Genomic DNA, 56885 nt, shown 5'->3' on the forward strand with positions numbered 1-56885 from the left:
AAGGCCCGCGGCGCGCACGTCATCGGCACGGCCAGTGCCGCCAAGCACGAGCTGCTGCGCTCGCTCGGCGCCGACGAGCTGATCGACCACCGCACCCAGGACTTCGCCGCGCTGCTCCGGGACGTCGACGTCGTCGTGGACGGCATCGGCGGCCCGCACTGGGCCCGGTCCCTGCGCACGCTGCGGCCCGGCGGCACGCTGGTCTCGCTCCTGCCGCCGGACGACGCCTTCCCCGCGCGGGAGGCCGAGGCGGCCGGGGTGCGGGCGGTGTTCATGCTCGTCGAGCCCGACCACGGCGGCCTGCGCGCGATCGCCTCGCTGGTCGAGGAGGGCCGGCTGCGCGTGGTCGTCGACACGGTCCTGCCGCTCGAAGAGGCCGCCCGGGCCCACGCGTTGGGCGAGCGGGGCCGTACGACCGGCAAGATCGTGCTCTCCGTCGCCGGGACGTGATCAGACGGCGCAGGCCGGGCAGAGCCCCCGGTAGGTGACCTCGGCACCGGAGACCGCGAAACCGAACCGCTCCTCCTGCGGAAGGGCGGACAGCGGGTCGCCCGTCGGGTGGACGTCGCGGATGGTGCCGCAGCGGGAGCAGACCAAATGCTGGTGCGGGTGGTGCGCGTTGGGGTCGTAGCGCTTGGCGCGGCCGTCGGTGGAAACCTCCATGACCTCACCGAGGGAGACCATCTCGCCCAGCGTGTTGTAGACGGTCGCGCGGGAGATCTCTGGCAGTCTCTCGGCCGCGCGCGCGTGCACCTCGTCGGCCGTGAGGTGCACGTGGTCGCCGTCGAGGACCTCGGCGACGACGCGTCGCTGGGAGGTCACCCGCCAGCCACGCCCGCGCAGTCGCTCCAGCAGGTCGCTCATGTGTCGGTTCACCTACTCGGTTCGGTGGAGTACCCGGAGTTTACGGCAGCGCTACTTGCTCCGAATGAATATGGATCAGGTGAGCTTCTTGACCTGGATCCCGTCCATCGTAGGATCGGTTCCCGACGATGGCCAAGGGCAGCCTCGCCCCTGTCCCAAGGACGCGTCAGGGACAACCACCACAAGTCGTACGGAGTCGTTCCTGACGTCGATCACGCGGTCGGTGCGGCCCCTTCCACCGCCTGCTGTTCTTCGAGCTCCACGTTTCGCCTAGACCGATCCGGAAGGATTCCCATGGCTGAGAACCCCGACGCAATCGTCACCGACCCGAAGACGGAGGAGACAGGCGGCTGCCCGGTCGCGCACGGGCGCGCCCCGCACCCGACGCAGGGCGGCGGGAACCGCCAGTGGTGGCCCGACCGGCTGAACCTGAAGATCCTCGCCAAGAACCCGGCCGTGGCGAACCCGATGGGCGAGGACTTCGACTACGCCGCCGCGTTCGGCTCCCTCGACCTGCCCGCCGTGAAGCGGGACATCGCCGAGGTCCTGACCACCTCGCAGGACTGGTGGCCCGCCGACTTCGGCAACTACGGCCCGCTGATGATCCGCATGGCCTGGCACAGCGCGGGCACCTACCGCATCAGCGACGGCCGCGGCGGCGCCGGCGCCGGTCAGCAGCGGTTCGCCCCCCTCAACAGCTGGCCGGACAACGCCAGCCTCGACAAGGCCCGCCGCCTCCTGTGGCCGGTCAAGAAGAAGTACGGCAAGAACATCTCCTGGGCCGACCTCATGGTCCTCACCGGCAACGTGGCCCTGGAGACGATGGGCTTCAAGACCTTCGGCTTCGCGGGCGGCCGCGAGGACGTGTGGGAGCCCGAGGAGGACGTCTACTGGGGCCCCGAGACCACCTGGCTCGACGACGAGCGCTACACCGGCGACCGCGAGCTGGAGAACCCGCTCGGCGCGGTCCAGATGGGCCTGATCTACGTCAACCCCGAGGGCCCCAACGGCAACCCGGACCCGGTCGCCGCGGCCCGCGACATCCGCGAGACGTTCCGCCGCATGGCGATGAACGACGAGGAGACCGTCGCCCTCATCGCCGGTGGCCACACCTTCGGCAAGACCCACGGCGCGGGCCCCGCGGACCACGTCGGCAACGACCCCGAGGCCGCCCCCATGGAGCAGCTCGGCCTCGGCTGGAAGAGCACGTACAACACGGGCGTGGGCAAGGACGCCATCACCTCGGGCCTGGAGGTCACCTGGACCGAGACGCCCACGCAGTGGAGCAACCTGTTCTTCAAGAACCTCTTCGAGTACGAGTACGAGCTCTCGAAGAGCCCGGCGGGCGCCCACCAGTGGGTCGCCAAGGACGCCCCGGAGATCATCCCGGACGCCTTCGACCCCGCGAAGAAGCGCCGCCCGACGATGCTCACCACCGACCTCTCGCTGCGCTTCGACCCGGTCTACGAGCCGATCTCGCGCCGCTTCTACGAGAACCCGGACCAGTTCGCGGACGCCTTCGCCCGCGCCTGGTACAAGCTGACGCACCGTGACATGGGCCCGGTCGTCCGCTATCTCGGCCCGGAGGTCCCCTCCGAGGTGCTGCTGTGGCAGGACCCGCTGCCGGAGCGCACCGGCGAGACCATCGACGCCGCGGACGCCGCCGCCCTCAAGGAGCGGATCCTCGCCACCGACCTCACCGTCGCGCAGCTCGTCTCCGCCGCCTGGGCGTCGGCGGCCTCCTTCCGCGGCAGCGACAAGCGCGGCGGTGCCAACGGCGCCCGCGTCCGCCTGGAGCCGCAGCGCAACTGGGAGGTCAACGACCCGGACAGCCTCGCGCAGGTGCTGCGCACGCTCGAGGGCATCCAGGAGTCCTTCAACTCCGCCCAGTCCGGCGGCAAGCAGGTCTCCCTCGCCGACCTGATCGTCCTCGCGGGCAACGCGGCGGTCGAGCAGGCCGCCAAGGACGGGGGCGTCGAGGTCGAGGTGCCCTTCTCGCCCGGCCGGGTGGACGCGGCGCAGGAGCAGACGGACGTCGAGTCGTTCGCGGCGCTCGAGCCCGCGGCCGACGGCTTCCGCAACTACGTGGGCAAGGGCAACCGCCTGCCCGCCGAGTACCTGCTCATCGACAGGGCCAACCTGCTGACCCTCAGCGCGCCCGAGCTGACGGTCCTCGTCGGCGGTCTGCGCGTGCTCGGCGCGAACCACGGCGGGTCGAAGCACGGCGTCCTCACCGACCGCCCCGGCACGCTCACCAACGACTTCTTCGTCAACCTGCTCGACCTGGGCACGACGTGGAAGTCGACGTCCGAGGCGCAGGACACCTTCGAGGCCCGTGACGCGAGCGGCGCGGTCAAGTGGACCGGCACCCGCGCCGACCTGGTCTTCGGCTCGAACTCCGAGCTGCGCGCGGTCGCGGAGGTGTACGCGAGCGACGACGCCAAGGAGAAGTTCGTGAAGGACTTCGTCGCGGCGTGGGCCAAGGTCACGGACCTGGACCGGTTCGACCTGGTCTAGTCCGCCGTAGCCTCCCGGTCGTCCCGCGACCCGAAGTCCGGGCCGGTCCCGTGCGGGACCGGCCCGGACTTCTTCGTGCCCGCGCAGCGGTGGCCGCCGCCCCGCTCCCGGCCGTGCTCGGCCGGGCGACGTCTTGTCACGTGTCAGCGGGGCGCTCAGACTCTGTACGTCCACAGGTCGCCGGGCCCGGGGGGCGCCCCCACGCCGCCGGGCCCGGCGCGCGGTCGGCCGGAGGCGGGCGGCACGGTGGAACGACTGGCGGCGACCGACCCGGAGGAGGTCGGGCGGTACCGGACGATCGCGGAGCTGGGCCGCGGCGGCATGGGGCGGGTCTTCCTGGGCAGCGCTCCGGACGGACGGCTCGTCGCGCTGAAGCAGGTGCGCACGCAGTTCGTCGAGGACGACGGCTTCCGGGCCCGCTTCCGCCGCGAGGTGGACGCCTCCCGGAAGGTCTCGGGCGTCTTCACCTCGGCGGTGATCGACGCCGATGCCGACGCGCCCGAACCGTGGCTGGCACGTCGTCTGCGCACCCGACTGCGCGACCGGCAGGGAAGCGCAGTACCCGGCGACGGTGATCCTCACCGGTCTGACCGCAGGACGGTATACGTCCCTGCGGATCCGGGCCCCGCTGTCGCCGGGCGACCGGGTCGTGGACCACACGCTCGACGAGAACGGGCCGACGGCAGGCGACTGACGGCACGCGACGGAAGGCTCCGCCGCGGGCGCTCGCCGCTTCGCGCCCGGTGGGCTCCTCCTCACACGCCCCACGCCGTGAACGCGCCCCAGTGGACGGGAGAGTCGAAGGGGCGCTCCCTCCTGGTCCGCGCGCGGGCGGCGTAGCCGTCGCTGAGGGCGGCCAGGTGGCGGTGCGTCTCCGTGAACCGCGCGAGCTCGTCCCAGGTGAGCCGGCGCAGCCATCGGCGCGAGCGGCGCAGGGCCGGTACGGGGTCGTGGGTCTGGGAGAGCAGTTCGTAGAAGCGCGTCATGAGGACGGCCGTGGCCATGTCGTCCACCAGCCACAGGCTGCTGACCGCGCAGGCCGCGCCCGCCTGGAGGAAGGCGGCCGGGAGGCCGAGGAACTCGTCGGGGGCCTCCATGATGCCGTAGTGCCCCGACTGGCAGGCGCTGGCCACCGTCAAGCGGCACACGGGCAGTTGGTGGTGCACGAGGGTGTCCATGTCCACGTGGCCGTCGGCGAGCGCCAGCGATCCGCCCCGGCTGTCGAACCCGGCGCTGCCGTGACAGCTGAGGTGCAGGTACGACGCCGTGGCGAGCCGGTCGAGCACCCAGGCCACGGTCGCCTCGGACCCCACCGCGTGGGCCGTGTCGCACCGGCCCGCGAACAGGTCGAGGATCTCGGCGAGTTCGCTGCGGCTGCCGGGCAGCGAACCGTCGGGGTCGGCGACGGCCACCAGGCGCGGCGGCGACTGCGGCGGCCGGGCGGCCCGGGAGCGCGAGGCCTCGTGGACGGCGGCGGACGGCGACAGGATCAGGGTGCCCACGTCGTCGAGCACGTCGTCCGCCCCCGGGGCCACCGGCAGCGCGTGCAGGGGCACCAGGCCGAGCAGGCCCGTGGGCACCAGGACCGCCTCGTGCCGGGCGTCCTCCGTCAGGAGCGCGGCGAGGGGGCGGACGAGCGGTTCGAGCGCGGTCAGGCGGTCCAGGGCCGCCGGGAGCAGCCGCCGGTACGTCGAGGTGGGGGACTGCTGCACCAGCCACAGGCCCACGGTGTCGGAGTCCGGGTCGTCCAGGTCCAGGAGCAGGAGACGGGCCAGGGTGATGCTGGTGACCTCCGGCACGAGCACGGCGCGCACGGTCGGCCGCGTGCCGACGACCGCGAGGACGTAGCTGCCCCAGGGCGAGTTCACCAGATACGCCAGTGGTCTGCCGCCCGCGGCCCGGACGACGTCCCGCAGTTCGGTGGTGCGCAGGAAGTCCTCGAAGCCCGGGATCGCCCGGACGTCCCGGACGACCGCGCGCAGGTCGCGTTCGGCCGCGGCCTGTTCCCGGCTCGCGGGCGCCGCCCCGTCGGGGGTCATCGGGGAGGGCGCCGCGACCGTGGACCGGTAGCGGGCGCGGGCCTGCCGGTAGCGGCGGGCCAGGACGGGGTCGACGCGCTCCAGCTCCTCCAGGTCGGCGGCGCCCCGTCCGGCCACCACGGACAGCTCGCAGGCGAGGCCGCGTTCGAGCGCGGTCACGGCGTGCTCGGGGCGGCCCGCCCGCGCCAGCAGGAAGGCCGTCCAACGGGCGAGCCGGTCCACTTGGACGAGGACGCCGCGGCGGCTGGCGACCGTGACCTGGGCGTCGTAGAGCGCGCTCACGGCGGTCAGCATGTCCGAGGCGACGTCGGCGGCCTCGGTCCAGCGCTGGGCGGAGGCGTGGGTGGTGAGGAGCTCCCTGGCGATGTTGAGGTGCAGGGAGGGCGCGATCGTGGGCGGCGCGGCCGCGAGGGCCTCATGGCGAAGGCGGGTGCTCGCGGCGCTGCCGGGCCCGTCGAGCAGGTCCCCGGCCTGGGCGAGGAGCCAGGCGATGCGGCTGGTGTTGAGCAGGCCGGGGCGCGTCACGGAGAGGTCGCGTGCCGCGGTCGCCGCCGCCCGGGCGCCCTCGGCGTCGGCGGGGTCGCGGGTCAGCAGCAGATGGGCGAGGTTGCACTGCAGCTGGGACCACAGCACGGGATCGTCGTCGGGGCTCAGGTGGCGCAGCGCGTCGCGGTAGCAGCGCTCCGCCTCGGGCAGGTCGTCCGGCTCGGCGCGGCGGGACAGCACCAGACCGAGGTTGATCATGGAGTAGGCCCAGTTCACCGCGGAGCGCTCGGGGGACCGCTCGGTGAGGCCGGCCCTGATGTGCTCGATGCCGAGCGTGAGGTCGGCGGCGGTGCCGCCCGGCCGTTCCGCGAGCAGCAGGCCGTAGTTGGTCTGGATCCGCGCCCAGAACTCGGGGTGCTCGGCGCGGTCGAGTGCGCTCGCGCGCTCCAGCAGGGCGCGGGCGGTCTCCCAGACCTCGTGGCGGTCGCCGTCGTCGCGCGCGTAGTGCGCGCTGGCGAGGTTGTTCGCCACCCGCACCCAGGCGAGACCGCCCTCGGGCAGCATCGCGAGGGCGCGTTCGAGGGCTTCGTACGCCTCGGAGAGCTCGGCGTCGAGTCCGGCGTGGACGGCGCCCATCAGGCGTTCGCCGAGCAGGGTGGCGAGCGCGGCCTCCGTCTCCCGTTCGCCGAGGTCGGCCGCGAGCGCCAGGGCCTCGCGGACCAGGGGGACGCTCTCGGGGCCCGGGGTGTCGCGGGCCTCGTCGTACAGCTGGTGCAGCCGGGTGCGCAGATCGCCGCCGAAGCGGCTCAGGGACGCGAAGTAGCGCTCGACCGCCACGTGCGTGGGCGTGCGGTCGTCGCACAGGCCGTCGAGCAGCTCCTGCCGCCGCTGGAGCACCGACTCCAGCGGCGTTCCGGCCGCCGCGCGCAGCTCCTCGCGGGCGGCGTCCCGCACCCGGGTGTCCTCGGTCAGCTCCGGGTGGGCGCGCAGGAGTTCGGCCAGGGCGTCCGGCGGGCTCGTCAGGACCGCGCGCAGCAGCTCCCCCACCCGGGCCTCGTCCCGCTCCTCGGCGAGCAGGCGCAGGAAGACCTCGTAGTGGGCGACCGTCGGCGGCCCCTGCGGCTCCAGGTCGCGGCAGGCCGCCCCGGGGTCGCCCAGGTCCCGCTCGACGTCGCGGGTCAGCACGAAGGGGAGCAGCCCGCGCGGCACGGGGATGGCCTGCCCGGCGAAGACGTCGTCGCGGAACGCCCCGGCCCGCGCGGCCTCCTCAAGGAGCACGAGAGCGAACTGCGGGGGCCCGCCCCGGAGCTCCGCCAGGGAGGTCGCGTACAGCAGCGGTGCCGTCGCACCGGGGCGCAGGACGAGGAGCGGCGCGTCGACGGACGCCCTCGCCCCGCAGCCCGGACAGTCCACCCAGGCCACGCCGGGACCGGGCCCCTCAAGGACGTCGGCGCGCTCGCGGGCGTCGACCACGCGCCACACGGGGGCGTCGCGCTCCCGGTCGCACGTCCCGCAGCGCCATGTGTAGGGCGCCCTCGCCGAGACCGTCACACCCCGCCCCCGCCCCTTGTCGCCCCTGGCTCAGCCAGCCGTACGGACATTCTGGCGCGCGCCGCCGACCGGCCGGGAGGGATCGCGCGAAAGCCCGGCGGACGGGGAGGGAGCCTGGTATCCGGCCGCTGTCCGAGTGCGCCGGAAGTGACATCACTTGCTCCACTTCCCTGGCGAACCACCTCTCATAACACCTCAGTTGACGGAGCATCACATTCTGATACACAGTCACCGCTCCTCATGTGCCAACACATTGCACCCCCTTCGCTCCCCCGCCACAATGACCGTCCCGGACCACGCAAGGAGTGTGCGTGTGAATGATCCGCCCATCGTGTTCCCGGACGTCGAGCGCCTTGTCGTCGACCATCTCAAGAGCCGTCCCGAGCTGACCGGAGTCATCGTCGACAACCGCACCCCTCCTGGTTTCGACGGCACCCAGAAGGCCGTGCTCGTCTCCCGGGCGGGCGGCGCCTGGGTCGACGACCTCCACCTCGACCAGCCCCTGATCGACCTGGAGGCGGCGGCCCCGGCGAGGGCCCCGGCCCCGGCGGCCGAGGAGAGCGAGGCACGCCCCGCCGCCGGACCCGAGCCGGAGAGCTAGCCCGCGCGCCCCCGCCGCGTGAGCGCGTGGCGTGCCACCTTGGCCAGGACCGCGGGGTGGAACAGCAGGGAGGGCGGCGCCGTCATGTTCAGGACGCGGACGAACCGGGCCCACACGCCCCGGTCGTGGACGGCGAGGGCGAAGACGCGCTGGTTGTACCAGTGGGCGAGGCGCGCGGGCAGCGGCTGCTTGCCGGGGGCCCACATCAGGTCGGAGCTGCTGGCCATGGTCCAGGGGACCTGGATGACCCGGGCCGCGGCGCGCTGGTAGGCGCGGCTGAGTCCGTCGAGCCCGGACGCGTGCGTGCGGCGGTGGCGCAGCAGGCGGCCCAGGAGCTCCGCTTCGAGCGCGGCGACCGTGAGGCCCTGGCCGTACACCGGGTTGAACACGCAGACCGCGTCCCCGACGGCGATGAGGCGCTCGGGCCAGCGGGGGTTCTTGTGGTGCAGGCGCCACTCGTTGCCGGGATTGGTGTAGCGGTGGATCTCGCCCTCCCGGGTGCCGCACTTGATCTGCTCGGCCAGGCGCGGGTTGCCCAGGGAGCGGGCGAAGTCGAGGTAGCCCTCGTCGTCGGTGGGCGGCACGTGCCGGTCGACGCCGAACAGCGAGCACATCCAGCGGTGGTGCTCCACGGCGAGCACCACGCCGCCGCGCGGCACGCCGGGCGCGAAGGCCATCTGGTACGCGACGTCGAAGTCCTGCTCGTCCCCCGGCGGGCGGGCGTAGCACGCGGACGTGTAGGTGATCTTCGCCTTGACGACGGTCCTGCCGGACACCGGGAGGCCCGCCTCGGTGAGCCAGCGGTCGACCGACGTGGAGCGGCCCGAGGCGTCCACGACCAGGTCGGCGGCGACCTCGGTGGACGCGTCGGCGCCGCGGGCGCGGTAGCGGACCCGGTCGAGGCGGTCCGGGGCGCTGCCCGTCACCGTCTCGCAGGTCGTCGCGGCGAGCAGCCGCACGGCGGGGAGCCCCGCAACGCGCTGGCGCAGCCGCCGCTCCAGCTCGTCACGGGTGAAGGTCTGGATGGACACGCCGACCGGGTCGGGCGGCGCGTAGCCCGTCGGCAGCAGGAAGCTGATCCGCTCGCCGTAGTCGAAGACGGGCGCGCCCAGGTCGGCGAGTTCGGCCCGCAGGCCGGGGAACAGCTCCTCCAGGACCTCGCCGCCCCGGGCGAGGAGCGCGTGCGCGTGGTAGCCCTGCGGGACGCCGGGGTGCACCCCGCTGTCCGGCCGCAGCGCGTCGCGCTCCAGGACGAGCACCTCGTCGAAGTGGTCGGCCAGGACCCGCGCGGTGACCAGACCGGCGTGCCCGCCGCCGACGACGACGGCCCGGCCCCAGCTGGTGTCGGACGACGGGCTGCGCGTGTTCTCGGCCATGGCGGGGTCCGTTCCTCTCGGGGCGGCTGCGCTGACACTCCATCCCGTACGTCCCGGGGCGATCAAGACCGGGCGGGGAGCGCACGGAAGCACACGGCGTCACGCGCGTGGCGCTCCGGAGGACCGTGGTGCCCCCGCCGCCCGGCTCATGGACCACCCCCGGCAGGAATAGCGGACCCCCTCCCGCGCCTTGGCTTCAGACATGACTGACACCCCCTTCGCCCCGCGCACGCTGCTCGCGGAGAGCCGGCTCGGCGTCCTCGCCACGATCAAGTCGGACGGCCGCCCCCAGCTCTCCCCCGTCATGCCCTACTACGACCAGGAGGCCGACGTCGTCCACGTGTCGATGACCGAGGGGCGGGCCAAGACGGCCAACCTGCGCCGGGATCCGCGCGCCGCCCTTGAGGTCACCAGCCCCGACGGCCGGTCCTGGGCCACCGCCGAGGGCACCGTGACCCTCACCGGTCCCGGCACCGACCCGTACGGCCCCGAGGTCGAGGCCCTGGTCCGCTACTACCGCGCGGCGGCGGGCGAGCACCCGGACTGGGACGAGTACCGCGCGGCGATGGTCGCCGACCGCAGGGTCCTGATGACGATGCCGGTCAGCCACGTGTACGGCGAGCGGCTCGGCTGACGCGGCGCGCCCTCGGCGTCGGCGCTCGCGCCGGGCGCGGCGGCGTTCGCGTCGTCCGCCTCAGCGGTCCGCGGGCGCCCCAGGGGTCGCGCGGTGGTGAGCGCGCTCTTGCTAGGCGCACGCCTCCCGGCATAACTTCACGCTGTCACCGTGGTGTCGCGCCCGTCACCCTCCTGTGCGCCACGGTCCCACAGGCCGGAGCCGCCCCATGACCGCCTCCCTCCTGCGCACCCCGGAAGCGCCCGTTCTGGTCGGCCGGGCGGCGGAGCTGCGCGCGCTGACGGGTGCGGTGGCGCGCCCGCCGTCGGTGGCCCTGGTCGAGGGGGAGGCCGGGATCGGCAAGACCCGGCTGATCCGCGAGGCCCTGCGCCGGCGCGGCGGGCGCGGCCGCCGCGTCCTGACGGGCAGTTGCCGCCCGCTGCGCGAGCCCTTCCCGTACGGGCCGGTCTTCGACCTGCTGCGCCCGCTGGCCGACGGCGGGCTGCCCGCCGCGCTCGACCCGGTCTGCGGCGCGCTGCGTCCGTACCTGCCGGAACTCGCCGGGCGGCTGCCGCCCGCCCCCGAGCCGCTGCCCGAGCCGCGGGCCCACCGGCACCGGCTCTTCAGGGCCGTGCGGGCGCTGCTGGCCGCCCTCGGCCCGGCCGTCCTGGTCGTGGAGGACCTGCACTGGGCCGACGACGGCACCCGGGAGCTGCTGCGGTTCCTGGTGGACGACCCGCCGGACGCCCTCTCGGTGGTCCTCAGCTACCGCCGCGAGGAACTGCCGGGCGCGCGGCTGCCGTTGGGACGCGCCTATCGCCACCCGCCGGGCACCACGGCGGTCGTCGTCCCGCTGCGGCCCCTGGACGTGGCCGCCGTGCGCGCCATGTGCGCGGCCCTCACCGGCACGGAGGACGCCTCCGCGGCCCTGGCCGCCGAACTGCACCGGCGGACCGCGGGCATCCCGTTCGTGGTGGAGGAGGTCGTGCGCGCGCTGCCGGAGACCGTGCGGCACGCGCCGCGCGCGGGGCGTGAGGTGCTGGACGGGCTGACGGTGCCGACGCCGTTGCAGGAGGCCATCGCCGACCGGATGAGCGTGCTCTCCCCCGCGGCGAGTGCCGCCGTGCACGCTGCCTGTGTGCTGCGCGTCCCCGCGGGCGAGGAACTGATCGCGAACGTCGTGCGCGGCACGGCCGGGCAGCCCGCCGCGGCCGAGGACGCGGCGGGCGTACGGGAGGCGCTGCTCGCCGGTGTGCTGCACGAGTGGGGTGACGACCAGTACGGGCTGCGGCACGCCCTCGCCCAGCAGGCCGTCTACGCGAGCCTGCCGGGGCCCGACCGGCACCGGCTGCACCGCCGGGCGGTGCGCGCCCTGGCGGCGCTGGACCCGCAGCCCCTGGTCCAGCTCGCGTACCACGCCCGCAGGGCCGGGGAGCTCGCGCACTGGCAGCACTACGGCGAGGCCGCGGCGGCCTCGGCGCGCGAGATGGGCGACCTGGCCCTGGCCGTGGAGCTCCTGGAGGAGCTCCTCTCCGACGGCCGCCTGGGCCGGATGGCATGCGCCCGCATCGCGGTGGACCTCAGCCGGGACGCGGTGGTGGGGCTCACCCACCGCAGGGCGACGGCGCTGCTGTGCCGCATCGTGCGCGACCAGCACCTGCCCGAGGACCTGCGCGGCGAGATCCGGCTCCATCTGGGCCTGTTGCTCTACAACCAGGCGGGGCGGCACGAGGAGGGCCGGATCAACACCGAGTGGGCGATCAGGGAGCTGCGCCGCCGTCCCGCCCTCGCGGCGCGCGGCATGGCCGCCCTGGCCATGCCGGCCTGGGGCGACCACCCGTACCACGTCTACGAGCGCTGGATCGAGCAGGCCGAGCACCTCGCGGCCCGGGAGCCGGGCCCTTCGGCGTCCACCGCCGTGCGGGCCAACCGGCTCGCCCTCGCCATGTACGTGGGCGACCCGGCGGTCTGGGAGCACGCGGAGCGCCTCATCGACGCGGCCGGGCCCGGGGGTGACCGCCGCCAGGTCGCCCGCGCCTGCGGCAACTTCGCGGACGCCGCGACCTGTCTGGGCCACTTCCGCGCGGCCCACCGCTTCCGCAGGCTGGGGCGGCGCCTGGCCTCCGAGTGCGGTGCCGCGTTCCTTTCGGGCATCGTGGAGGGCACGGCGCTGCGCCTCGACTGGTACGAGGGCCGCTGGCAGGGCCTCGCCGAACGGGCCCGGCACGTCCTGGACGTGATGCCGGGCGTCTCGGGCATCGCGGCCGACGCCCACCTCGTCCTCGGCCTCCTGGCCTCCGCGCGCGGCGAGTGGGACGAGGCCGCGGCGGAGCTGGGGGCCGCCGGGCTCGATGCCCCGCACAACGCCCCGGGGCCGGTCCTCGCCACCGCGTCCGGCGCGCTGACCCGGCTGCTCCAGGCCCGTGGCGACGGCGCGGAGGCGCGGATCGAGGCCGAGCGCGGGATCGCCAGGATCCGTCGCAAGGGCATCTGGTCCTGGGCGGGCGACCTGGCGCCGACGGCGGTGGCGGCGCTGGTGCGCGGCGGCCGCCTTCCGGACGCGGAGCGGGTCACCGCCGAGCTGGCCGACGGCATCACGGGCCGGGACGCCCCCCTGGCCGCCGCCGCGCTCCTGGCCTGTCGCGGCACCCTGGCTCTCGGCCGCGGCCGCCCCGAGGAGGCCGCGGCGGCCTTCGACCGAGCCCGGACCGCGTACGCCGTCCTGCCCCTGCCCTATGCGGCGGCCCGCGCGGGCGAGGCGGCGGCGCGCTGCCGCCTGGCCGCGGGCGACAGCCGGGCCGCGGACCAACTGGCGGCGATGGCCGAGCGGTTCACCGGTCTCGGTGCCACCCGTGACACGGCCCGCTGCCGCCGGGTGCTGCGCGGCCACAACGTGCCGCTGCCGTCCCGGCGCGGCCGCCGGGGCTACGGCGACGAGCTCTCGCCCCGGGAGCGGGAGGTCGCCCGGCTCGTCGCGCTCGGACACACCAACCGGGAGATCGCCGACGTGCTGTTCCTGTCCCCGCGCACCGTCGAGCAGCACGTCGCGAAGGTGCTGCGCAAGCTGGGCGTCAGCTCACGGGCCGAGGTCCACCGGCAGGGGCGCGCGCTCGCGCCCTGACGGGTGCGCCGGTTCTCCCGGAGGCGTCCGGGAGAACCGACGCGCCGTCGGGGCAGGACCGGTGGTCAGCCGGTGAAGCCCGCGGTGATGGAGGTGAACTGCCACGAGGGCCGGTCCCGGTTGACCGCCCAGAAGGCGAACCGGCCGATGTGGTGGGCGTTGGACCAGTCGCGGATCTGGGTCCAGATCTGGGGCGTGGTGACCTCGCCCGTGTCGCTGCTGCCGTTCATGCCCGAGATGCCGATGTGGGCGTAGGCCTCCGCGTCGGACCAGCCGTACACGGCCTTGAGCTTGGTCTTCAGGCCCTCGGTGGCCTTGACGGTGTTGCCGTACATGTCGGCCTGGCCGCCGAAGTTGAACGGCATGATCGTGAAGTTGTCGACGTCCGCCTGGAGGGCCTTGGACCGCTCGATGAGGCGGTTGCCCCAGGAGTTGGGTCCGGTGTTGAGCGTCGGGAAGGTGAGGATCGTCCTGAGGCCCGGGTTGTTCTGCTTGACGATCTTCAGGGCGCCCAGGATCCGGTCCTGGACCGCCGGGCTCTCGAATTCGTCGGTGTTCTCGATGTCGACGTCGACCGCCTTGAGCCGGTAGGCGTCGATGACCTTCTGGTACGCGCCCGCCAGGGCCTGCGGGGTGGAGCAGTTGGGGCCGAGCTTGTTGCCGCTCCAGCCGCCGATGGAGGGGACGATGTCCCCGCCGGCCGCGCGGATCGACTTGATGGTGGTCTCGTCGACGCCGCCGGTGAGGGGGCGCTGGCTGTCCCAGGCGGGGTTGCAGCCGCCGCGGGCGAGGATGAAGGCCATGGTGTACCACTTGATGCCGGTGGCCCGCATCACGTCGGTGGCGCTGGGCGGGTTGCCCCAGCCCAGGTAGAGGTAGGGCGCGGCCTGGACGAAGGGCGCGCGCCCCGCGTCCGCGGCGGGGGCGTCGGCCGCCCGCGCCGGAGCGGCCAGGGCGGCGAACGGGACGACCAGGCTGACGAGCGCCGTGGTGACCCGTCGGGGGAAGCGTCTGCGCGTGGGGGATCTCAAGGGGACTCCCTCGAGTGTCGGTTCCGGATGGGTGGTGCGGACGGCGCGTCCGGACACTGCCGCCCGTCGCTCATGAGCCCGTTGGCCGCGGCACCGCAGTGGCTCGCTCGGAGGCTATTGGCATGTACCAATCCGGTCAAGAGGTCTGGACCACGCGACGCGCCCCGGTTTTCTGCGTACCCCTACCTATCGATACCCGGATTGTTCTCACCAGGACTTCCGCCAACTCTGGGACTGCACACCGCCGTTGGCCCAGACCAAACGGCGTACCGGTCGGCGAGCCTTCGCCGGCGCTCCCCCGCACCGACGAGGCACCCCCGCCCCCAAAGCGCCACCCCCCACACCCGCCCCCCACACCCCACAGAAAGCCTCCCCCCACGGAACTCCCCCCACAACGCACCCCCCCCCACAGCAGGAGGAGCACCATGCGAAGGACCCTGCTCCTGAGATCCGTCGTCGCGGTCGTGGTCACGGTGGCCATCGGCCTGCTGGGCTCCGGGGCCCAGGCCGCGCCCTCCCCCCAAGGGCGGCCCGCCGCGACGACGGACACCCCGGCGAAGGGCCACGGCATCACGGCCGACGAGCTGACGGCGCTCGCGGCGGCGGGCCCGGGAGCGCTCCAGCCCCCGCCGGGCGGCTGGCCGGTCCCCTCCGACCGCAGCTACCGCCTCACGCCCTCCTGCCAGCAGTACGCCGCGACCATCCGGCAGGGCGCGGCCGCGTGGGCGAACCTGGACGAGACCACCAACCGCGACACCCCGGTGGAGTGCCGCAACAGCTACATCACCGACTGCGGAGGAGGTGGCAGGATCGTCGGCTGCAACTGGGGACGCGGGCAGCGCATCGCCCTCTACATGGGCGGCGTCCGCGACCAGACGCTGCTGGCCGCGCACGAGTTCGGGCACGACTGGTACAACCACTCCGGCTACCAGTGCGCGGGCTGGACCAGCCCGCAGCACGTGATGGCACCCTCGATGTGCGGCTTCGGGCCCGGCACGAAGAACCCGGTCCACATCGACTGAGCACCCCCTCCCCTCCAGGGCGTGCGCACGAGAGCCTCTGTGGTGCCTTCCCCTTGACGGGGCCGGTGGCGGCACATCGCCACCGGCCCCGTCAACGCGCGGGCGCGGCCTCCGGGCCGCTCACCCCCGGCCCGCCCCCAGGACGACGGGGCCCTCCGTCCCCAAGTGCCGCCAGCGCACCGGGTCGTGGTCGTCCGCGCCGGGCCTTGCGGTGGGCAGCGGACCGTGGGACCTGGCGTCGAGGACGAGCGCCTCGTCGCCGCCCGGCTGGAACGCGTAGTCGACCCGGTCGAGCCGGGACGCCACGCCCAGGGCGTCCAGGGCGGCGCGCAGCCGTTCCAGGGCCTCGTAGCGGCGGTCGCTGGTGTGCAGGACCACCGGGAAGAGCCGCACTTCGCGGCGCGCCACCCGCACCAGCTCGATCAGCGCGCTCAGATGGAACTCCTCGCTCAGCTGCGCCCCGTAGGAGAACAGCAGGTGCGAGCTGAGCACGAGGTCGAAGGAGCGGTCCTCGAAGGGCAGGTGCGGCAGCGAGCCCGCGACGTAGCGGTCCGGGCGGGCCGCCAGGTCGGCGCCGAAGGCGCGCGCCGACGCCGCCCTGAGGCGGGTGTAGCGCTCGGGGCCGCCGAACCAGTCCCACACGTAGCGCTCCGCGTGGCCGGCCACGTCCGCGTGCTTGTGCTCGATCTCGCGCAGCGCGAGCGTGCCGAGGAGGTCGCGGCCCTGGCCGTACTGCGGATCGACGGCGACCGCGTCGGTGCCCCGGGCCCCGGCCTCGGCCACGAAACTCGCGGCGCCGCCGGGGCAGTCGAGGATCCGCAGGCCGAGGTCGTCGTCCGTGAGCGCGAACATCGCCCGGTACTCGTCCAGGGAGCGGGCACTGACCAGCATCGCGTCACCCCCTGCCGATGTAGGGCATCGTCGTGGGCAGCACCGTCAGGGACTGCACGTTGGTGTCCAGCGGCATCGACGCCATCAGCACCAGGGCCGCGGTGAAGCGCTCCACCGGGATGGTCGCCTCGACGGCCATCGTGCCGTCGCCCTGCATGGAGGGCGGCTGGGGACTGCCGTCCACCGGCGTCACGTTGCCCACGTCGATCTGGCCGCAGGCGATGCGGTAGGGGCGGCCGTCCAGGGACAGACCCCGGGTGATGCCGAGCACCGCGTGCTTGGCCGTGGTGTAGGCGATGGCGTGGGGGCGCGGCGCGTAGGCGGACGGCGCGCCGTTGTTGATGATGCGGCCGCCCTGCGGGGACTGGTCGCGCATCACCCGGAACGCCTCCTGGGAGCAGAGGAAGGTGCCGGTGACCGTGGTGGCCATGATCGTGTTCCAGTCCTCGACGGCCACCTCCCCGACCGGCTTGCGGGGCACCACCGCGCCCGCGTTGTTGAACAGCAGGTCGAGGCGGCCGAAGTGGTCGACGACCGTGCGGAACAGCGCCGCGACCTGGTCCGGGTCGCTGATGTCGGCGGGCACCGCGAGCACCCGGTCCGCACCGGCGCCCGACAGGGCCGCGGTCTCCTCCAGGGTCTCCTTGCGCCGCCCCGCGAGCGCGAGCGACCAGCCCTGGTCGAGCAGGGCGAGCGCGGCGGCGCGGCCGAGGCCGCTGCCGCCGCCGGTGACGACACCGATCCTGCCGTGTCCGCTCATCGCTCGTTCATCCAGGCGCGCAGGATCCGGCGGGCCTGCGGGCCCGGGGCGTCCACGTACGGGGAACGGCCGTGCAGCACCCGGCTGTTGCGGATCATCAGCAGGTCGCCCGCGCCGAGCTGGAGGCCGAAGGCGATCTCCGGGCGGTACAGCACCTCGTCCAGGTAGTCGAGGGCCTCCAGGCGCCGCGCGTCGAGCTCCGCGGACGCCCGTACCGTACGGGTCTGGTAGTAGCAGCCGATCGTCCCGTCGTCCTGGGTGAACAGGATCGGGGTGACGACGATCTGCTGGCCCGCGCGGCCGCTGCGGTCGAAGCGCCACTCCTGCTGCAGCAGGGCCAGCACGTCGGGGCGTTCGCGCTCGATGATGTCGTACACGTGCCGGGCGCTGGCCAGCTTGGTGGTGCCGCCGCCGTCCGCCGCGGGCCGCAGACAGAGCAGCACGAGCAGGTCGCAGGTGTCGCAGTGGAAGCCGAGCTCGGTGGCACCGTCGCCGTCGCGGTCGCGCAGGACGGTCCACAGGTCGCCCTGCGCGTTCTGCGGAATGGCCCCGCCGATCTCGTCGAGGACGCGGGACAGACCGGTGATGAGGTCGGCGTCGGACGCGTCCGGGGACATCACGTTGCGCACGTTCACGAAGCCGACGGCGTCCAGGCTGCTGCTGATGAAGGAGCGCACGGCGGTGTACGCGGCCTCGCCCGCGCCCCAGCTCCCGGTGAGGGCGTCCGACCACAGCAGCCGCCGGTCGTCGTCGGAGACCGACAGCGACCACACGTCGCGCGCCGACTCCAGGTAGTCGCTGGTCCAGCCGATGTCGTCGATGGTGGTTCCGGTCATGGCGTCATCAGTCCTTTCGAAGGCGTACGGGCGGGGTGCCGGTGCGGCGGCGGGCGGTCACCGCACGGCCGCGGCGACGGCGTCGGACCACAGCGTCAGCGCCTCGTCGATCTGCTCGGCGGTGACGACGAGCGCCGGGATCATCCGTACGACGTTGCCGTGCACCCCGCAGGTCAGCAGCAGCAGGCCCCGCTCGGCGGCGGCCTGCTGCACACCGCGGGCCAGGGCCGTGTCGGGGGAACCGTCGGGGCCCTGGAACTCGCTGGCCAGCATCAGGCCCGTGCCGCGCACGTCGGCGATCGCCGGGACCTGGGCGGCCACCTTGCGCAGCCCGTCCGCGAGGCGGCGGCCCTGTACGGCGGCGTTGGCCACCAAGCCCTCGTCGCGGATGACGTCGAGGGTGGCGAGCGCGGCGGCGCAGGCCACGGCGTTGCCGCCGTAGGTGCCGCCCTGCGAACCCGGCCGGGCCTTGCCCATCAGCTCCACGGACGCGGCGATGGCCGACAGCGGGAAGCCGCTGGCCAGGCCCTTGGCGGTGATCAACACGTCCGGTGCGACACCGGCGGCGTGCTGGTGGGCCCAGAACCGTCCGGTGCGGCCGAAGCCGGTCTGGATCTCGTCGAGGACCAGCAGGATGCCGTGCCGGTCCGCGCGTTCCCGCAGGCCCGCGAGGAAGGCCGCGGGCGCGGGCACGTAACCGCCCTCGCCCAGGACGGGTTCGACGAAGATCGCGGCGGTCTCCTCGGGCGCGCTCACGGTGGCCAGGACGTGGTCGAGGCCGCGCAGCGCCTGCGCGACGGCCGCCTCCTCGCTCAGGCCGAGCCGGAAGGCGTGCGGGAAGGGCGCCACCGCGACGCCGGGCATCAGCGGGCCGCTCGCGGCGCGGAACCGGGTGCCCGCGGTGCTCATCGCCGCCGCGCCCATGGTGCGGCCGTGGAAGGAGCCGTCGAACACGATCACGTTCTGCCGTCCGGTGGCCTGCCGGGCGAGCCGCAGCGCGGCCTCCACGGCCTCGCTGCCGGAGTTCAGGTAGAACAGCGCGTCCAGGCCCTCGGGCAGGACGTCGCCCAGGCGCTCGGTCAGCGTGAGCAGCTGGTCGTGCAGCACGGTCGTGTACTGGCCGTGGATGAGCCGGCCCGCCTGCTCGCGCACGGCCTCGACCACCCGGGGGTGGCAGTGGCCGGTGTTGGTCACGCCGACGCCGGCGGTGAAGTCGAGGTAGCGACGGTCGTCGGCGTCGTACAGGTACATCCCCTCGCCGCGGGTGGCGACCACGGGCGTGGCCTGCTGGAGCACCGGGGAGAGCTGGGGCATCGCGTCACTTCCTAGGGGTTCGGTGGCCCGCCCGGCGGGCGGGACCAGGGGAGCTCGGCCGGGTGGGCCGCATGGGGTGAGGATCAGCGGCCCGGGTCGGCCGGGACCGGCGAGCGGTGCGGCAGGAAGCCGACGTCGGCCGCCCAGGACAGCGCGGCCGACCACCACTGCGCGGTCGGCTCGGCGAACCGCACGCCGAGCCGGTCGAGCACGGACTGGGTCCACGCGCTGTCCACGACGACGTTGCGGTCGCCGAGCTGGGACCAGGTCGAGGCGAGCCGGGCCATGGTCGGATGGTGCTGCTCGGCGCGGGCGAGCGCCGCGGCGAACGTGGCGTCGTCGGTCAGCCGGATCGGATAGCCGTGCCGGACCATCCACGCCACGAGCGTGTCGTGGGCGACGGTGTGCGGCGACTCCTCGTGGTAGACGCCGGGCGCCGCGTGCGGATGGACCGCGAGCGCCGCGATGCCCGCCGCCACCGTGTCCACGTGGGAGAACTCGAACGTCGTCGAGGGCCTGCGCGGCGCCGCCCCGGCCAGGACGTAGCCGCGCACGGTCTGGTAGATGCGGTTGTCGGCGACGTTGCGCTGGAAGGCTCCCGTCCTGCTGTGCGCCGCGATGTGGCCGCTGCGGTGGACGTAGGCCGGCCGGCCACTGGCCGCCCAGGCCCGCACGGTCTCCTCGGCGTGGAACTTCACCTTCTCGTACGGGGTGCGGAAGGTCTGCCCGATGCGCAGGTCGGCCTCGCTGAAGCGGCGCGCGGGCCCCTCCACCTCGCCCGAGACGGCCAGCGTGGAGACGTGGTGGAAGCGGGCGCCGGGGGTGTGGGCGTCGATCCACTGGAGCAGCCGCCGCACCGCGGTGTGGTTGGTCCGCTCCAGTTCCGCGGGCGAGGCGACCAGACGGACGTCCGCCGCCGCGTGGACGACGACCCGGGCCGCGCGGGCGCGGGCGAGTCCGGCCGGGGTCAGGCCGAGGCCGTCGGCGGTGATGTCACCGGCGATCGCGTCCGCGCCGCCGAGCCGCCGGGCCGCCTCGGCATCGTTGTCGCCGCGTACCAGGCAGGTCACGCGGGCGCCACGCGCGGCCAGTTCGGTGAGCACGTGCCCGCCGAGATAGCCGGTCGCCCCGGTGAGGAGCACGGGCACCGGCTCGCGCACCACCGTCCAGTGCCCGCGCGCGGGCGCGACGGCGGTGTGCACCAGCTGGCCGGACGTGGAGACCGCCGTCTTCACGTACGCGGGCGGGTCGGCGTCCGCGGCGGCGGCCACCGCGGCCGAGAAGGAGGCGACGATCCGCTCCGCGCTCTCGTGCGACAGCCGCGGCCAGGCGTAGACCAGGTCGGTCACCAGGCGTCCCGCGACGATCCGGGCGGTGAGCCGCAGCCGGTACAGCGAGTCCCCGGTGGCGCAGCGGGCCGCCCCGGCCTGCTCGTCCGCCACCGTCCACTGGAGGGACGGCTCGTCGGGCAGCCGGAAGGTGCCGAGGAAGTTGAACGCGGCCTCGGGGCGCGCTCCTTCGACGTCCATCGGCAGCTGGGGCGCGCCGCGCACGAGGTCCTCGACCTCTGCCGTGCGCGCGGCCCCTCCGGCCGACTCCGCGGCCTTGACGGCCAGCCACTTGACGGCGGTGAACCAGCCCACGGTGTCCAGGTACTGGCCGTCGTCGCCGTCGGTCCCCCGGCCGTGGGTCTCCACCTCCACGCCGAGGCTCCGCTGCCCGCTCCACGCCAGCGTGGCGTCGGCGAACGCCGCGAGCAGGACCGCCTCCAGGCGCTGGGCGCCCCCGTGGCGCTCCAGGAGCCGGCCGGTCGCCTCCTCGTCGAGGCTCCACACGAGGGTCGCGGGTTCGGTGCTGGACGTGGCGTCGTCCACCGGGAGCCGGGGCGCGACCGCCGGGTGCGCGGGCGCGGTGCGGGGCGTGGTGGCGGCCCAGGCGTAGAAGTCGGCCGTCGGCGACAGCTCGGCCGGCTGCCCGGAGCGGGCGGCCCGGTAGGCGGCGGCGAGGTCGTCGAGCAGGATGCGCCAGGAGAGCCCGTCGACGACGAGGTGGTGCGCGATGAGCGCGAGCCGGTCGTCGACGCCCTGGCCGCCGGAGAACAGATGCACCCTCAGTAAGCGTCCGGCCTCCGGGTCGAGGCTGCGGTGCAGCTCGGTACAGAGCGCGCCGATCGCCTCGGGCAGCGCGTCCCCGGGCCGCAGCCGCGAGTGGCTCACCGCGTCCAGGTCGCCCGCGGGGCGCAGCGGGCCGAGGCCGCCGGGGCCGACCGGCCTGCGCAGCGCGGAGTGCCGGTGCAGCACGGCCTCGACGGCCCGCGCCAGGGCCGCGGGGTCCACGCGCTCCCGGCAGCGCAGCAGCACGGACTGGTTCCAGTGCCGGGGCTCGTCGACGGGCTGGCGGAACAGCCACCGCTGGGCGGGGGCCAGCCGGCGCGGCTCGGCGGCCAGGCTCTCGGCGCGCGGCTGGGGGCGCGGCCGCGAGGAGGCGGCGACCGCCGCGAGCCGGGTGGGCGTCGGGTGATCGTAGAAGTCCTCGAACGCGACGCGGTGGCCGCGGCGGCGCAGGAAGGCGATGGTGCGCATGGCGAGGATCGAGTCGCCGCCCAGGCCGAGCACGTCCGCGTGCGGGTCGACCACGGGCAGGCCGAGCGCGTCCGCCCACAGCTCGCACAGGGCGTGCGCGAGCGAGGCGGCGGAGCGGTCGGCGGGCCGCCCGGCGGCGGTCGGCTCCGGCCGCGCGGTCCGGGCCCGGGACTCGATGAGGCCGGACACGGTGTCGCCGAGGCGGGCGCGGTCGAGCTTGCCGTTGGCGCCGAAGGGGAACTCCGCGAGGGCGAGGACCGGCTGCGGCACGGAGTAGCCGGGCAGCCGGTCGTGCAGGTGGGAGCGGAGCGCGGCGAGGGTCTCGGCCTCGTCGCGCCCGGCGCTGAGGCGTACGGCGGCCAGGAGTTGGTTGCCCGCCGGGGTCGCGCGCACGATCACCGCACCCTGGCCGACGCCGGGGAACTCCTCCATGGCCCGCTCGATCTCGGCGGGGTCGACGCGGAAGCCGCGGACCTTGACCTGGCGGTCCGAGCGGCCGACGAAGACGAGGTTGCCGTCCGGCCTGCGGCGGCACACGTCGCCCGTCCGGTACATGCGCAGGCCCTCGTGGGCGAGGAAGCGGCGTGCCGTCTCGTAGGGGCGTCCGAAGTATCCGGCGCTCACGCCGCGCCCGCCGATGTACAGCTCGCCCTCCGCCGCGGCGGGCTCCGGCGTTTCGGGCGCGCGGGTGTCGGGCACGAGCCGCAGTTCGGCCTCGCCGATGGCGGTGCCGATGGGCACGGTGGGTTCGTCGGCGGGCAGGTCGGCCACGGCGGCGGCGAGGAAGCAGGTGGCGCCGACGGTGGTCTCGGTCGGACCGTAGTGGTTGGCGACCCGTGCGGCGACCCCCTCGTCGAGCAGGCGCGCGGCGAGCGACCGGGGCAGCGCCTCGCCGCCGAGCAGGACGGTGTCCAGGGCGGGCGCGTCGGACGGCCGCCCGGCGAGCAGCGCGGTCAGGTGGGACGGCGTCGTCTTGAGGACCGAGACCCCGGCCTCGCGCATCGCGGCCCAGAACGCCTCGGGGTCCCGCGTGGCCGTGTCGGGCACGACGTGCACCGACCCCGCGGTCGCGAGGGCGAGCAGCCAGGAGGTGTGCCCGAGGTCGGCGGCCAGGGTGGTGACGTGGGCGACGCGGGGCGCGTCGGCGTCGGTGAGGCCGAGCCGGTCGCGCAGGGCGAGCGCGTAGTGGGCCGCGTTGGCGTGGGTGACCGCGACGGCCTTCGGCTCCCCGCTGGATCCGGAGGTGAAGGACAGGTACGCCAGGTCGTCCGGCGCGCAGGGCGGCGCGGCGGCGGGTGCGGCGGGCGCGCTCGCGGCGAGCGCGTCGACGTCGACGACCTCGGTGCGGTACGGCTCGGGCGCGCGCAGCTGAGGCACGGTGGTCAGGGCGTGGCGCACCTTGACCGCGTCGAGGCGCCGGTGCACGTCGCGCGGGCTCCACCCCGGGTCGACCAGGATGGCGGCGGCGCCCGCGCGCAGGACGCCGTACAGCAGCGCGCACATGCGGGCGTCCCGGGGGCCGAACAGGGCGACGCGGTCACCGCGGTCGGTGCCGAGGCCGAGGAGGCGGGCGGCTATGTGCCCGGCGGCGGTGTCGAGTTGCCGGTGGTCGAGGGTGCGGGTCCCGTCGCTGAGGGCGGGCCGGTCCGGGTGGGTCCGGGCGTTGAGTTCGAGCAGGCCGGGCAGCGTGGCGTCGGGCAGCGAGGCGGTGGGTCGCATCGCTCGCGTCATGGGCGCAGACCTCCGGTGGTGGCGTTCGGTGCGTCCGCGCCGCCGACGGCCGGGGCGAGCGGGGTGAGGTCACCGGCGATGTACGCGGTCAACTCCTCGCTCGTCGAGAGGCGTTCGGCCAGCTCCCAGGCGAGCAGGCGGTGCAGGCCGTCGAGGTGGACCAGGCCGTCGTCGGTGGGCAGGTCCGCGTAGTGGTCGTGCGGGATCGGCCGGGTGGTGAGGTAGATGGAGCTGAAGGCGGAGCCGCGGAACAGGGCGATCTTGCCGGTGCAGACGGGGTTGGCCGCCGTGAACTCCGCCTCGTGCGCGCGCAGCAGGTCCGCTGCCTGGCCGACGGTGAGGCCGGTGCGGGGCACCAGTTCGCGGCCGCCGCCGCAGCCGAGGTGCCAGGGCAGCAGCACCGACCGGACGTCGGTGCGGGACAGCCTGATCGTCGACCAGGTGCCGAAGGTCGCGTCGGCCAGGCGCAGCGCGCTGTCCGCGTCCTCGTTGGTGTTGACCTCGTGGGCGCGGCCGACGGGATGGTCCCGGTGGAAGCGGGCGCGCACCTCGTCGAAGGTGGTGGGGCCGATGATGTGCATCCGTGCTGTTCCCTTCTCACGCCGACCGGGCGTACTCGGTGAAGTGCCGTTCCGCGAACAGCTCCGGCCAGCGCCCGCCGTCGAGGTCGCGGGCGCGGGCCGTGGCCAGCATGTGTCGCCAGTACGGCTTCACGGGCCGCCAGCGCGCCCCGGTCTGGCAGTATGAGGCGTCGACGAAGTAACGGGGTAGGGTGCCCGGCGGGCTGGGCGCGGGCCTGCGGGCGTGCAGCAGCGCCGAGTTGATGAGCACGGTCGAGCCGGGCGGCAGGTCGTCGATGACCACTTCGTCGGGCAGTTCGGTGGTGCCGAGGTGGGCGAGCGCCGACTTGCTCCAGGGGTCTCGGTGGGAGCCGGGCACCACGGTCAGGGTGCCGACCGTGCCGTCGAGGCCGCCGAGGTAGTGCAGCGCGTGCACCATCACCAGGTCGCGGTCGCCCAGGTCGTTGGGTTCGTGGTCGTGGTGCCACGACTTGCCGGGCGCTCCCGGGTTGTGCCGGTCGCTGTGCAGATGGTGGAAGACGAACGGCGCGCCCAGGAGGTCCGCGATGATCCGCAGCAGCGGGTCGTAGGTGAGGAGTTCACCGTGCGCGGAGAGTTCCAGCTCCATCACGGGCGGTGGATCGCCGTCGGGCCCCGGGTCGAGACAGGCGGCTATCGAGCGGGAGCGCAGCCCCTCGTCGACCCAGCGGTCCACTTCCGGGACGAGCCGGTCCCGCAGCGCCGCCGGCAGCAGGCCGGGCAGGACCAGATAGCCCGAGTCCGCGAAGTGCTCCCGCTGCGCCGACAGCGTCTCACTGCCTTCAAAGGATAATGGCATCTACCCCACACCTTTCTGTGACCAGGAATGACGCAGTGAATTGTGGATGTTATCAGTGCGACCGGCTCGAACAACCGTTGTCGGCTCAATTCCCACCGGTGCGACTCGGCTGTGCCGCCGGAATTACGGACGGACCTGCCACTTCGACACTCGACGAGCCGGATCTCCCCAATGGCGAGAAACGAGTACCGAGCCAGACGAAGAACTGAATGACCGCGATGGCCGTGAACAAGGTGGCCACCCCGAACTCGACGACCAGCCAGCTGCCGAGCAGCGAACTGACCGGAACGGCCGCGAACGGAATGGCCCGCTGCAGTCCCACCACCCTGCCGAGGAATTCCGGGTCGACCGCGCCCTGCCGATAGGTGCGCCACGGCACGATGAACGTGGAGGTCGTCGTGCCGACGACGAACCAGCACACGGTCAGCGCGCCGATGCCGGGCCACAGCGCGGGCAGCGTCAGGGCGAGGACCTTCACCGCCATGGCCGCCGCCATGAGCGCGCCCGCGGAGAACCTCCGAAGGAGCACGGGGGACGCGGCGGCGCCCAGGACGGCGCCGAGCCCCTGGGCCGCGGCGATCACCGCGAGGGAGGCGGGGACGTCCCCGCTGGGCCCGGCCACGATGTAGACCAGGTTGGCGGCCGCGGCGGGGAAGGTGAAGTTCGCCAGGGTCAGCAGGACCGTGGCCCACAGGAGGGCGCTCTGCGTCATCACCATGCGCAGCGCCGCGAGGGCGTCCGGCACGAGCGAGCGGCACGCCGCCCCGAACGAGGCCCGTAGCCGCCGCCCCGCCGTGACGACGGCGGTGGCCGCGATCAGCAGGGCGGAGACGGCGAACGACGCCGCGTTCACGAAGCTCGCCGCGGTCGGCCCGAGCAGCGTGACCACCGCGACGCCCGCGACCGGGCCCAGCATGCCGAGGGTGCCGTCCGCCCCCTGGACCCAGGCGTTCATCGAGGCCCGCCGGTGTGCGGCGACCCGCTCGGTGATGAACCCCTGGAAGGCCGGGAACGAGAACGGCCGTACGCACCCCAGCAGAAAGGCCGCCGCCATCACCAGGACCGTCGGCGGATCGATCAGACAGAGCACGCCGATCCCGGCGACGATCGCCGCGGAGACGACGTCGCAGGCAATCATCAATTGCCGTCGGTCGGCCCGGTCGGCGACAACTCCGCTGAAGAGTCCGATGACCACGAAGGGCACGAATTCGATCGCGTAGGTCAGCGCCGTCGAGACAGCCGAACCGGTCAGCTGGAGCACGAGCACGGGCAAGGCGAAGCGGAATACCCAGTCCCCGGTGCTGGAAATGATGAAGGCCGTCCGCAGCAGGCGCTCGTCGCGCCGCTGGGCGTCCCGTTTCACCACGGGCCTCCGACACCGGGTGCAGGCCGCACGGGAGGAGCGGGTGACGTGCGGGCGCCGCCCATGCGTGTGCACAGCAATCACTGACCCTCCCCGCCAAGAAAAGAAAAGGAAAACGGAAGCGCGCACGGGGTGGTCCGTACGGTGCCCGGATGTCGGTCGGCTCGGGCTCAGAGAAGCACAGGAAGCTTCGGTTCCACCATCCTTGTCCTGCCATCTGAGACCATTTCAACATGTGCAACGCCAGGGATTTCACCATGTGCAACGGCGGCTAATTCCAGGCGGTGCATGGCCGGGGAATCTACCCGCGCCCCGAATGGAAAGACAAGACGTTGACTGAGTGCCGCGCCAGGAGTATGGTCTACACCACTTCTACGGGAATGTGCTGGCTTTGCGCTGCCCGCTCGCGCTGTTGACGCCGTCGCACCCCATAAACTACTCGTAAGTTATACCGGCGAGTTAACATCGGCTGCCCGGCCGCATTCGAGCCGCCCGCCGCCCTTTCCATTCCAGCGGGTCTGTTTTCCCCCGCGCGCACTCCCCCGAGGACACCGGGAAAGCAAGGCGGCGCGCCGGTGAGTCCACCGGCGGCATCGACACCCGCGGCCCGCCCCGCCCGTCGGCTCCCCGCCCGCCCGGCCGCCGCGTCCACCGCGTCCGCGTACCGCTCCAGAACCTCCGCGTAGTCCGCGGGGATCGGGGCAAACGATCGGTGTGAACCGCGGAACGACGGGAGGTTGTCGTGATGCACCCTCCGAAGGAGCAGCGAGTGGTGCGCGAGTGGGAGCGTAACGGGGCGGTGTCGGCGGCCGAGGCACGCGCGGCGGCGCGTGACTTCATGGCGTCGGTGGGATACGAGGACGAACGGCAGGCGGAGGCGGTGCTCCTGGTCGTGTCGGAGCTGGTGACGAACGCGCTGCGGCACGCCCGCGGCGTGACCGCCCTCCGGCTCGACCACAGCGACCTGGGCCTGACCGTGTCCGTGTACGACGCCGCCGACGAGCCGCCACGCACCCTGCCCCTCGACCCGGCGCGTCCGGGCGGCTTCGGGCTCCACCTGGTGCGGGACCTCGCCGGACGCCTCGACGTCGAGTGGTGTCCGGGCGGCAAGAGAGTGCGCGCCACCGTGCCGCTGCCGTGAACTGCGGCGGTGGCCCGGGCCGGTTCGTCTCCCGCAGGCGTGCCACGCGTGCCGCGTGTGAGCAAGGCGACATGTGCTCCGATGATCGACCAGCAGGTAAGGACGTCGAGTCGGGGTACAGGTCAGCTCCACGAACGCACGTCAGCAGCGAGTCGGGCGGTGACGGCCCGGGAGAGGTGCGCAGCCATGGACAACCGCTTCTGGCTCGGCCGCGAGGACGAGGAAGCGATCGGCCACGAGGGCGAACGCACGGGAGCGCGGGCCGTGTTGCGGCTCCGCGGCGAGCTGGATCTGGAAGGCGCCCCGTCGCTCGCCGAAGCCGCGGGACCGCTGCTCGGGGACGGGTCGCGGACCCTCGTCCTGGACTGCCACGGCGTCACGTTCTGCGACTCCAGCGGGCTCAACACCCTGCTGAACCTGAGGCAGCGGGCGGCGGACTCGGGTGCCCGGCTGCTGCTCGCGCGGCCCTCCGCCAGCGTCCGCCATCTGCTGCGCCTGACGCACACGGAGCGGGTGTTCCACATCGTGGACGACACCGTGGACGACGTGGTGGACGACACCGCGGGGGACGCCGTGGGCCCCGCCGCGGAGGACCGCGTGGGCGACGCGTCGCCGCCGCGCTCCTGACCCCGCCCTACTCCCGCCGTTCCGGCTCCCGGCCCGGCCCCGTCGGCCCCGCGCCGAGGCGCACCGCGAGGGCGAGGGTGTCGTCGGCGTGGAGTATCACCGCGTGCATCTCCTTGGCGAGCGCCCTGGGGAGGTGCGCGGTGGGGCGGTGGGCGTGGTCGCGGACCGCGCGGGCGAGGCGTGCCTCGCCCTCCTCGGGGTCCTTGCGGCTCTCGGTGAGGCCGTCGGTGTAGAGCAGCAGCAGGTCGCCGGGGCGCATCCGGGTGCGGCGGACCTCCTCGCTGCCGGGCAGCGGGAAGCCGATGCCCCGGCCGGGGGTTTCGAGGTACTCGGTGCCGCCGTCCCGGCGCATGAGCAGCGCGGGCGGATGGCTGCCGCCCGCGAGGTGGAGCTCGCCGGACTCCGGGCGCAGCCGGGCCAGCAGGACGGTGGCCATCAGGGCGGGGTCGAAGGGCGCGAGAACCTCGTTCGTACGGGCCACGATCGACTCCAAGGGGTGGCCTTCGAGGGCCAGGGTGCGGACGGCGTGCGTGACGTTGAGGGCCGTGCGGGTGGAGCGGACGCCGTGGCCGAGCGCGTCCACGACGGTGATGTGCACGGTGCCGTCCGGCAGTACGAACCAGTCGTACAGGTCGCCTCCCGTGGGTGCCTCGGAGTCGGCCGGGGCGTAGTGCACGCCCAGTTCGAGGCCGGGCACGTCCAGGACGGGCGGGCGCAGGGCGTCCTCCAGTTCGCGCAGGACGCGGCCGTGGGCGCGGCGCACCTGCTGGTCGCGCTCGTCGAGCTGGACGTACAGGGCGAGCACACCGCTGTTGGTCTCGGCCAGTTCGTGCTTGAGGAGGCGGTGTTCGGCCTTGAGGGCGTCGACCTGGGCCAGGGCGGCGCCGAGTTCCTTGAGGAGCACCTCGGTCTCGCCGTGCGGCAGTTCGCCCGCGCCCTGCGGCTCCGTCGTCGCCCCGGCCGTGTCGAGGTCGAGGGCGATGTGCCAGGTCACGGTGGACGGCGTGGTGCTGTGCGCGGCGAGGGGCAGCTCGTCGTCGGGTACGTCGACGCGGCGTGCGCCGTGGTCGAGGGTCACGACGAGCAGCGGCGCCCCGTCCTCGACGGCGTCCGCCCGGGTGGCGGTCAGGGTGACCGGGTGGTCCGCCTCCACGACCGGCGCGGCCACGCGGGTGACGGCGAGCGCGAGGCGGGCGCGTGCCTCCACGCCGAGGCGGTGGGTGTCGGCGAGCGAGCGGACGGCGTGCCTGAGCGCCGGGAGGGAACGCAGGTCGGTGGCGGTCATCGGGGCCTCTGAGGGGTCTCGATCCGAGGAGTCTTGGGCTGGGGCGCCTGGGGTGCCCGGGGCTGAGGGCTCTTGGCGGTGACGACGGTCGCGTCGTCGCGGCTGCGGCGGAAGCCGTGGACGAGGGCGGCGGCGAGCAGCGGCGGCGGAAGGCGCAGCAGGAACGGCTCCGGGTCCCGGGACCACCGCTGGTCGACGCCGTCGGTGTGGAGCACGGCCGTCGTGCCCGCGGGCACGCCGAGGCGGCGGACCTGTGGCGGGGGCATGTTCCAGCCGACGACGCCGGGCTGGCCGCTGAGCCTGCGGACGACGTCGTCGGGAGACAGGAGCGCGACGCGTACGTTGCCGACGCCGCAGTAGTCGACGGTGTCGTCCCGCAGGCGCAGTACGCCGATGGCGGCGCCGCGGGAGTGGCGCAGGGCGCGGTGCGCCGCGGCGAACAGGTCGGGCAGATCGGCGTCGGGCATCCGGTGGAAGCAGCGCACGGCGGCGCGGGCGGCCTCCTCCGCCTCCGCTCCGTGGCCGAGCCCGTCGACGGCGAGGGCGGTCAGGCCGCGGTCGGTGCAGGCCACGGCCGCGGCGTCGCCGCAGTGCCGCTCTCCCTCGGCGGGCAGGCACAGGGCTCCCACGGGCCGTTCGGCGTCCGTGGTGCGGTGCGGGGGCGCGAGGCGGGCGCAGACCAGGGTGCCGGTGCCCGCCCGGGTCCGGATGGTCAGGGTGGTGGCGATGCGGCGGATCGCGCCGAGCCCCGCGCCGAGGGTGTTGGTGGTGGTGTAGCCGTCGGTCAGACAGCGCTCCAGCTCGCGCATGCCGGGCCCGCGGTCGGCGGCGATGATCTCCAGGCCCTCGCCGTGCGCGAGGCGTTGGAGGTAGAGGCTGCCGCCGCTGGCGTGCTTGGCGATGTTGCTGGCCAGCTCCGACGCGACGACGGCCGCGCGGTCGGGCAGGGCGCCGGGCAGCCCGCACCGCCGGGCCAGGGTGCGGGCGGTGGCGGCGGCCAGGTGCACGGCGCTGAAGTGGTCGATGGGGACGGCGCGGGTGGGCTCCGCGAGGACGGGCCGCGCGGCGCCGGGTCCACCGCCGGGGCCAGGGGTCACGCGCGCCTCTTGTGCCACCGGACGGCCGTGACGACCGTGCCCCGCCCGGCCTCGGTGTGCAGCGTGAAGTCGTCCATGAGCCGACGGGCGCCGCCGAGGCCGTGGCCGAGGCCCGCGCCGGTGGTGAAGCCGTCGGTGAGGGCGGCCTCCACGTCGGCGATGCCCGGCCCGTCGTCCTTGACGGTCAGGCGCAGGCCCGTGGTGCCGAGCCTGCGGACGATCTCGACGGTGAGGGTGCCGCCACCGCCGTGCACGTAGGCGTTGCGGGCCAGTTCGCTGGCGGCGGTGACCACCCGGGTCTGGTCGACGATGCCGAAGCCCGCGAGCACGGTGGCGGCCCGCACGGCGTGCCGGACGTGCAGCAGGTCCTCCTCGCTGTACACGGTGTGGGTGGTGGACTCCTGCGGGCGGACCCGGGGCGCCCCCTCGGTGCGGGGTGCGGCGGCGGTGCCCGCGTCGGCTCGCGTCATGGCTCCGCCCTCTCCCGCGGAGGCGTGCCCTTCCGCCAGCCCAGGGCGGTCAGGCCCTGTTCGGCGCTGAGCGCCGTCTCGACGCCCGCCAGCTCGATGCCGAGCTCGACGAGGGTGATGGCGACCGGCGGGCGCATCCCGGCCACGATGACGCGGGCGCCCAGCAGCCGCGCCATGGTGCTGAGGTCCATGAGCATGCGGGCGACGAAGGAGTCAACGAGCTCCAGGCGGGAGATGTCGATGAGGACGCCGCGCGCGCCGCTGGCCACGATCGTCTCGGTGAGTTCCTCGGTGAAGGCCAGGGCCGACTTGTCGTCGAGCTCGTTGAGGAGCCCGCTGACCAGGACGTCACCGAGGCGCAGGATGGGCACTCCCGCGGTGGGGCGCTCGGTCACCGGCCGTCCGTCCCGTCGGGGCCGGGGGTGTCGGCGAGCTTGATGGCGGCGGCGAGCGCGTCCGCGAGCGTGGCGCGGGTCAGGATGGTCGACAGGTCGATGCCGAGCTGGGCGATGGTCTGGGCGATCGGCGGCCGGATCCCGCTGATGACGCAGTCGGCGCCCATGAGCCGTACCGCCTTCACGGTCTGCATGAGGTGCTGGGCGACGGCGGTGTCGACGGTGGGCACACCCGTGATGTCGATGATGGCGACCAGCGCCTGGTCGTCCTGGATGGCCTGGAGGAGGTTCTCCATGACGATCTGGGTGCGGGCGGTGTCCAGGGTGCCGATCAGCGGCACCGCGAGGACCTGGCGCCACAGGCGTACGACGGGTGTGGACATCTCCAGGAGCTGGCGGCTCTGGCGGCGGATGATCTCCTCGCGGCCTTCGACGTAGACCTCGAACGACAGGGCCCCGGCGCTGTCCAGGAGCTGGTTGATGAGCAGCGCGGCCGCGAGGATCTCGTCGCTCTCGTGCGTGCCGCGGCGCACGGCTTCGAGCAGTGCCTGTTTGAGGGCCTGCACGGCGAGCGAGGCCACGGTCGGCGACGCGCCGGCGCGGGCCCGGCGCAGGGCGAGGTCGGTGACGCTCCTGTTGAGGTCCTCGTGGGTGTGGACGAGGCCGTGCGCGTGACCCGGGCCTGCCAGGGCCCCGGTCAGGGCGCCCACCAGGGCGTCGGCCTCCTCGTGCAGTTCGCCCTCGGTCAGGTCGCTGCCGAGCACGGCCTGCTCGCGCTGGAGCCGCACCCAGCGGTCCGCGATGTCGTCGGCGTTCGCGCGCAGGACCTCGGTGACGCGTTCACGTACGGCGGTGTCGCTGCCAGTCACAGCCCAACCTCTCACCTTCCGGATCCGCCCGTCGGGGCGTCATCCTTTTGCTGCTGACCGGGAGTTGGGCGGGGTACGGCTCACCCGGCCGGTTCCGCCCGCTGCCCGGCACATGTTATCGACCCCGTTGCCGCCGCTACCGGCGGGTTCCGCGCGGCGGCGGAGCGGGGTGGTCGTGCTCGTCCGACTCCGTGTACCCCTCTGTCCCGTACGAACCACAGCACTTACGGGTGATCCGGGAACACACGAGCGGGCGCGGACGGGGGCGGGGGAACCCAGACGAGCGCGGCGGGGCCGCGTATCGGCCCCGCCGCGTTCCTGTCGTGCGGCGGCGTGGGGACGCCGCGCACCGATTGCAGTTGTCCGGTCGACCCGTGGCCGGTGAGGTTCAGGCTCCTTCGGGCAGCAGGCCCGCGCGCAGCCGGCCGAGGATGCGGTTCAGCAGGCGGGACACCTGCATCTGCGACACCCCGATCCGCTCGCCGATCTCCGCCTGCGTCAGCTCCTCCACGAACCGCATGTGGACGATCTCCCGGTCCCGCTCGGACAGTTCGCCGATCAGGGGTGCCAGGCTGTTCAGGTCCTCCACCAGTTCGTATCCGGCGTCCTCCGCGCCGATGAAGTCGGCGAGGACGGCCTCGCTCTCGTCCCCTCCGGCGCCGGTGAGCAGCGTGGTGTCGAGGGACGAGGACGTATAGGCGTTGGCCGCCTTGCGGGCCTCGACGACCTCTTCCTCGGGCAGGGACATCAGCTCGGCCAGCTCGGCGGTGGTGGGGTCGCGGTCGAGGCGGCTGGACAGCTCCTCGGTCGCCTTGACCAGCTCGATGCGCGCCTCCTGAAGGCGGCGCGGCACGTGCACGGCCCAGCTGGTGTCGCGGAAGAAGCGCTTGATCTCGCCGACGATGTAGGGGACGGCGAACGTGGTGAACTCCACTTCGCGCGTGAGGTCGAAGCGGTCGATGGCCTTGATCAGACCGATCGTGCCGACCTGGACGATGTCCTCCCGTTCGTCGCCGCGGTTGCGGTAGCGACTGGCCGCGTAGCGGACGAGGGAGAGGTTCAGCTCGATCAGCGTGTTGCGGACGTACTGGTATTCATGGGTGCCCTCCTCCAGCACGGCGAGGCGGGCGAAGAACTGCTTGGACAGCACCCGGGCGTCGCGCGGTTCGACGGACAGCGGCGCTTCGATCAGTGGCAGTTCACCGTCCGCGCCGCTGTGCGTTGCGGGCACCTGGACCTCGGACACTGCACCTGTCGCGGCAGCCACACCTTCCACCCTTCTCTCGACGTCACTGGCTCTCCCCTCCCCCGAGGGGGATGTGACGTGCGTCTGCCCGCCGTTCGCTGTTCCATGCACGCGGATTCGGGTGATCCCCGGATGCGACTGCTCAGGTGCGGGGCGCGGCGACGAGTTCGACCTCGAAGCCGTCGGTGTTCTCCAAGTAGGCGGCGTAGGTCTGTTCACCCCCGGCGTGCGGGTGGCGGTCGGGGAACATCAGGCTCCAGCCGTGCCGCGGCGCCTCGGCGGCCAGCGCCTCCACGGCGTGGGCGTCCTGGACGTGGAACGCCAGGTGGTTCAGGCCGGGCCGACACCGGTCGTGCCGGTCCGAGGTGAGGGCGGGGGACTCCTCCAGGACCAGGTACGTCGCCCCGAGCCGCCAGCTGCGGCCCGTGTTCCAGCGCTGGAACTCCGTGTGGCCGAGGGCCTCGAGGAGCCAGCCGAAGGAGGTGACGGCGCGGGCGAGGTCGGGCACCCAGATCTCGACGTGGTGGAGCGTCCCGGTGACCGGTCCGGTCATGGGGCTCTCCCTTCTTCTCTTCGGTACGCCCCCGGAAGTTCGCTCCTCGGGGCCGCGTGGGCGGACGGGGTCGTGCGGGCACCCGTCTCAGGACAGCGAGGCGAGAAGCCCATGTTCCGGTTCCAGCACTCCGGGCTGCCCGAGGGCGCGGAAGTCGGCCTCGACGGCCGCCAGGTCGAGGACTCCTGCGCGCACGGCGTGGTACCGGACGACCGACCACACGAAGACGTCGAGGCTGTCGTACTGCGTCCGGGCCTCGATGACTTCCTCCTCGTGGAACCACACCGCGACACGGCCGCTGGTGAGCACGACGTAGTAGTTGCCTCCGCCGTCGGCGCCGACGGACCACACGTCGTCGTCGCAGAGCTCCGTCTCGTAGTCGGAGTCGAGGATCCGGCAGTCGTTGGCCGCGAAGTCGAAGCCGTACGACCAGTCCGCTATGTCCAGGACCCCCGGCAGGGTTCCCGACCGGACCCGGCGGTCGAAGCCGGCCAGCGCGGTCGCGGCGTCGCGCGGGAGCCTGGCGAGGAACGGTGCGACCGGGCGGGTCGACGCGGGCACGTCGACCCGCGGCCCGCCGGGGAACCAGCGCGCCAGATCGGCGTCGAGGTCCCGCTCCACGTATCCGGTCAGCTGATCAACGGTGAGAGACATGCGGGGAGGCTAGCGGAGGGGTCCGACAACCGGTCGAAGTCCCAGACAGGTGCCCGGCCGAAGGCCCGGAGGAAGCCCCTACCGCGGCGGCGCCGGATGAGGGATATTTGATCATGACGATGCGTATCGTCTCGCCTGTTCATCCGTCCCCAGGGAGCACGACCCATGTCGACCACAGCACACCGCGCCGACCGCGTCTGGTTCATCACCGGCGCCAGCCGCGGGCTCGGCCGCGCCTTCGCCGAGGCGGCGCTGGCCGCGGGAGACCGCGTGGCCGTCGCCGCACGCACCACCGGGCCGCTGGAGGAGATGGCGGCGGCCCACCCCGGGCGCGTCCTGACGCTGGGTGTCGACGTGACCGACCGGGACGCCGTGTTCGCGGCCGTCGCCGAGGCGGTGGGGCACTTCGGCCGACTGGACGTCGTCGTCAACAACGCCGGTGCGCTGTCGATGGGGATGGTCGAGGAGTTCACCGAGGCCGAGGCGCGGGCCCTGATGGACCTCAACTTCTTCGGCGCGCTCTGGGTGAGCCAGGCCGTGCTGCCCACCCTGCGCGCGCAGGGCTCCGGGCACATCGTGCAGATCTCCAGCATCAGCGCCCTGGGCGGCTTCCCGAGCACCGGTCTCTACAGCGCCGGCAAGTTCGCCCTCGAAGGCCTCAGCGAGTCCCTCGCCATGGAGGTGGCCGGCTTCGGGATCAAGGTGAGCATCGTCCAGCCGGGCGGCTACTGGACCGACCTCTACGCGCGCATGGGCAGCACGGAGCCGCAGGAGGCGTACGCCCCCCTGCGGGCGGAGCTGGAGAAGCAGTTCGCGGAGGGCTCCGTCGACAGCGACCCGCGGCTCGCCGCACAGGCCCTCCTCAAGCTCGTGGACAGCGAAAGACCCCCGCTGCGGCTCCTGTTGGGCAGCATGGTCTACGACCTCGCCTTCGACCTGACGCGCAGCCGCATGGACACCTGGGCGGCGTGGGAGGACGTCAGCCGCGCCGCGGAACAGGCGATCGCCGCACCGGGCTCCACCGCCGAGGAGCCGACGGCCTGACGATGTCCTGACGACGACCCGGCGACGACCGAGGGCGACCGACGACGGCGCCGCCGGTCGGGCCGGGCCTGCCGGGCGAGGCCGCCGTCCGCCACCGGTCAGCGAGCCTCGTCCGGAGAGGCGGCCGGGAGGCGCACGGCGGTCCTGCTCGCGCCTCCGGGTGTGCCGCGCCGGCTCGTCGGGCGCTGGAAGCGGTCCAGCAGCGGGCCGGTGATGACGGTGGTCACGACGGCCATCATCACCATCGCGGTGAACATCTGGCCGTCCAGGGCCCCGATGCCGAGGCCGACGTTGAGGATGATGAGTTCCGTCAGGCCGCGCGCGTTCATCAGCGTGCCGAGGACGGCCGCCTCCCGCCCGGTCGCCCCCGTGAGCCGTGCCGCGCCCGCGGCACCGAGGAACTTCCCGGCGCACGCCACCACGAGCACGGCCAACAGGATCACCACGCCCTTTCCGCCGAGTCCGCCGAGGTCGACCGCGAGGCCCGTGACGACGAAGAAGACCGGCAGCAGGAGCAGGCTGGTCTGCTCGATCCGCTCCGGGATCTCGGGAGCGCTCGCGTCGACCTCGGCCCGGGGCGCGACGGCCCCGAAGGCGAAGGCCCCGAACACCGCGTGCAGCCCGATGACCTCGGTCGCCCAGGCGCTCAGGAGCAGCCCCACGACGAGGACGGCGTGGGTGACCAGGGCGCCGGACCACGGGCGTGCCGGGGCCAGCGCCCAGGTCAGCGCGGGCCGCACCAGCCAGACCAGGCCGGCGAGCAGCGCGGCCGAGGCGAGCCCCATCCGGGCGAGCGGCCAGGGGCCGGAGCTCTCCGCGAGCGCGACGACCAGCGCGAGGATGATCCAGGCGAGGACGTCCTGGACGGCCGCGCACGCGACGGCGACGGCCCCCATGGGGTCCTTCTGGAGGCCGCGTTCACTGATGATGCGGGCGAGCACCGGGAACGCGGTGATGGACATCGCGGCCCCGAGGAACAGCGCTGGCACCAGCAGGCCGTCCGTCTTCATGTCCGACCGCTGGAACCAAGGGGCCAGGGCCACGGCGAGAGCGGCCCCCAGGGCGAACGGCAGGGCGACGGAGCTGAGCGACACGGCCGTGATGCGGCGGCCGTGTCGCCGCAGGTGCGAGATGTGGAACTGATAGCCGACGCCGAACATGAAGAGGACGAGCCCGAGTTGGGACAGCGCGTGGAGGACGGGCCTGATGTCCGCGGGGAACAGCGTCTCGACCGGGTCGCCCGGCAGCAGGCCCAGCACGCTGGGCCCCAGGGCGATGCCGGCGACGATCTCACCGACGACCGCGGGCTGCCGGGCGCCCTTGGCGAGCCTGGCGAAGAGGAAGGCGGCGGCGAGCACGAGGGCCAGCGCGCTCAGCAGGCTCGCCGTGCTCGCGGAGGAGGACCCGGCCGCGACGACGTGTGTACTCACTGTCCGGCTCTCCGTTCGCGGTCCGGCAAAACGCTACTGCCCGTGGTGCAGCCTGCGCAGGTACTCGTAGGTCGACGGCAGCGTGTCGACGAGTTCGGCCTGTCGGCGTTTGATGTCGGCGAAGACGGCGCCCGACGCCTCCACGGCCTCCCGCCGCAGGGACAGCGACGGCAGCGGGTGGTCCGGGAGCATGCCGAGCCCCGTGAAGATGCAGTAGTAGCTGGAGTTGTTCCAGAAGTTGCGGAACTCCGCCTCGAAGTTGCCGTAGTAGTTGCTCTCGTCGACGACCGGTGTCTCCACGGAGAGGCCCGCCTTGTACATGTTCACCTTCTCGACGAAGTCGTCGGAGAATTCGAGTTCCTTGCAGGCCCGCCAGAACGGTGTGTCATTGCGGGGCGCGAAGCCGAAGTGCCCTTGGATGAAGTCCCGGGTGTCGTCGAACATCTTCTCCACTTCGGTGTTGAACCGCTTCACCAGGATCGGCTCGAAGTGTTTGTCCGGGAAGTGCTTCACCAGCTGGTAGAGGGAAGCGTAGATGAAGTAGATGCCGGTGGACTCCAGTGGTTCGACGAAGCAGGAGGAGAGGCCGATGCCGACGCAGTTGCGCACCCAGGCCCGCCGGTTGCGGCCCACCCGGAATTTGATCTGGTTGAGCGGCTGCGTCTCCGGGTCGAGGTTCCACATCCGGCAGAATTCAGTCGTCGCCGAATCCACGGACTGGAAGCGGCTGGAGTAGACGTAGCCGGTGCCGAACCTGCCGAGCATGGGAATCTTCCAGGTCCAGCCGGAGGACATCGCGATGGCGGAGGTGTAGGGCTCGATGCCGTCCTTCTCGTCGTCGTTCGGGACCGCGGTGGCGACCGCGCTGTCGTTGAGCAGGTAGTCGCTCATGTCCAGGAACGGCTCGCGCATCACCTGGTTCATCAGCAGGCTGCGGAAGCCGGAGCAGTCCACGAAGAGGTCGGCCTCCAGTCGGTTGCCGGTCTCGGTGTTGATGGCCGTGACGAACCCGCGGTGGTCCATCTCGGCGTGTGTGTAGCGGTCCTTGACGTGGGTCACGCCCAGCTTCCCGGTGGCGAAGCGGCGCAGGTAGTCGGCGACCAGGTTCGCGTCGAAGTGCCAGGCGTAGTTCGTCCACCTGGTGCCGTCGAGGTGGCGCGGCGCGAGGTTGTGGTCGAGGACCGGGGGCTGTACGTAGCAGGCGCGGTCGAAGGACTCGTCGGTCGCGCCGGACGCCCTGCGGTGCGTCCAGTAGTGCGACAGCGGCAGGTTCTCGTGGTCGGGGAGCAGCCCGAAGAGGTGGTCGAAGTGGTCCCCGCGGCCGTCGGCCGCGGGCCGCGCCGCGCTCTCGCCCGCGCCGGGCGTGCGCCAGTTGATGAACCTGATCCCCGCTTTGAAACTGGCGTTGCACTCGCGCATCCACTCCTCTTCGGCGAGGCCGAGGAAGTCGAAGAAGACTTTGTGCAGGTTCGGGATGGTCGCCTCGCCCACGCCGATTCTCGGGATCGCGGGCGCTTCCAGGAGCGTGATGTTCACCTGGGGGCCGAGAGCCTTGCCGAGATAGCACGCCGACATCCATCCCGCGGTACCACCGCCCAGAATGACGAGGTTCCGTATGCGGTTGTCGTCCATGGGGCACTCCTTGTCGTGGTCGCGGTGTGAGAGAACTCGCTGGAATCCGAAGGTTTCGGAGCCGGGCGGCCAGTGATACGTTCGCTGTGCTTCAGTGCCCGGGGCGCTGCGCCACGGTGATCCGTTCGGGCCACCGCTTGGCCCCTTCGCGATGCTCCGTTCCCGTCAGTCGAAATCCTCCCGCGTCACGTCCGTTGATGATTCCTTCATGGGTGTGGCATGCGACCGTTGGCTCGATGCCGGCAGAAAGAGGGCAGGAATGACAGAGTCGATCGAACACAGGGACAGGGCGGCAACAAGGGGCGAGGGATTCCGCGCGATGATGCGTGGTTTCCCGACGGGAGTGGCCGTGGTCACCGCGCTCGATCTCGACGACCGTCCGTGGGGGATGACCTGCTCGTCGTTATGCAGTGTCACGCTCGATCCGCCGACCCTGCTGGTGTGCCTGCGCGGAAAGAGCCCGACGCTGGCGGCCGTGGTGGACCGGGGGGAATTCGCGGTGAACCTGCTGCACGCCGAGGCCCAGACGACCGCCGAGCTGTTCGCTTCGGGCGCCCAGGACCGGTTCGACCGCGTGCCCTGGCACCTCGACGGCGACTGCGCCGGTCCGCACCTGCGGCAGGACGCGCACGCGGTCGCCGACTGCTGGACCCGTACGCCGCAGCCCGTGGGCGATCACGTCATCGTGTTCGGCGAGGTCTACGGGGTGACCAACGGTTCGCGCTGCCGTCCGCTGCTGTACGGGCTGCGCCGCTACAGCGTCTGGCCACACTCCTGAGGCGGGTCCTGGACTCCCGTACCGCATCGCTCACCTCTCCCCCGGCCCTGTCGTGGCGCCTTCGGCGGGCGTGGGCGCGGCTTCGATGACGTGGTAGTCGGGCAGCCCGTCGGCGGCCGGTACGGCGGTGGCCGCGACGAACGTGCATCCCGCCGCTTCCAGGAGTGCCCGGTACTCCTCCGCCGTGCGTTCGCGGCCACCTGTGTAGATGAGGTTGTTGAGGTCGGTGAGCCCGAAGCTCGCGGAGTCGGCGGAGGTGAGCAGCGGCGGCATCACGGTCTCGAACAGGAGCACTCGGGCGGTGGGGGGCATGGCGGCCCGGCACCGGGCGAGCAGGGCGACCGCCGCGTCGTCGCCGACGTCCCGGACCAGGTGGTTGAGCAGGTAGGCGTCGGCGTCGGTGCGGATCCGGCCCGTGACGTCGCCCTCGACGACGTCGCAGCGCTTGCCGACCCCCGCCGCGTCGAGGGTGGCCCTGACGCCGTCGAGCGCGGTGGGCAGGTCGTACAGGACGCCGTGCAGTTCGGGGGCGGACGACAGGACCGCGGCCATGAGGGCGCCGTCGTCGCCGCCGAAGTCGACGACCGTACGGAAGCGGGAGAAGTCGTACACCTCGGCGAGGCCGGGCGTGAACTCCTGCGAGCTGCGCGCCTTGGCCTCGCGGTACAGCGCCGCCGTCCGCGGGTCGCGCAGCGCCGACTCGTGGGCCGTGAGCCCGGTGCCGGGGTGCCGCCAGGGCTCACCGGTGCGGACGGCGTGGGTGAGCGCGCCCCACGCCTGCCACAGCTCCGGCGTGACGGACAGCAGGACGTCGTCGCGGAGCGAGTCCGGCGTCCCGGTGCGCAGCCGGCCGCCGAGCGGGGTGAGGGCGAACCGGTCGGCGTCGAGCTGTTCCACGAGGCCGAGGCCGACCAGGGCGCGCAGCAGGCGGCGCAGGGCGGCCGGGTCGGTCCCGGTGCGCTCGGCCAACTCGGTGTATCCGCGCGGGGTGTCCGCGAGTGCGTCGGCGAGGCCCAGTTCCGCCATCGCGTGGACGATCTGCGAGGACACGTAGCCCGACACCATGGCGGGAAGGGGGGACTGCATCGTGGTGGCTCCCTCGTCAGACGGTGTGGAGGGGAAGCTTGTTGACCCCGATCATGTCGGGCGTGTCGAAGAAGCTGGGCGGGGTGTCCGGGTCGGTGCGCAGCACGGGGAAGCGGTCGAGGAGCGCGTTCAGCGCGATGCGTCCTTCGAGGCGGGCAAGGCCGGCGCCGATGCAGAAGTGGATGCCCCCGCCGAACCCGAAGTGCGGGTTGGGGTCCCTGGTGGGGTCGAAGCGGTCGGGGTCCTGGAACTCCAGGGGGTCGCGGTTGCCCGCGCCCAGCCACAGGAACATCAACTGGTCCTTCGGGACGCGCAGGCCGCAGACCTCGGCCTCGGTCTCGGTGGCGCGGGTGAGCACGGTCGCGGGCGGCAGCAGCCGCAGTGCGTCCTCGATGGCGCCGGGGACCAGGGACCGTTCCGCGCGGACGCGCCGGCCCTGCTCGGGGTAGGCGTCCAGGCAGAGCACGGTGTTGCCGAGCACCATCGAGGTGGTGATGTGCCCGGTGATCAGCATGATGTTGGCGATGTTGACCGCCTCGTTGTCGGTGAGGCGTTCGCCGTCGATCTCGGCGGTGGCGAGCACGGTCAGCAGGTCCTCGCGGGGCCGGCGGCGGCGTTCGGCGATGTGCCCGCCCAGGTACTCCAGGAGCGGTTGCAGCTGCCGCGTGCCCTCGCGGATGTCCTCGGGCCCCTGTTCGGTGTCCAGGGAGGTGAACCCGCTGAAGCTCTCGATGACGTTGTCCGCCCAGCCCTTGAACAGGGCGCGGTCGCTCGCCGGGACCCCGAGGAGTTCGGCGACGACGATGACCGGCAGCGGATAGGCCAGGTCGGCGACGAGGTCGATGTCGGGCTTGCCCGTGACGGCGTCGAGCAGTTCGTCGGTGATCGCGGCGATCCGCGGCTCCATCGCGGCGATGCGGCTGGGCGCGAAGGCCGGGGTGAGCAGTTTGCGGTACTTGCGGTGGTCCGGCGGGTCCATCTGGGAGAGGTCGCCCTCCATGAGGGAGGCGTCCACGCTGACGGGCAGCAGGCGGGCCGTGCCGGAGGAGAAGGTCCGGTAGTCGCTGAGCATCTCCCGGCACGCGGCGTGTCCGTAGACGTTCCACAGGTTCTGGGTCTCGTCGAACTGGATGGCCGGGTCGGCTCGTTCGCCGCGCAGCCAGCGGTGCTCGGGGTGGATGTTCCACCGGTCGACGACCGTGGTCATGGTGGGCTCTCCCTGCGCTGGGTGGGTCAGTTGACCAGGACGGGCAGGCTGTCCATGCCTCCGGCGTCGGCGATCTGGATGAACGAGGGGGGACGGTCCGGGTCGGTGCGCAGGGCCGGGCACCGGTCCAGGAGCACGTTCACCGCGGTCTTGGCGACCATGCGTCCCAGGCGCCTGCCCACGCAGAAGTGGACGCCGCGGCCGAAGCCCAGATGGGGGTTGGGGGTGCGCGCCGGGTCGAAGGTGTGCGGGTCGGTGAAGACGCGCTCGTCGCGGTTGGCGGCGCCCGTCCACACCATGACCACCTGGTCCTTGGGGATGCGGGTCCCGGCCACCACGACGTCGGTGTTGGTGGCCTTGCCGACCGCCGAGATGGGCGAGATGTACCGCAGCGACTCCTCGATCGTGGTGGGCACGAGGGAGCGGTCCGCGCGGACCCGGGCCGCCTGGTCGGGGAAGGCGTCCAGGATCAGCATGGTGTTGCTGAGGAGCATCGACGTGCTGTGGTGGCCGTTGATCACCAGCCGGTTGGCGATGTTGAACACCTCCGTCTCGCTCAGCTTCTCGCCCTCGACCTCCGCGTGCACGAGGTGGCTGAGCAGGTCCTCGCTCGGCTCGCGCCGCCGCACCTCGGCGAGGCCGGTCCAGTACTCGCGCATCTCGCGGAGCAGGTCGAAGGCGCGCTGGAGCGCGTGCACGTCCTCCTGGGCGGCCTCGGGCGACTCGAAGTCCCCGGAGTCGTCGACCATCTTCTGGGACCAGTGGTGGATCCGGGCGCGGTCCTCGCGCGGCACTCCGAGGAGTTCGCAGATCACGGTCAGCGGCAGCGGTGTCGCCACCTCGGCCACCAGGTCGAAGCCGTCCTTGCCTGCCTGGTCGTCCAGCATCTCGTGGACGAGGGCCTCGACGCGGGTCTCCAGGTCGGCCACCAGTTTCGGTGTGAAGGCGAACTCGACCAGGCCGCGCACCGTGCGGTGCTCGGGCGGGTCCATCTGGGAGAAGTCGCCCGCGCAGATGTCCTCGGGCAGCTCGCCGACGTCAAGTCGTCCGCAGTTGTTCGAGAATATCGAGGGCTGGGTGAGGATTTCGACGGCCTCCGGATAGCCGTAGACGTTCCACATTTTCAGGGTCTCGTCATAATCAACGATCTTTCCCGGGCGTCGGCCATGCAGCCATAAATGCTTCGGGTGGACGTCCCATTCGTCAACGTGCATTTCCGAACACGTCCTTCCGGGGAGTCTCTGAAAATGCAGGCCAGCCCATCGTTCAAGATGGTCTTGCGGCTGTCAAGGAATCGCTTCAACTCTGGTCGGCGCAGCGCTCTTCCACCAGCTTGATGAATCGGCTCGCGGTCGAGTTGACGTAGAAGTCGCGGGGGGCGACCCGAGGAAGTCCCCTTTCCCGCATGGCGGTGATGACGCGCAGGATCAACAGCGAGTTGCCGCCGAGTTCGAAGAAGTTGTCGTCGGCGGTCGCGTCGGTGTCCAGGCAGTGGCTCCAGACGGCGAGGACCCGCCCCGCCACGTCGTCGCGGCCGGGGTCCGGGTCCCGTACCGCGCCGGAGTGCTGTCCGGCGCGGGTGGCGGGCGCCGGGAGCCGGGCCAGGTCCGGCTTGCCGTTCGTGGTGAGCGGGATCGAGGGGACCGCGGTGAGGGTCGTCGGGGTCATGTAGTCCGGCAGGACCCGGCGGGCGTCGGCGAGGATCTGCCGGGGGTCGCACGGCTCGACGAGCACCACGTAGGCGTCGATCCGGCTGCTCGCGGGGTCGGCCGCGGAGGCCTGGGTGACCGTGACGACGGCCGCGCCCACCCGGGGGTCGGCCGTCAGGACGGACCGGATCTCGCCCGGTTCGATGCGGTGACCGCGGATCTTGACCTGGTCGTCGAGGCGGCCCAGGTGGTCGAGTCGCCCGTCGGGGCGCAGCCTGCCCCTGTCGCCGCTGCGATAGAGCCGTTCGCCCGAGACGTCGTCCAGGACGAAGCGCTGCCGCGTCAGCTCGGGGTTGCCCAGATAGCCGTGGGCGACGCCCGCGCCGCCGACGTGGATCTCCCCTGCCGCCCCCGGGGGGAGCACCCGGCCGCGGGGATCGCGTACGGAGACCGACCAGCCCGGCAGCGGGCGGCCGACCGAACGGGATTCTCCGGTCACATCGGCCGGAGTGACGGAATGCGCGGTGACGTGGACAGTGGTCTCCGTGATTCCGAACATGTTCACCACGCGGCAGCGTGCGGGGGAATAGCGGGCGAACCAGGGGGCGAGCAGACGCACGTCGAGCGGCTCGCCCCCGAATATCAGGAGCCGTACGAGAAGGTCGCCCCGCGCCCCGCGGTCCGCCTGGGCCAGTGCGGAGAACGCCGAGGGAGTCTGATTGAGCACGGTGACGCGTTGCGCCAGCAGAAGCGCGCGGAATCCCTCGGCGTCCCGTGCCGTCCAATAGGGCACGACGACGAGCCGTCCGCCGGTCAGCAGGCAGCCCCAGATCTCCCAGACCGAGAAGTCGAACGCGGCGGAATGGAAAAGCGTCCAGACGTCTTCGGGGCCGAGTGAGAATTCCGGGGCGGTGGCGGAGAGGAGGGAGAGGACATTGTGGTGGGGGACGACCACTCCTTTGGGGCGGCCCGTCGATCCGGAGGTGTAGATGACGTACGCGGGGTCGTCGGCGGAGCGGGGCGGCGGCGACCGATGACCGCGATCCGTGGCCGTAGGCGTGGCCGTGGCCGTGGGCGTAGCCGTCGCCGTGGCCAGGTCGTCGAGTCCGACCGTGCGCACGCCGGCGCTCGCCGGGAACGAGGCGTGGTCGGTGATGACCACGGGGACCTGGGCGTTCTCGGCGATGTACCGCAGCCGCTCCGGCGGGTAGCCGCGGTCCATGGGCACGTAAGCGTATCCCGCTTTGAGGACGCCGAGCAGGGCGATCACGAGGGGCGCGTCGCGGTCCAGGCAGACGCCGACCTTGCCGGCCGGGGGCAGGTCCAGGGCGCGCAGGCCCGCGGCTACGGCGTCGGCGCGCTCGTCGAGCCGGCGGTAGGTCAGCTCCGAGCCGTCGCCCGTGACGGCCACCGCGTCCGGCCGCGCCCGTGCCACCTCCTCGAAGCGCTGCTCGATCCGCACGTCGCCGACGCCGGGGCGCGGGCGGCCGCCACCGCCGAGCCGCAGGACGTGGGCCGTCTCGTCCGCGTCCAGGAAGGGGAGCGCCGACAACGGCACGGCTCCCGGGCCCGCGGTGGCCTCGCCCTCCCCCGCGCCCTCGGCGAGGCATCCGGCCAACCGCTCGACGCCGGCGCAGAACGCGGCCGCGACGGAGGGGCAGAGCGCCCCTTCGTCGAACCAGCAGAACGACTCCACCGAGCCGTCGGCCCGCTCCATGACCTGGAGCGTGCAGGGGAAGGGGGGCGCCTGGAACGGCAGATGGATCCGGTCGTCCCGCCCCGGGTCGTCCCGCCCCGGGGAGAACACGATGCCCACGCCGGGCCGTTCGGTGCGTGCCGTCGCGTCGGGGGCGGCGCCGAGCGCGGCGTCGACCTGGGTGAGATAGTCGGCCAGGCTCCGGTCCTCGTCGATCCCTTCCACGGTGACGGTCACGCCGGGGCCCGGGCCGAGGCCCGGGTCGAGCCGGCCCACCTCGGCCGTCGTGGCGCCGGAGTAGCGCGCCAGGGCGAGCGCCACGGCACCGATGACCAGCCGTCCGCCGCCTCCTGTGACGGGCTCGGGCAGGGTCAGCGGGCGCACCCGGACGGTACCGGCGCGTCCAGGGTCGGGCAGCCCCCAGGGGAGGCCGGCGCACCGCGGCGGCGGGGGCTCCGACCCGTCAGGCAGGGTCGGGGGCGGGCCGGGTGCCGAGCCGGTGACCAGGAGGTCGGCGACCTGGTCGAGTACGGCACGAGGGACGCGGGAGCGCCTCGCCGCGAGCACGAGGCCGGCACTGTCGTCGGCGTACCGCAGCAGGACCGCGCGCAGGGGCGGTGCGGCCTCGCGCACCGGGCGGAGTGCCTCGCGGCGCGTCCGCTCGCGGGCACGGGGCGCCTCGGGCGGCGCCGGAACGGCGGTCTCCCACAGCCGCGAGTCGTGCAGCGCGGGCCAGTGCCGCAGGGCCGCGTCCCACCGCTGGTGGACCTGCGCCGGCCGGACCGCACGGGGCAGCCGTACGATCACCGCGTGGCAGGCGCGGCCCTGTTCGGGCCGGGCGTGCCGGAAGGGCGGCAGGTCGTGGAGTGCGGCCGAGGGCCTCGCTCCCCCGGCCGCGCGCGGCGGTGTCCCGGTCGTCGTGGCCATGCCCGGCCCCCTGCCGTGTCGGAGTGGTCTCGGCCGCTCACCTGCTGGTGAAACCCGCGTCGACGGTGAGCACGGTGCCCGTCACCCGGGGGGATTCGTCCCCGGTCAGCCACAGCGCGGCGGCGGCGACGTCGGCGGGCTCGACGAGGGCGTTCATGGGCTGGTCCCGCAGGAAGAGCTGCTCGTGCTCGTCGTCGGGCAGCCGCAGCGCGTGCCCGATCTCCCGGAGCATCCGCCCCTCGACCAGCGGATCGTCGCGTACGGACCCGGGGCACAGCGCGTTGACCCGTACCCGGTGGGGCGCGTAGTCCAGCGCCGCCGCCTTGGTCAGGCCGACGAGGCCGTGCTTGGCGGTGACGTATCCGCCGAAGTCGCGGTAGCCGACGAGGCCCGCGGTCGAGGAGACGTTGACGATGCTGCCGGTCCCCCGCTCCACCATCGCCGGGGCGACGGCTTTGATCATGCGCCAGGCGCCGGAGAGGTTGACGTCGAGCATGAGCGCCCAGTCGGACTCGGCGATCTCATGGACCGGGACGCCGGCCGGTGCCGCGATGCCCGCGTTGTTGACCAGCCCGTCGAGCGAACCGAACCGGTCGAGGGCCTCGGCGACCGCCGCCTGGACGGCCCGCGGATCACGCACGTCGACCGCCGCGGTGAGGACCGCGCCGCCTTCCCGCTCGCACAGGGTCGCGGTGTGGCCGAGCTGCTCGGGGCCGCCGAGGGGGTAGCCGACGCCCGGCAGGTCCGCGGCGATGTCGAGGAGCGCCAGGTCGGCGCCCTCGCGGGCGAACCGGACGGCGCACGCACGGCCGATGCCGCGCGCGGCTCCCGTGATCACGACGACCTTGCCTTCGAGTGAACTGCCCATGCCCGCGCCCGGTTCAGTCGCGGCCGAGGGCCCGCAGCAGGGCGTCGGGCCCGTCGGTCACGTACATGTGCCCGCCGGGGAATTCGCGATAGCTGAACGGGCCCCTGGTGACCTCGCGCCACTGCCGCGCGTGCTCCCTCGTGACGAGCGCGTCCTCGGCACCGCGCAGTGCGGTCACCGGCACGTCGAGCGGTTCGTTCGACGAGGGCTTGTAGTTCTCGTGCATGGCCACGTCGGCGCGGAGCGGGGGCAGCAGCAGGTCGCGCAGGTCCGGGTCGTCGAACGCCGCGTGCCGGTATCCGGCGAAGTCCTGGACACGGGCGAGGAACTGGTCGTCGTCCAGGCCCGTCGCCCGGTCGTCGCGTCCGGTCCAGGGCCCGGGAGAGCCACTGACGTAGAGGTGGGCGAGGCCGGCTCTGCCGAGTCTGCCGAGTTCGCGGGCGATCTCGTACGAGAGCACGGCGCCGAGGCTGTGCCCGAAGAGGCCGAACCGGGGTACTCCAGCGACGAGTTCGGCCACCTGCGGGGCGAGCGCGGCGGCGGCCTCGACGACGTCGGTGAACGGTTCCTCGCAGAACAGCTCCTCGCGGCCCGGCAGTTGCACGGGCAGCACCATGACGCCGTGGTCCTGTCTCTTGCTCCAGGCGCGGTAGAAGCCCGCGCCGCTCCCGGCGAAGGGGAGGCAGACCAGCGGGAAGGACACTGCAGTCATGATTTCCTCGCTAAGGCGTACCCATGGACGGTGGTCGCGCCGCGGCCGGTCGCGCCGAGACGGTTTCGCGGTCCTCCGTGCCGAGTCGGCCCATCAACGCCGCGACATCACGATGGGCGGTGGACGCTTCGCACGCGAATGAGGCCCGGACGCGCTCGCGCACGTGCGGGGGTTGCTCCTGGCTGAGCTTGAACATGCCGTCCGCGAGGGAGATGGCGATCCGGAAGGCTCCTACGCCGGGCAGAATCCGGCGAAAGTATTCGACGGATTCCGTCATGGACCAGCCGGCCCCGAATTCACGCTCGTATGCCCGGACCGTCTCCTGCACCGTCGCCAGCGTCTCGGCGGTGGAATCAACCTTACGCAGTACGCCCGCGATATGGACAGCCGTGAAGTTCCAGGTGGGTGCCGCGGGCCGGGTCTCGTACACCGTCGGTGACACATAGGCGTGCGGGCCGCTGAACGTCACGGCCACGGGTGTGGCCGGTCCCAGAGCACGCCAATGGGGATTCCCAATGTTCATGTGTCCCCACAAGGTGGCGCCGGACAGCGAGGTCACCGGCTCGGTCACCCGGGGGTCAATGATGATCGGCACATGAGTCACCCACGGGGCCTCTCCTTCCGCTCCATTGCTCATCAATTGGCCCAGGGGGTTCCCACGTACAAGATCTATTTTCCAGGACTCCTCGGGCTCGCGGTAGACACGAGGAACGAACACGGAACGCTCCTTCCGCTCTCGCTGCCGAGTCGGTCTCCACAGCCGGGTCGATCGGGCTTCAGGTGAGGTGAGACCGGGCGATGTCCTGCTGCCGGGACATCGAGGGCCGCTCCGTCGAATGGCCCCGAATCGAGTGCGGAGATCACGGTCTTTGCCTGCCGGTCTCCCGGGGCACCCGGATCTGTTCCACGGGGCCTGAGCGTGGTTACCGTACAGACGAATGCGCGCCATTACCAGGATCATTTCGCGGACGAGCGCGGGGGCGCCGGTCAAGGTAGCCAGCCGGTCTCCGTCGCGATGCGGACGGCGTCGACCCTGTTGCGCGCATTCAGTTTCGCAACCACCGCCGTCAGGTAATTGCGAATCGTGCCGACCGACAACTGAAGGGCGGTGGCGATCTCTATGGGTTCGGCCCCCTGCGCGACATACCGCAGCACCTCGGCCTCCCGTTCCGACAGCGGATTCTCCCCGACGTCCCACATGAGCGTGGCCAGTTGGGGATCGACGAGGCGGTGGCCGGACGCCACCTCGCGCACGGCCTCCGCGAGCCGTTCGGACGGGGCCGTCTTGAGCAACAGGCCGGCCACGTGGGCCGTGCGCGCCCGCAGCAGCACGCCCGGTCGCGCGAGGCCGGAGAGAATCACCGTCCGGCAGGTCGGCAGGGCCTCGTGCATCGTCTCCGCCAGGGTCAGGCCGTCGAGCCGGGCGATGTCGAGGTCGATGATCGCGACATCGGGATGACATTCCAGGGCGGCCGGAATGACGAGTTCGCCGCGGCCGATGCTGGCCACCACTTGAAGGTCACGTTCCGTCTCCAGTAAATTCACCAGCGCCCCACGAACCATGTGTTGCTCGTCGGCGACCAGCACTTTCAGCACCCGCATGGTTCACCTCTTGCCTCAACAGGACATACCGGGAACCGCCACCGCAGTCAGGAAATCCTGCCGGAGCGGGATGGGCCGTGGGTGTCTGCTGGACCTTCGCAGGCCCACTGTTGAACGCTCTGCCGCTTGATCGGTGCGTACGTCAACCGGACCACGCCGGTCGGCGTGTCCGGCGAGAGGCGGTGCGGCGTGAGGAAGAGGCGCTGTCCCGATACGCGTCGGCGGCTCTTTCGAGAGAGAGGATCACGACTCGATTCGGTGTCGTCATCAGATTTTCCCCGTGTGATCAAAAGGGCGTCCGAAAGCCGTGGCCCTCGAACTGGTCTCGGGACGGACCGATCGCTGTGGGGCGGAAATCCGAGTGGTCGGCGTGCACGGGATCCTCGCAGCGGCTCCACCGCGGCCGATGCCGGTGCGAGCGGCAGTCAGGCTGATCACTATGTGTGCAACTCCCCTCTTCTCAGAATCTCCGTGCCGGGGCGATATCAGCGAACGTGATCCGAACGAGCGGGACGTCATGCCCGGAGTGAGCAGCGGGCGCCGGTCACACGAGCACGACACCGGACCGGGAACGAGCATGGAGCCCCTCGGCGGTCGAGGTTTCACTACCCGTACCTCGATGTACCGTGAAAGGGCTCCAGGTGACTGCCCATCATGCCACGGCCGATGTCTTCGGGGAAGCTCGATGCCCCCCGGGAATTCTGGTGCGGCATGTGGCTCATTGCCGCCCGGTGACGTCGTATCAGCAGCCCCACAATTTCGTTCACGACGCATGTTTCTGCGGCCGCGCGCCGCCAGATCCGTTCCGGCCACAGGCCGCGCGGGCCGGGCGCACGACGGTCGGGGCGGCCGGTGTCCCGGCCGCCCCGACCGTGGTGAGCGGTCGCGTTCGCCCGGTCCTAGCCGGTGCGTTGCAGGGCCTTCTCGCGGTACTCCGCGACGCGGGCGCCCGACTGGCGCCGCGCCATCCGGCCCAGGACGAGCGGAGCGAGGATCAGCCCCAGGGCCGCCCACGCGCTGAGGACGCCGAGGGTCTCCACATGCCGCCAGGAGTCGTTGATCTCGACCACGACCATGTCCTCGGGCAACAGCGCGGACCGCATGCCCAGGCCCAGCCAGTACACCGGGAAGATCTGGGCGACCCACTGGAGCCAGTCCGGCATCGAGGTGATCGGGTAGAAGATCCCGGAGATGCCGATCAGGCCCATGACCGGGACCGACATGGCGCCCGCCGCCCGCGGGTTGGACACCAGGGCGCCGAGCACGGCCCCGATGGACTGCGTGGCCACGAGTCCCAGAGCCAGCACCCAGGCCAGGGTGAGCCAGGCGCTCACCGCGTCGAGCCTCAGCCCGTCGACGATGAACGTCCCGGGGATCAGCAGGATCGCGAGGTACACCACGATCGACCCGGACGTGGTCACGAGTTTGCCCAGGAAGTAGGCGCGGATGCCGTGCGGCAGCGCCTTGGCGCGCAGCAGGGTGCCGTCCTCGCGCTCCACGGTGAGGTACTGGATCATGAGGAGCATTCCCAGGGCGATGAACATGCCGAGGACACTGGGCATCACGAGGGTGCCCAGCTTGAATCCGCTGTCCTGGAACTCCTTGCTGCGCAGGAAGAAGACGGCGGTGAGGGTCAGCACGGGCCACAGCAGCTGGTTGATCAGCTCGGAGCGGTCGAATGCCTGGCGCAGCTCGATCAGGCCGCGGGAGAGCCCGGAGCGCATCGGTGTCGTGGCGGGATTCATGGCGTCGGCACCTTCACCTCGTCGGTGCGGGTCTCGGATCGGCCGGATTCGGCCCGGCGCACCAGGAACAGATAGGTGTCCTCCAGGGAGGACCGGTGGACTTCGAGGTCGGCGACGGCCCCTCCGTGCCGCTCGAACAGCTCGCGGACGAACCGCGTGGAGTCGCTCACCGACCGCACGTACCGCTGGCCCTCGATGGACCAGCGCACCTCGTCCTCGCCGACGAACCGCTCGGCGAGTTCGCCGGCCGTGCCGTCGGCGACGATCCGGCCCTCGTTGAGGATGATGATGCGGTCGGCGAGCTTCTCCGCCTCGGCCAGATCGTGCGTGGTGAGCATGATCGTGGTCTCCTGCGTCGCGACGACGTCCAGGATGAGGTCGTGGAACGTGCGCCGCGCCTCCGGGTCGAAGCCGGCGGTGGGCTCGTCGAGGAACAGGACCTCGGGGCGGCCGACCAGGCCGATCGCCACGTCGAGGCGTCGGCGTTGTCCGCCGGAGAGCATCCTGACCTGTTTGTCGGCGTGCTCCGTCAGGCCGACGTGGTCGATCAACTCCGTCGTGTCCCAGGGGCGTTGGACGTCCGGGGTGGCGTAGGCGGCGTAGTAGGTGCCCATGTGGGCGAGGAGTTCGCGCACCCGCCACTTCGCGTGGTCCCGCCAGGACTGCAGGACGATACCCACGCGGGCCCACCAGGCCTCGTCACCGCGCTCCGGGTCGACCCCGAGGACGTCGACCTGCCCGGCCGACCGCTTCCGGAAGCCTTCCAGAATCTCGATGGTGGTGGTCTTGCCGGCTCCGTTGGGGCCGAGCATGACCAGCACCTCGCCCTTGCGCGCCTGGAAGTTCACGCCTTTGAGGACGTCGTTGGTGCCGTAGCGCATGCGCAGCCCGTCCACCTTCAGGGCGACTTCGTCGCTCGGTTTCATCGGCTTGCCTCTCGTGTCGTGGTGTAAGTCGTCCATCGGGGCCGTCCCTTGAGGAAGGTGTGTCGTATCGGTGGCCGACGTCGTCGCCGCTCGACCGGAACACGGGTGGGGCGTACGGGGTGTGCGGGGCGGGCGGTCTCCGTCCGGGCGGAGAGGGCGCGCGGCCGCGAGCCGTCGGCGTGGCGTGTCGTGACGTGACGACGGTTTCGGGGAGAGCGAGGAGGGCCCGCGAGGAGCGCGGGCTTCAGGGGGTGCCGCCGCGGGTCGACCGGCGGTGAGGTGCGGCGCTCCCCCACGCGGCACGCGGCGCCGCCGGGCGGCGGGGAAGGCCGCCGCGAGCGGGGGGCGGGGAAGACCGCCGCGAGCACGGTGGCGGCGGCCGGCGCGTGGACCCGGCGCCGGAGCCGGCTCGTGGTCGATTCGCTGGACGGGCCCAGCCGTTCGGCGCCGAAGCCGCCGTGGGGGCGGGAGCTCCGACCGCCGTGCGGGTACGTCTCGGCCCGGGCCGCCCCGGACCGCTCGGCTAGGCCTGGTCGTCGCGCAGCGACTGCTCGACGCGCTGCCTCAGGGCGCCGCGGTCGACTCCCGCGACGGACAGGGCGCGGGGGACGGTGCCGTGCTCCAGCCGCAGGATGCCGAGGAGCAGGTGCCCGGGCCGCAGGTCCTTCTTGTTCTGGACGGCCGTCACGCCGCGCTCCAGGGCCAGCTTGGCGGACTGCCCCATCTTCGAGGGCGGCGCGGTGGACGCCTGCGGCGCGGGCAGGTCGCGCTCGGCGATCGACACGCCCGCCACCTCCAGGCTCGCCCGGAACTCCTGCCGCAGCGCCTCGCGGATCGTGCCGGGGTCGAGCCCGGCCGAGCCGAGCGCCTGCCCCGCCGCGCTCTCGCGCTCGGCGGCGATCGACAGGAGCAGATGCTCCGCTTCGATGGTCACGGAGCCCGCCTGCTGGGCCTCGCGCGCGCCGGCTTCCAGGATGGCTCCGGCGTAGTCGTCGAAGAGCTGTCGCTTCACTTCATCCTCCTCTTCAACTCGACCCCGACATCGATCAGACGCCGGGCGTGCTTCTTGTGGACCGCTTGGCGTGTCACGCCGAGCGCCTCGGCGACTTCCATCCAGCTCCAGCCCGTCCGCATGGCCTTCTCCACGGCGGCGTCCTCCATCTGATCGGCCAGTCGCCGCAGCGCCACCACCGCCGCCAGCTGCTCGGCGGGGTCCTGTGACACGGCCCTCTCACTCACACTCGCCATGTAAGCAACCTAGGTTGACTACCGAAGCTTGTCAAGTCAGGTTGCTCAGCGGGGAGCCGGACCACGGGCCGCGCCCCGACCGCGACCCCACCGGGACTGGACGATCATCGTCCGCACGCCGGGACCAATTCACGCTTTTCCCGTGAGAATTTCACGACCAACGCATGAAGTTTGCAATGGCGTACACGCGATTGACTCGTGCATACTGTGCCCAGTCGCAATTCCCCTACGCACGTTCATATGCGCGCACCACAAAACGGAGGGACGATTACTCATTTATCCGGGTTCCAACCAGTGGAGAGAAACATGGACCTGGCACTGACCGAACCGAGGGCCGGAAACCGGTCCGGTGGCACGCGTGGCTCGCATACGACGCGACCCACGGCGGCGGGGAACAGGGACAGAATGTTCGTCACGGCAGGCCTCGGCAACGATGTCGGCATCCAGACGCGCCGTGCCGAGCTTCGCATCCCCGCGGGCCTGACCTTCGAATCCTGGCGGCACATCGGATGCAACCTGACCATGATCTCCAACTCTTCCGGTTGGTGGCTCGGCGACTGGCTGGTGTACGGGGAGAACAGGTTCCCCGAGCGATATCGCGTCGTTCTCGACGAGACAACGCTCGACTACAAGACCCTGCGGAATTACGCCTGGGTGGCCCGGAGGTTCCCGCCCTCCCGGCGGCGCGACGCACTGAGCCTCCAGCACCACGCCGAGGTGGCCGCCCTGCCGAAAGCGGACCAGGACCGCTGGCTGAAACAGGCGGAAAGAGAGAAATGGTCGACCCGGCGACTGCGTAAGGAACTGCGCCAGACCCAGGGAACGGCGGACGAAGCACTGACCGAGAAATCCATAAAGTTCGTCATGAGCCTGGACGCCGGCCGAAAGGACCTGTGGACGCACGCCGCGGACACGGTCGGCATGCCGCTCCAGGACTGGATGGCCAAAGTGCTCGACGAAGCGGCCGTCGCCGTGGAATGACGGCGCACGCCCCGCCGCCCGGTGCCGCCCCCGACCCCGTGGGTCGCGGGACGGCGCCGGGCCTTTCCGCGTGGCTCGTGCCCCGCCCGCCCGTGACTCCCGCGCGGCTCAGCCGGCGCGGACGCGGATCGGCAGCGACGAGACGCCCATGGTGTCGGGCGCCTGCATGAAGGTGGGGGGCTTGTCAGGATCGGTGCGCAGCTCCGCGTAGCGGTCAAGGAGCATGTTCAACGTGACCCGGCCCTCCATCCGCGCCAGGGCGGCGCCCAGACAGAAGTGGATGCCCCGGCCGAAGCCGAGCTGCGGGTTGGGCGTGCGGCCCGGGTCGAACGCCATCGGGTCGGCGAAGATGCGCTCGTCTCGGTTCGCCGCGCCGAACCACAGCAGGACCATCTTCCCGGCGGGCAGCCGCTGCCCGGCCAGCTCCACGTCGGTGGCGGTGGCCCGGTAGGTCGCCGCGACCGGGCTCAGATAGCGCAGGGACTCCTCGATCAGACCCGGCACGAGCGTGCGGTCCGCCCGGACGCGTGCCAGCTGGCCGGGAAAGTGATCCAGGCACAGCACCGTGTTGCCGAGCAGCATCGTGGTCGACAGGTACCCGGCGATGAGCAGCATCTTGGCGAAGCCGACGATGTGCTCGTCACCGAGCCGCCGCCCGTTCAGCTCGGCCGCGAGCAGCCCGCCCAGCAGGTCGTCCCGGGGGCTGCGGCGGCACCGCGCGATGTGCTCTCTCAAGTAGCCGAGCATCGCGCGCATGTACTCCATCGCGGCCCCGAAGGCGCGTTCCTGTTCCTCGGCGCTGTCGGCGAGAGACGTGTCGCCCATCTCGCCGACCACTCCGGTCATCCACGCCTCGAACAGATGGCGGTCCCCGACCGGGATGCCGAGCAGCTCGGCCACCACCGTCACCGGCAGGGGGTAGGCGATCGACGTCATCAGGTCGAACTCGTCCTCGTCCCGGACGGCGTCGAGGAGTTGGCGGGCGAGCCGGGTGATCTGGGGCTCCAGCTCGGCCACGACCTTCGGCGTGAAGGCGTGCCGCACCACGTCGCGCAGCCAGCGGTGGTCGGGCGGGTCCATCTGGAGCAGATCGCCCTCGGTGAAGGAGTCACCGGCGTTGTCGGGCATGAGCCGCGCCGTCTCCGCCGACGAGAAGGCCCCGGGCAGGCCGAGGGCCTCGAGCACCTCCGCGTGACCGTAGACGTTCCAGGCGTCCATGGCCTCGTCGTACCGCACGGGCCGCTCCGGCGGGCGGCCGTACAACCAGAACTGATCGGGGTGGATGCCCCACCGTTCGGCAAGGGAGGTCATCGCTCCGCACCCGCCCTCGGCCCGTCGGCCGGTGCGGCCATGGCCGCGCGCAGGCTCCGGGGCCGCAGATCGGTCCAGTGCTCCTCGACGTACGCCAGGCACGCGTCCCGCCGCGCGGCGCCGAAGACCACGCGCCAGCCCTGGGGAACCGGAGCGAACGACGGCCACAGCGTGTGCTGGTCCTCGTCGTTGACCAGGACGAGGAAGTCCCCGTCCGCCGCGTCGAAGGGGTTGGCGCTCATGGACGGACTCCCTTGTCTCCGCCGGCGCTCGCACCGGCCAGCCTGTTCGCGATCGACACGGTGATCTCGCCGCTGCGCGTGGCCAGGTTCGACAGCAGCGACGAGGACAGTCCGTGGGTGTGCTCGGTGCCGCCCTGCAGATAGATCCCGCAGTGCAGGCCGGGCGCGGTGACGAGCCGGAAGTCCCGGTCGACGTGGAGCCGTCCCTCGGCGTCGCGCAGGCACCAGGGGGCGAGGTCGCCCAGGACCGCCGCGGGGTCCATGGGCTCGTACCCGGTGGCGCAGACCAGCACGTCGAGGTCCATGTCGTAGGACTCCTCGCGGGCCGTCGAGTGCAGCGTGACCCGGACGTCGTTCTGGACGGACTTCACGCCCGCCACCCGCGTCAGGTTGAGGAAGCGCAGCCGCTCCGTGCCCGCGAGGTCGTCGTCGTAGGCCCGCCGGTAGAGGTCCTTGATGACCTCGCTGTCGACCACCGAGTAGTTGGTGTTCTTGTGGTAGTGCCAGAAGGCGTCGCGCGAGCGCCGCGTCCCGTGGAAGTAGTCGTCGATCGCGTCCGGGTCGAAGACCTGGTTGGCGAACGGCGTGTTGTCCGCGATCGAGTAGCCGTACGCCGGGACGATCGCGTAGATCTCCGCGTCCGGCAGGGCGTCGTGGAGGAACCCGACGATCTCGGCGGCGCTCTGCCCCGCCCCGGCGACGGCCACGCGCCGCAGCGGGCGGTGGTGCCGCCGGAACCGGTCGAGGAACTCCGAGCTGTGCCACACGGACGCGTCGGCCTCCACCCCGGCCGGCATCCTCGGCACGAGCCCGGTGGCGATGACGACGTTGCGCGCCTTCACCAGGCGGGTGGCGCCGCCGGGGGCCGTGTCGCACACCGTGAGCAGGGCGTGGTCCAGCGGCGTGCGGGCCCCGGCCGGTGTGCGCAGGGCGGTGACCCGCGAGCCGTAGTGGACGCGCGGGCGCAGCCTGGCCTCCGCCCACTCCAGGTAGTCGTGGAACTCCTTGCGGGTCGGATAGAAGTCCTGGTTGTTGACGAACCTCGCGAGGCGGCCCGACGCGTGCAGGTAGGCGACGAAGCTGTAGGGCGAGGTGGGGTTGCGGAAGGTGGCCAGGTCCTTGAGGAACGAGACCTGCATCTTCGCCGACGGCAGCAGCATGCCGCGGTGCCAGCTCAGCGAGGCCCGCTGTTCGAAGAACGCGGAGGTGAACGGCTCGGGGTGCTCCTCCAGCGCGATGGCGAGGGAGAGGTTGGCGGGTCCGAAGCCGATGCCCACGACGTCGTAGGTGTCCGGTCCTTTCATGTCCACGGGGAAGTCCCTTCGTCTTCTTCCACCGGCATCGGCCGGCGGCCGCCGTCGTCGCCCG

General features: G+C 72.6%; 47 protein-coding genes and 2 pseudogenes (1 of these 49 only partly in view). 12 read left to right on the top strand and 37 right to left on the bottom strand.

Annotation, left to right across the window (positions count from 1 at the left end; translation table 11 throughout):
• Positions 1 to 450, top strand: partial view of an NADP-dependent oxidoreductase gene (locus AC5WAM_RS06020; protein WP_495521860.1) — the 3' portion only. 522 nt of this gene lie to the left of the window's left edge; 450 of the gene's 972 nt are visible here — the last part of the coding sequence; its start codon lies off the left edge, out of view; its stop codon occupies positions 448 to 450.
• Here AC5WAM_RS06020 and AC5WAM_RS06025 read toward each other — a convergent pair whose 3' ends face one another.
• A complete protein-coding gene (locus tag AC5WAM_RS06025; protein ID WP_138963550.1) occupies positions 451 to 864 on the bottom strand; it encodes a Fur family transcriptional regulator in 414 nt (137 codons plus the stop codon). It abuts the gene before it with no gap.
• A gap of 294 nt (positions 865 to 1158) precedes the next feature.
• Between AC5WAM_RS06025 and katG the strand changes: the two genes are divergently transcribed.
• Positions 1159 to 3381, top strand: a complete 2223-nt coding sequence (gene katG / locus AC5WAM_RS06030; RefSeq protein ID WP_366789376.1) for a catalase/peroxidase HPI — start codon at positions 1159 to 1161, stop codon at positions 3379 to 3381.
• A 487-nt stretch (positions 3382 to 3868) separates the two neighbouring features.
• Positions 3869 to 4075 (top strand): hypothetical protein, encoded by a 207-nt coding sequence (locus AC5WAM_RS06035; RefSeq protein ID WP_495521861.1) that lies wholly within the window; start codon positions 3869 to 3871, stop codon positions 4073 to 4075.
• A 61-nt stretch (positions 4076 to 4136) separates the two neighbouring features.
• Here AC5WAM_RS06035 and AC5WAM_RS06040 read toward each other — a convergent pair whose 3' ends face one another.
• On the bottom strand, positions 4137 to 7457 hold the full coding sequence (locus AC5WAM_RS06040) for a CHAT domain-containing protein (protein ID WP_495521862.1): 3321 nt from the start codon (positions 7455 to 7457) through the stop codon (positions 4137 to 4139).
• 313 nt (positions 7458 to 7770) lie between these two features.
• Here AC5WAM_RS06040 and AC5WAM_RS06045 point away from each other — a divergent pair.
• Positions 7771 to 8001: pseudogene (locus AC5WAM_RS06045) on the top strand (hypothetical protein); the annotation flags it as partial.
• Between the two features lie 53 nt (positions 8002 to 8054).
• Here the strand turns inward: AC5WAM_RS06045 and AC5WAM_RS06050 are convergent.
• A complete protein-coding gene (locus AC5WAM_RS06050) occupies positions 8055 to 9434 on the bottom strand; it encodes an FAD-dependent oxidoreductase (RefSeq protein ID WP_495521863.1) in 1380 nt (459 codons plus the stop codon).
• A 202-nt stretch (positions 9435 to 9636) separates the two neighbouring features.
• Between AC5WAM_RS06050 and AC5WAM_RS06055 the strand changes: the two genes are divergently transcribed.
• Both AC5WAM_RS06055 and AC5WAM_RS06060 read left to right on the top strand, forming a co-directional pair.
• Positions 9637 to 10068, top strand: coding sequence for a PPOX class F420-dependent oxidoreductase (locus AC5WAM_RS06055; RefSeq protein WP_495521864.1), 432 nt, complete (start codon positions 9637 to 9639; stop codon positions 10066 to 10068).
• Between the two features lie 208 nt (positions 10069 to 10276).
• Positions 10277 to 13168: an ATP-binding protein gene (locus tag AC5WAM_RS06060; protein ID WP_495521865.1), complete on the top strand. Its 2892-nt coding sequence runs from the start codon at positions 10277 to 10279 to the stop codon at positions 13166 to 13168.
• A 65-nt stretch (positions 13169 to 13233) separates the two neighbouring features.
• On the opposite strand, the pseudogene AC5WAM_RS06065 reads toward AC5WAM_RS06060, so the two are convergent.
• Positions 13234 to 14160: pseudogene (locus tag AC5WAM_RS06065) on the bottom strand (chitinase); the annotation flags it as partial.
• 464 nt (positions 14161 to 14624) lie between these two features.
• Here AC5WAM_RS06065 and AC5WAM_RS06070 point away from each other — a divergent pair.
• Positions 14625 to 15221: a hypothetical protein gene (locus AC5WAM_RS06070; protein ID WP_495521866.1), complete on the top strand. Its 597-nt coding sequence runs from the start codon at positions 14625 to 14627 to the stop codon at positions 15219 to 15221.
• 120 nt (positions 15222 to 15341) lie between these two features.
• Here the strand turns inward: AC5WAM_RS06070 and AC5WAM_RS06075 are convergent, their stop codons facing one another.
• The 8 genes from AC5WAM_RS06075 to AC5WAM_RS06110 all read right to left on the bottom strand — a co-directional run bounded on the left by AC5WAM_RS06075 (position 15342) and on the right by AC5WAM_RS06110 (position 26096).
• Positions 15342 to 16112 carry a methyltransferase domain-containing protein gene (locus AC5WAM_RS06075; RefSeq protein WP_495521867.1) on the bottom strand — a complete coding sequence of 257 codons (771 nt, stop codon included), beginning with the start codon at positions 16110 to 16112 and terminating at the stop codon, positions 15342 to 15344.
• A 4-nt stretch (positions 16113 to 16116) separates the two neighbouring features.
• Entirely contained in the window at positions 16117 to 16872 is a 756-nt protein-coding gene (locus AC5WAM_RS06080; protein ID WP_495521868.1) for an SDR family oxidoreductase, read from the bottom strand.
• Positions 16869 to 17708, bottom strand: coding sequence for a TauD/TfdA family dioxygenase (locus AC5WAM_RS06085; protein WP_366789367.1), 840 nt, complete (start codon positions 17706 to 17708; stop codon positions 16869 to 16871). Before AC5WAM_RS06085 ends, AC5WAM_RS06080 begins: the two co-directional genes overlap by 4 nt.
• Positions 17709 to 17765: 57 nt before the next feature.
• A complete protein-coding gene (locus AC5WAM_RS06090) occupies positions 17766 to 19022 on the bottom strand; it encodes an aspartate aminotransferase family protein (RefSeq protein WP_495521869.1) in 1257 nt (418 codons plus the stop codon).
• Positions 19023 to 19105: 83 nt separating this feature from the next.
• A complete protein-coding gene (locus tag AC5WAM_RS06095; protein WP_495521870.1) occupies positions 19106 to 23323 on the bottom strand; it encodes an SDR family oxidoreductase in 4218 nt (1405 codons plus the stop codon).
• 8 nt (positions 23324 to 23331) lie between these two features.
• Positions 23332 to 23916 (bottom strand): DUF6309 family protein, encoded by a 585-nt coding sequence (locus AC5WAM_RS06100; protein ID WP_495521871.1) that lies wholly within the window; start codon positions 23914 to 23916, stop codon positions 23332 to 23334.
• A gap of 16 nt (positions 23917 to 23932) precedes the next feature.
• Complete coding sequence (locus AC5WAM_RS06105; RefSeq protein ID WP_495521872.1) at positions 23933 to 24733, bottom strand: phytanoyl-CoA dioxygenase family protein; 801 nt, start codon at positions 24731 to 24733, stop codon at positions 23933 to 23935.
• An 85-nt stretch (positions 24734 to 24818) separates the two neighbouring features.
• Entirely contained in the window at positions 24819 to 26096 is a 1278-nt protein-coding gene (locus tag AC5WAM_RS06110) for an MFS transporter (protein ID WP_495521873.1), read from the bottom strand.
• 745 nt (positions 26097 to 26841) lie between these two features.
• Between AC5WAM_RS06110 and AC5WAM_RS06115 the strand changes: the two genes are divergently transcribed.
• Entirely contained in the window at positions 26842 to 27237 is a 396-nt protein-coding gene (locus AC5WAM_RS06115) for an ATP-binding protein (RefSeq protein WP_495521874.1), read from the top strand.
• Positions 27238 to 27423: 186 nt separating this feature from the next.
• On the top strand, positions 27424 to 27864 hold the full coding sequence (locus AC5WAM_RS06120) for an STAS domain-containing protein (RefSeq protein WP_495521875.1): 441 nt from the start codon (positions 27424 to 27426) through the stop codon (positions 27862 to 27864).
• Positions 27865 to 27871: 7 nt separating this feature from the next.
• On the opposite strand, the gene AC5WAM_RS06125 is transcribed toward AC5WAM_RS06120, so the two are convergent.
• The 8 genes from AC5WAM_RS06125 to AC5WAM_RS06160 form a co-directional block, all read right to left on the bottom strand.
• Entirely contained in the window at positions 27872 to 29149 is a 1278-nt protein-coding gene (locus tag AC5WAM_RS06125; RefSeq protein WP_495521876.1) for a PP2C family protein-serine/threonine phosphatase, read from the bottom strand.
• On the bottom strand, positions 29146 to 30246 hold the full coding sequence (locus AC5WAM_RS06130) for an ATP-binding protein (protein WP_495521877.1): 1101 nt from the start codon (positions 30244 to 30246) through the stop codon (positions 29146 to 29148). The genes AC5WAM_RS06125 and AC5WAM_RS06130 overlap by 4 nt, the downstream gene beginning before the upstream one ends.
• Positions 30243 to 30716, bottom strand: a complete 474-nt coding sequence (locus AC5WAM_RS06135) for an anti-sigma regulatory factor (protein WP_366789355.1) — start codon at positions 30714 to 30716, stop codon at positions 30243 to 30245. Before AC5WAM_RS06135 ends, AC5WAM_RS06130 begins: the two co-directional genes overlap by 4 nt.
• Entirely contained in the window at positions 30713 to 31111 is a 399-nt protein-coding gene (locus tag AC5WAM_RS06140) for an STAS domain-containing protein (RefSeq protein WP_366789354.1), read from the bottom strand. The genes AC5WAM_RS06135 and AC5WAM_RS06140 overlap by 4 nt, the downstream gene beginning before the upstream one ends.
• A complete protein-coding gene (locus AC5WAM_RS06145) occupies positions 31108 to 31980 on the bottom strand; it encodes an STAS domain-containing protein (protein ID WP_495521878.1) in 873 nt (290 codons plus the stop codon). Before AC5WAM_RS06145 ends, AC5WAM_RS06140 begins: the two co-directional genes overlap by 4 nt.
• A gap of 388 nt (positions 31981 to 32368) precedes the next feature.
• Positions 32369 to 33211, bottom strand: a complete 843-nt coding sequence (locus AC5WAM_RS06150; protein WP_495523511.1) for an RNA polymerase sigma factor SigF — start codon at positions 33209 to 33211, stop codon at positions 32369 to 32371.
• A gap of 157 nt (positions 33212 to 33368) precedes the next feature.
• Positions 33369 to 33779, bottom strand: coding sequence for a VOC family protein (locus AC5WAM_RS06155; protein WP_366789352.1), 411 nt, complete (start codon positions 33777 to 33779; stop codon positions 33369 to 33371).
• A gap of 87 nt (positions 33780 to 33866) precedes the next feature.
• Positions 33867 to 34433 (bottom strand): hypothetical protein, encoded by a 567-nt coding sequence (locus AC5WAM_RS06160; RefSeq protein ID WP_495521879.1) that lies wholly within the window; start codon positions 34431 to 34433, stop codon positions 33867 to 33869.
• 165 nt (positions 34434 to 34598) lie between these two features.
• Here AC5WAM_RS06160 and AC5WAM_RS06165 point away from each other — a divergent pair, with 165 nt between their 5' ends.
• Complete coding sequence (locus AC5WAM_RS06165) at positions 34599 to 35477, top strand: SDR family NAD(P)-dependent oxidoreductase (protein WP_495521880.1); 879 nt, start codon at positions 34599 to 34601, stop codon at positions 35475 to 35477.
• A gap of 98 nt (positions 35478 to 35575) precedes the next feature.
• On the opposite strand, the gene AC5WAM_RS06170 is transcribed toward AC5WAM_RS06165, so the two are convergent.
• The gene (locus tag AC5WAM_RS06170; RefSeq protein WP_495521881.1) at positions 35576 to 36907 is read right to left on the bottom strand and encodes a cation:proton antiporter; all 1332 of its coding nucleotides are present in this window, start codon (positions 36905 to 36907) and stop codon (positions 35576 to 35578) included.
• Positions 36908 to 36940: 33 nt separating this feature from the next.
• Positions 36941 to 38539, bottom strand: coding sequence for a tryptophan halogenase family protein (locus tag AC5WAM_RS06175; protein ID WP_495521882.1), 1599 nt, complete (start codon positions 38537 to 38539; stop codon positions 36941 to 36943).
• A 322-nt stretch (positions 38540 to 38861) separates the two neighbouring features.
• Here AC5WAM_RS06175 and AC5WAM_RS06180 point away from each other — a divergent pair, with 322 nt between their 5' ends.
• Entirely contained in the window at positions 38862 to 39317 is a 456-nt protein-coding gene (locus AC5WAM_RS06180) for a flavin reductase family protein (protein WP_495523512.1), read from the top strand.
• A gap of 30 nt (positions 39318 to 39347) precedes the next feature.
• Here AC5WAM_RS06180 and AC5WAM_RS06185 read toward each other — a convergent pair whose 3' ends face one another.
• From AC5WAM_RS06185 to AC5WAM_RS06240, 12 genes are all read right to left on the bottom strand, one after another.
• A complete protein-coding gene (locus tag AC5WAM_RS06185; RefSeq protein ID WP_495521883.1) occupies positions 39348 to 40403 on the bottom strand; it encodes a methyltransferase in 1056 nt (351 codons plus the stop codon).
• A 16-nt stretch (positions 40404 to 40419) separates the two neighbouring features.
• Positions 40420 to 41610 (bottom strand): cytochrome P450, encoded by a 1191-nt coding sequence (locus AC5WAM_RS06190; protein ID WP_366789346.1) that lies wholly within the window; start codon positions 41608 to 41610, stop codon positions 40420 to 40422.
• Positions 41611 to 41636: 26 nt separating this feature from the next.
• Positions 41637 to 42824, bottom strand: coding sequence for a cytochrome P450 (locus AC5WAM_RS06195; RefSeq protein ID WP_366789345.1), 1188 nt, complete (start codon positions 42822 to 42824; stop codon positions 41637 to 41639).
• 85 nt (positions 42825 to 42909) lie between these two features.
• The gene (locus AC5WAM_RS06200; protein ID WP_495521884.1) at positions 42910 to 45882 is read right to left on the bottom strand and encodes an amino acid adenylation domain-containing protein; all 2973 of its coding nucleotides are present in this window, start codon (positions 45880 to 45882) and stop codon (positions 42910 to 42912) included.
• 37 nt (positions 45883 to 45919) lie between these two features.
• Positions 45920 to 46750, bottom strand: a complete 831-nt coding sequence (locus AC5WAM_RS06205) for a mycofactocin-coupled SDR family oxidoreductase (RefSeq protein WP_495521885.1) — start codon at positions 46748 to 46750, stop codon at positions 45920 to 45922.
• Positions 46751 to 46763: 13 nt separating this feature from the next.
• A complete protein-coding gene (locus AC5WAM_RS06210) occupies positions 46764 to 47462 on the bottom strand; it encodes a thioesterase II family protein (RefSeq protein WP_495521886.1) in 699 nt (232 codons plus the stop codon).
• Positions 47463 to 47472: 10 nt separating this feature from the next.
• Positions 47473 to 48180, bottom strand: coding sequence for an FMN-binding negative transcriptional regulator (locus tag AC5WAM_RS06215; protein ID WP_495521887.1), 708 nt, complete (start codon positions 48178 to 48180; stop codon positions 47473 to 47475).
• 269 nt (positions 48181 to 48449) lie between these two features.
• Complete coding sequence (locus AC5WAM_RS06220; RefSeq protein WP_366789340.1) at positions 48450 to 49064, bottom strand: response regulator transcription factor; 615 nt, start codon at positions 49062 to 49064, stop codon at positions 48450 to 48452.
• Positions 49065 to 49963: 899 nt separating this feature from the next.
• Positions 49964 to 50809 (bottom strand): ABC transporter permease, encoded by an 846-nt coding sequence (locus AC5WAM_RS06225; RefSeq protein WP_495521888.1) that lies wholly within the window; start codon positions 50807 to 50809, stop codon positions 49964 to 49966.
• The gene (locus AC5WAM_RS06230; protein WP_495521889.1) at positions 50806 to 51771 is read right to left on the bottom strand and encodes an ABC transporter ATP-binding protein; all 966 of its coding nucleotides are present in this window, start codon (positions 51769 to 51771) and stop codon (positions 50806 to 50808) included. Before AC5WAM_RS06230 ends, AC5WAM_RS06225 begins: the two co-directional genes overlap by 4 nt.
• 487 nt (positions 51772 to 52258) lie before the next feature.
• Positions 52259 to 52747 carry a Clp protease N-terminal domain-containing protein gene (locus AC5WAM_RS06235; protein WP_366794670.1) on the bottom strand — a complete coding sequence of 163 codons (489 nt, stop codon included), beginning with the start codon at positions 52745 to 52747 and terminating at the stop codon, positions 52259 to 52261.
• Positions 52744 to 52983, bottom strand: coding sequence for a hypothetical protein (locus tag AC5WAM_RS06240; RefSeq protein WP_366794669.1), 240 nt, complete (start codon positions 52981 to 52983; stop codon positions 52744 to 52746). The genes AC5WAM_RS06235 and AC5WAM_RS06240 overlap by 4 nt, the downstream gene beginning before the upstream one ends.
• A gap of 405 nt (positions 52984 to 53388) precedes the next feature.
• On the opposite strand from AC5WAM_RS06240, the gene AC5WAM_RS06245 reads away from it, so the two are divergent.
• Positions 53389 to 53964 (top strand): LmbU family transcriptional regulator, encoded by a 576-nt coding sequence (locus AC5WAM_RS06245; protein ID WP_138963456.1) that lies wholly within the window; start codon positions 53389 to 53391, stop codon positions 53962 to 53964.
• Between the two features lie 108 nt (positions 53965 to 54072).
• Here AC5WAM_RS06245 and AC5WAM_RS06250 read toward each other — a convergent pair whose 3' ends face one another.
• Genes AC5WAM_RS06250 through AC5WAM_RS06260 form a run of 3 tightly spaced genes read right to left on the bottom strand, consistent with a single transcriptional unit; the run spans position 54073 to position 56821 of the window.
• Entirely contained in the window at positions 54073 to 55275 is a 1203-nt protein-coding gene (locus AC5WAM_RS06250; protein ID WP_495521890.1) for a cytochrome P450, read from the bottom strand.
• Positions 55272 to 55517, bottom strand: a complete 246-nt coding sequence (locus tag AC5WAM_RS06255) for an MbtH family protein (protein WP_366794667.1) — start codon at positions 55515 to 55517, stop codon at positions 55272 to 55274. Before AC5WAM_RS06255 ends, AC5WAM_RS06250 begins: the two co-directional genes overlap by 4 nt.
• Positions 55514 to 56821: a lysine N(6)-hydroxylase/L-ornithine N(5)-oxygenase family protein gene (locus tag AC5WAM_RS06260; RefSeq protein WP_495523513.1), complete on the bottom strand. Its 1308-nt coding sequence runs from the start codon at positions 56819 to 56821 to the stop codon at positions 55514 to 55516. Before AC5WAM_RS06260 ends, AC5WAM_RS06255 begins: the two co-directional genes overlap by 4 nt.
• Between the last annotated feature and the right edge of the window lie 64 nt (positions 56822 to 56885).

Source organism: Streptomyces sp. JLYT201 (assembly GCF_059448825.1).

Excerpts from the sequence above, each read along its gene's own strand:
- AC5WAM_RS06025 (WP_138963550.1), bottom strand. The coding sequence starts at position 864 with ATGAGCGACCTGCTGGAGCGACTGCGCGGGCGTGGCTGGCGGGTGACC.
- katG (WP_366789376.1), top strand. The coding sequence starts at position 1,159 with ATGGCTGAGAACCCCGACGCAATCGTCACCGACCCGAAGACGGAGGAG.
- AC5WAM_RS06035 (WP_495521861.1), top strand. The coding sequence starts at position 3,869 with ATGCCGACGCGCCCGAACCGTGGCTGGCACGTCGTCTGCGCACCCGAC.
- AC5WAM_RS06050 (WP_495521863.1), bottom strand. The coding sequence starts at position 9,434 with ATGGCCGAGAACACGCGCAGCCCGTCGTCCGACACCAGCTGGGGCCGG.
- AC5WAM_RS06055 (WP_495521864.1), top strand. The coding sequence starts at position 9,637 with ATGACTGACACCCCCTTCGCCCCGCGCACGCTGCTCGCGGAGAGCCGG.
- AC5WAM_RS06060 (WP_495521865.1), top strand. The coding sequence starts at position 10,277 with ATGACCGCCTCCCTCCTGCGCACCCCGGAAGCGCCCGTTCTGGTCGGC.
- AC5WAM_RS06070 (WP_495521866.1), top strand. The coding sequence starts at position 14,625 with ATGCGAAGGACCCTGCTCCTGAGATCCGTCGTCGCGGTCGTGGTCACG.
- AC5WAM_RS06075 (WP_495521867.1), bottom strand. The coding sequence starts at position 16,112 with ATGCTGGTCAGTGCCCGCTCCCTGGACGAGTACCGGGCGATGTTCGCG.
- AC5WAM_RS06080 (WP_495521868.1), bottom strand. The coding sequence starts at position 16,872 with ATGAGCGGACACGGCAGGATCGGTGTCGTCACCGGCGGCGGCAGCGGC.
- AC5WAM_RS06085 (WP_366789367.1), bottom strand. The coding sequence starts at position 17,708 with ATGACCGGAACCACCATCGACGACATCGGCTGGACCAGCGACTACCTG.
- AC5WAM_RS06090 (WP_495521869.1), bottom strand. The coding sequence starts at position 19,022 with ATGCCCCAGCTCTCCCCGGTGCTCCAGCAGGCCACGCCCGTGGTCGCC.
- AC5WAM_RS06095 (WP_495521870.1), bottom strand. The coding sequence starts at position 23,323 with ATGCGACCCACCGCCTCGCTGCCCGACGCCACGCTGCCCGGCCTGCTC.
- AC5WAM_RS06100 (WP_495521871.1), bottom strand. The coding sequence starts at position 23,916 with ATGCACATCATCGGCCCCACCACCTTCGACGAGGTGCGCGCCCGCTTC.
- AC5WAM_RS06105 (WP_495521872.1), bottom strand. The coding sequence starts at position 24,733 with ATGCCATTATCCTTTGAAGGCAGTGAGACGCTGTCGGCGCAGCGGGAG.
- AC5WAM_RS06115 (WP_495521874.1), top strand. The coding sequence starts at position 26,842 with ATGCACCCTCCGAAGGAGCAGCGAGTGGTGCGCGAGTGGGAGCGTAAC.
- AC5WAM_RS06120 (WP_495521875.1), top strand. The coding sequence starts at position 27,424 with ATGGACAACCGCTTCTGGCTCGGCCGCGAGGACGAGGAAGCGATCGGC.
- AC5WAM_RS06125 (WP_495521876.1), bottom strand. The coding sequence starts at position 29,149 with ATGACCGCCACCGACCTGCGTTCCCTCCCGGCGCTCAGGCACGCCGTC.
- AC5WAM_RS06135 (WP_366789355.1), bottom strand. The coding sequence starts at position 30,716 with ATGACGCGAGCCGACGCGGGCACCGCCGCCGCACCCCGCACCGAGGGG.
- AC5WAM_RS06155 (WP_366789352.1), bottom strand. The coding sequence starts at position 33,779 with ATGACCGGACCGGTCACCGGGACGCTCCACCACGTCGAGATCTGGGTG.
- AC5WAM_RS06160 (WP_495521879.1), bottom strand. The coding sequence starts at position 34,433 with ATGTCTCTCACCGTTGATCAGCTGACCGGATACGTGGAGCGGGACCTC.
- AC5WAM_RS06165 (WP_495521880.1), top strand. The coding sequence starts at position 34,599 with ATGTCGACCACAGCACACCGCGCCGACCGCGTCTGGTTCATCACCGGC.
- AC5WAM_RS06175 (WP_495521882.1), bottom strand. The coding sequence starts at position 38,539 with ATGGACGACAACCGCATACGGAACCTCGTCATTCTGGGCGGTGGTACC.
- AC5WAM_RS06180 (WP_495523512.1), top strand. The coding sequence starts at position 38,862 with ATGCGTGGTTTCCCGACGGGAGTGGCCGTGGTCACCGCGCTCGATCTC.
- AC5WAM_RS06185 (WP_495521883.1), bottom strand. The coding sequence starts at position 40,403 with ATGCAGTCCCCCCTTCCCGCCATGGTGTCGGGCTACGTGTCCTCGCAG.
- AC5WAM_RS06190 (WP_366789346.1), bottom strand. The coding sequence starts at position 41,610 with ATGACCACGGTCGTCGACCGGTGGAACATCCACCCCGAGCACCGCTGG.
- AC5WAM_RS06195 (WP_366789345.1), bottom strand. The coding sequence starts at position 42,824 with ATGCACGTTGACGAATGGGACGTCCACCCGAAGCATTTATGGCTGCAT.
- AC5WAM_RS06200 (WP_495521884.1), bottom strand. The coding sequence starts at position 45,882 with ATGGCCACGACGACCGGGACACCGCCGCGCGCGGCCGGGGGAGCGAGG.
- AC5WAM_RS06205 (WP_495521885.1), bottom strand. The coding sequence starts at position 46,750 with ATGGGCAGTTCACTCGAAGGCAAGGTCGTCGTGATCACGGGAGCCGCG.
- AC5WAM_RS06210 (WP_495521886.1), bottom strand. The coding sequence starts at position 47,462 with ATGACTGCAGTGTCCTTCCCGCTGGTCTGCCTCCCCTTCGCCGGGAGC.
- AC5WAM_RS06220 (WP_366789340.1), bottom strand. The coding sequence starts at position 49,064 with ATGCGGGTGCTGAAAGTGCTGGTCGCCGACGAGCAACACATGGTTCGT.
- AC5WAM_RS06225 (WP_495521888.1), bottom strand. The coding sequence starts at position 50,809 with ATGAATCCCGCCACGACACCGATGCGCTCCGGGCTCTCCCGCGGCCTG.
- AC5WAM_RS06230 (WP_495521889.1), bottom strand. The coding sequence starts at position 51,771 with ATGGACGACTTACACCACGACACGAGAGGCAAGCCGATGAAACCGAGC.
- AC5WAM_RS06240 (WP_366794669.1), bottom strand. The coding sequence starts at position 52,983 with ATGGCGAGTGTGAGTGAGAGGGCCGTGTCACAGGACCCCGCCGAGCAG.
- AC5WAM_RS06245 (WP_138963456.1), top strand. The coding sequence starts at position 53,389 with ATGTTCGTCACGGCAGGCCTCGGCAACGATGTCGGCATCCAGACGCGC.
- AC5WAM_RS06250 (WP_495521890.1), bottom strand. The coding sequence starts at position 55,275 with ATGACCTCCCTTGCCGAACGGTGGGGCATCCACCCCGATCAGTTCTGG.
- AC5WAM_RS06255 (WP_366794667.1), bottom strand. The coding sequence starts at position 55,517 with ATGAGCGCCAACCCCTTCGACGCGGCGGACGGGGACTTCCTCGTCCTG.
- AC5WAM_RS06260 (WP_495523513.1), bottom strand. The coding sequence starts at position 56,821 with ATGAAAGGACCGGACACCTACGACGTCGTGGGCATCGGCTTCGGACCC.